This window comes from Polynucleobacter sp. JS-JIR-II-b4 (assembly GCF_018687815.1).
GTDB lineage: Bacteria > Pseudomonadota > Gammaproteobacteria > Burkholderiales > Burkholderiaceae > Polynucleobacter.
In genome coordinates, this window is sequence record NZ_CP061306.1 from 740,015 (window position 1) to 797,685 (window position 57,671).

Below are 57,671 nucleotides of genomic sequence, written 5' to 3' on the forward strand. Positions count from 1 at the left end.
CTTGATTTACTCCGTTCAGCCTTGGCCGAATGCTCCCAAATGACTGATAGAATAAGGGTCGAGCACAACCGTGCCAAGAAGCAATTGGCCCCGGATGAGTTTTTAGAGCCTTTACCCGAACGACCAGAAACTTCTGAATTTAATCCGATTGCCAAGCGAAGCTATTTTTCAAATGATGCGTAAATTTCTCGACCTGTTTTCGGTCAATGATCCAGGTTGGGGCAATAGCCACAATTCCAGTGGATCCAAAGATGCCAAAGATGGGCAGGGAAATGAACAAGCTCCCAAGGCAGATCCAGAAACCAATAAACCGGTAGAAACTCAACCAACGAATCAGCCAGCGAAGCCAGATGGCCCACCAGACTTGGACGAGCTATGGCGCGACTTCAATGACAGAATTGCCGGCATCTTTGGTGGCAAGAAAACACCAGGTGCAACAGGTAGCCCTACTGGCAAGCCAACGAATAAACCAAACAGCACTGATATTCCTCCACCTTCGCAACGCGGAAATGGCGGTAGCGGCGGCATCAATACTCCTAACTTTAATTTCAGCAATCCATTTGGATCGAAAGCGAGCATTCTGGTTGCTGGGGCGCTGGTCTTCTTTGTGTGGATCTGCAGTGGCTTCTTCATTATTCAAGAAGGGCAGGCCGGCGTTATTCTGACTTTTGGTAAGTACGATTACACCGCTAAGCCTGGTATTAATTGGCACATGCCTTGGCCGATTCAGTCTGAGGAGACTGTCAATCTCTCAGGCGTTCGCTCGGTAGAGGTCGGTCGTCCTGTATTGATCAAGGCCACCAATCAAAAAGATTCTTCAATGCTTACCGAAGATGAAAACATCATCGACGTGCGTTTTGCTGTGCAATACCGCCTTAAAGATCCTACAGATTATTTATTTAATAACCGTGATCCCGATACTGCAGTGGTTCAAGCGGCAGAAACTGCGGTGCGTGAGATAGTTGCCCGCAGCAAAATGGATACTGTGTTGTATGAGGGGCGCGAAAAGATTGGTATTGATTTAGCCAACTCAATTCAGAAGATTTTAGATAGCTACAAAACGGGCATATACGTGACCAGTGTGACCGTGCAAAACGTTCAACCACCCGAACAAGTTCAAGCAGCGTTTGACGATGCAGTAAAGGCGGGTCAAGACCAGGAGCGTCTGAAGAGCGAGGGTCAGGCTTACGCCAATGACATTATTCCGCGCGCCAAAGGTACTGCAGCCCGTCTGATTCAGGAGGCTGAGGGTTATAAGGCTCGTGTAGTTGCTACCGCAGAGGGTGATGCCACCCGCTTTAAGCAAATCTTGGTGGAGTACTCGAAGGCGCCACAGGTAACGCGTGATCGTATGTATATCGATAGCATGCGCGAGATGTATAACAACGTCACCAAAATCCTAGTTGATACCACTAAGAGTAATAGTCTTTTATACCTTCCGCTCGATAAGATCGTTGCACAGGTGAGCGCTGAAAGTGCTCAAGCAGCAAATACACAAGTAAATCAGTCTGGTACAAATACTCCGACTGGGAGCGTGACAGTGGGTGGTGCTACTGGAGTAAATACACCATCCCCAGCTTCTAGTGCTACTCCTGCAACGCCAGCACCAGCTGTCAATAGCTCTAGCGATAAACGTGATGGCCTCCGTAGTCGTGATCGGGAGTCCAGATAATGAATGCCAATCGTTTAATTGCAGCAGGTATTGGCTTTATTGCGCTGATATATGTTCTGTCTTCTAGTATTTTTGTTGTAGACCAACGTAAGTTTGCTGTGGTGTTCTCATTTGGGCAAATTGTTCGAGTGATTGAGAAGCCGGGCATACAAATGAAGTTTCCAGCGCCATTTGAAAACGTGCGTTTCTTTGATCGCCGTATTTTGACAATCGATAATCCAGAAGCAGAGCGTTTTATTACTGCTGAGAAGAAAAACTTATTAGTAGATTCTTATGTGAAGTGGCGCATTGTCGATCCACGGAAGTTCTTTATTAGCTTCAAAGGCGATGAGCGCTTAGCTCAGGACCGCTTAACTCAATTAGTTCGTTCCGCCCTGAATGAAGAGTTTACGAAACGCACTGTGCGTGAGTTAATTTCTGATCAGCGTGAAGAGGTGATGCAGGGTATTCGTAAAAAAGTCGCTGATGATGCTGCTGATATCGGTGTAGAGATTGTTGATGTGCGCTTGAAGCGTGTTGATCTCTTAGCGGAAATCAGTGATTCTGTTTATCGTCGTATGGAAGCAGAGCGTAAGCGTGTAGCGAATGAGCTCCGATCTACTGGTGCTGCAGAGTCCGACAAGATTCGCGCGAATGCAGAGCGTCAACGCGATACGATCTTGGCAGAGGCCTATCGCGATGCCCAAAAGATTAAAGGCGCTGGCGATGCTAAAGCAACAGCACTCTATGCAGAAGCATTTGGGCGCGATCCTCAGTTTGCCCAGTTCTATCAAAGCCTAGAGGCCTATAGAAGTTCTTTCAAGGATAAGAAAGACATTATGGTGGTTGAGCCGAATGGCGAGTTCTTCAAGTTCCTGCACAAAAAATAAGAAAGCGAATAGTCCACATCATGAATCGCTGGTTACTTCCTGAAGATATTGCAGACGTTTTGCCAGCGCAGGCTCGCAAAGTGGAGTCATTGCGTCGTGCCATTTTGGATTTGTATCAGTCCTATGGCTATGAGTTGGTTGCGCCTCCGATTCTGGAGTTTTTAGACTCTCTATTGACCGGTACTGGTTCCGATCTTAATCTGCAGACCTTCAAATTAGTAGATCAACTCTCTGGCCGTACTTTAGGCCTACGTGCTGATATAACCCCGCAAGTAGCCCGCATTGATGCGCACCTATTAAATCGTGATGGCGTTACTCGTCTTTGCTATGCCGGATCTGTTGCGCACGCTCGCACACCAGTTGGGAGCTCAGCGCGCGAAGAGTTGCAGTTGGGCGCCGAGATTTATGGTTGTGCGACTTGGGAAGCGGATCTAGAAGCTATTACCTTATTGCTCAAAACGCTTTCAGTTGCGGGCTTAAAGAAAGTTTATCTCGATTTATCGCATGCCGGCATTCTGACGGGCATCTTAGATGGTCAGAACTTAGATAAAGAAACCATTGAGACCTTATATGGATTGTTGCAAAGTAAAGATCGTCCTCGCTTAAGTCAGTGGGCGGCGTGTTTACCTGCAAATGTTGCTAAAGCACTAATGGCTTTGACCGAGTTAAATGGCCCTTGCGCTGAAGTATTGGCAAAGGCTAAGAAAGGCCTGCCTAAGCACGTAGCAATTGACCAAGCTTTGGCAGACCTGGAGCGTTTGGTTTTGGCTGCGGCGAAGTTATCTGTCAACTTAGAGCTCAGTATTGATTTGGCCGATCTTCGTGGCTATCAATATCACAGTGGTGTGATGTTCGCGGCTTATGTTGATCAATTGCCTCAGCCCATTGCCAGAGGTGGTCGTTACGATCATGTAGGTCAGGCCTTTGGTCGTCCTCGTCCTGCAACTGGGTTCTCATTAGATCTTTTGACTCTAGCAAACTTGTCACCATTGAATGTGCGCAAGACGGCAATTATTGCTCCTTGGATAGAGGATGCTGAGTTAAGCAGGGCAATCGCCACTTTGAGAAGTCAGGGCGAAGTAGTGATACAGATTCCAGTGGGAGCGGTAGCTCAAGCTGCCGAGTATGAATGTGATCGAGAGCTGGTGAAGCAGGGCAGTTCTTGGGAAGTAAAAAAGAAGTAAAGCAATCAATTTGGCGTTAAGTAGTTAACTTATTTTGTAATTATCTTTTTGGATTTCATTATGTCTTCAAAGCAGCAAACCAAAGGTCGTAACGTAGTTGTCATTGGCACTCAGTGGGGTGATGAAGGCAAGGGTAAGGTAGTGGATTGGTTGACTGACCATGCACAAGCAGTAGTTCGCTTTCAAGGTGGACACAATGCTGGCCATACCTTAATCATCGGCGACAAGAAGACCATTCTGCGCTTGATTCCTTCTGGAATCATGCATAAAAACGTGATTTGCTATATCGGTAATGGCGTGGTGCTTTCACCAGAGGCGCTCTTTAAAGAGATCGGCGAGCTCGAGGCTGCTGGTTTAGATGTTCAGTCTCGACTCAAGATTTCTGAGGCAACCACTTTAATTCTGCCATATCACGTAGCTATTGATCATGCTCGCGAGAAAAAGCGCGGTGAGGCTAAGATCGGGACTACTGGCCGCGGCATTGGACCTGCGTATGAAGATAAAGTAGCGCGTCGTGCTTTGCGTGTGCAAGACTTGTTCTACCCAGAAAAATTTGCAGAGCAGTTGCGTGAGAACTTGGAATATCACAATTTCATGCTCACGAATTACTATGGTGCTGAGCCAGTCAGCTACGAGAAGACTTTAGCCGAAGCGATGTCTTATGCAGAGCGTCTCAAGCCAATGGTGGTGGATGTGTCCAGCGCTTTGTATGCTGCCGAGCAATCTGGCCAAAATCTATTGTTCGAAGGTGCGCAGGGCACATTGCTCGATATTGATCACGGCACCTATCCCTATGTAACCTCCAGTAACTGTGTAGCAGGTAATGCTGCTGCAGGTTCAGGAGTTGGACCAGACTCCTTGCAATACATTCTAGGTATTACGAAGGCGTATTGCACACGCGTTGGTGCAGGTCCATTCCCAAGTGAGCTGTATGACCATGACAATCCAGCAAGACAAGATCCGATTGGCGTGCGTTTGGCTGAAGTGGGTAAAGAATTTGGTTCTGTCACTGGCCGCCCACGTCGTACTGGCTGGCTAGATGCTGCTGCATTGAAGCGCTCGATTCAGATTAACGGCTTATCTGGTCTTTGCATTACTAAGTTAGATGTCCTTGATGGCTTTGAAACTATCCGCTTATGCGTTGGTTATAACCTTGATGGCAAGAAGTTAGATGTATTGCCACGTGGTGCAGAATCAGTTGCCCGTTGCGAGCCAATTTATGAGGATTTCTCGGGCTGGAAGGGTACAACCTTCGGCATTCGCGAGTGGGATAAGTTGCCTGCAGAGGCTCAAAAGTTCCTGCGTCGTATCGAGGAAGTGGCTGGTAAGCCGATTGCAATGGTATCAACAGGCCCAGAGCGTGATGAAACCATTCTTCTCCAGCATCCTTTCCAGGATTGATGGAAAATATTTAATTAACCATATTTATTAACTTTCGCTTTAGAGACAAAGGTTCACAACATGACTGCGCGCACTACTTGCAATAGCCTCCAGGTGGCAACTCCCTTATATCGATTCATCGAAGACAAAGTACTTCCAGGTACCGGTATTAAGAGTGCCGATTTTTGGAAAGGTTTTGATGAGATCGTGAAAGACCTCACACCAAAAAATGATGCCTTGCTCGCAAAGCGCGACCGCATTCAGTTGGATTTGGACAAATGGCACCAAGCCAATCCAGGCCCAATCAAGGATATGCCTGCATACCGTAAGTTTTTGAAAGAGATCGACTACTTAGTTGATGTCCCAGGAAAAATTACTGCAACCACCAAGAATGTAGATGATGAGTTGGCTCTGCAAGCTGGTCCTCAATTAGTGGTCCCGGTACTTAATGCACGCTATGCCTTAAATGCTGCTAATGCACGTTGGGGCTCTTTATACGATGCCCTCTATGGCACTGATGTTCTCTCAGAAGAAGATGGCGCAACCAAGACTGGCGCTTACAACCCAATTCGTGGCGCAAAAGTAGTTGCATACGCTCGTAATTTCTTGGATCAGGCTGCGCCTTTGGCAAAAGGTTCACACCGTGATTCAGTTGCTTATTCTGTTGATGGTAATAAGCTGTCCGTTAAATTAAAAGACGGCACTACAACAGGTTTGGCTGATGAGAAGCAATTTGTTGGTTACCAAGGTGAGGCAGCAACACCAAGCTCTATCTTGTTGCGCAATAACGGTGTTCATATTGATATTGAAATCAATAAGACAAAAACGATTGGTGCTAGCGATCCTGCAGGCATCAATGATGTTGTGCTTGAGGCTGCGCTCTCCACTATCTTGGATTTGGAAGACTCGATTGCTGCCGTTGACGGTGACGACAAGGTTCTTGCTTATGAAAACTGGCTAGGCATCTTAAAAGGTACTTTAGTTGAGGAAGTGAAGAAGGGCGATAAGACGATTACTCGCTCACTAAACCCAGATCGTAAGTACAAGGCCGGTATCGGCGCTGTTGATGCAAAAGACGGTGTGGTAACTTTGCATGGCCGTTCACTCTTGTTCCTGCGTAATGTTGGTCATTTAATGACAAACCCAGCCATCATTACTGGCGAAGGTAAAGAAATCTACGAAGGTATCTTGGATGCGGTAGTGACTGTATTGATTGCTTTATACGACATCAATCGTCCAGCAAGCCAAACCATTGGTAATACTCGCAAGGGTTCTGTTTATATCGTGAAGCCAAAAATGCATAGCCCAGAAGAAGTGGCTTTTGCAGGCGAGCTCTTTGGGCGTGTTGAGAAATTACTTGGCTTACCAGTAGACACTGTGAAACTGGGCATCATGGATGAAGAGCGTCGTATGAGCGCCAATATCAAAGCAGCTATTGCTGCTGCTGGCGCGCGCGTAGCCTTCATCAATACTGGCTTCCTGGACCGTACTGGTGATGAAATGCACACAGCGATGTATGCAGGTCCAATGATGCGTAAAGGTGATATGAAAACCAGCAAGTGGTTATCCGCTTACGAGCGTCGTAACGTATTTGCAGGATTGGATTGTGGCTTGCGTGGCCGTGCTCAAATCGGTAAAGGTATGTGGGCAATGCCAGACATGATGAAGGCCATGGTTGAGCAGAAGATTGTTCACCCTAAAGCGGGCGCAAATACCGCTTGGGTACCATCGCCAACGGCAGCAACCTTGCATGCGCTTCACTACCATCAAGTAAACGTAGCTGAACTCCAAAAAGAAATGGAAAAGCTCGATACAGCAGCTGAAGCTGAAGCGTTAATTAACGACTTGTTGACTATTCCAGTAGTTGAGAATGCTAACTGGTCTAAGGATGAGATTCAGCAAGAATTAGATAACAACTGCCAAGGTATCTTGGGTTATGTGGTTCGTTGGATTGACCAAGGTGTTGGTTGCTCTAAGGTTCCTGATATTCATAACGTAGGCTTGATGGAAGACCGTGCGACTTTGCGTATCTCCAGCCAGCACATCGCTAACTGGTTGCTCAATGGCATTGTGACTGCTGATCAAGTCAACGAGAGTTTGCAACGTATGGCTAAAGTGGTTGACGGTCAAAATGCCGGTGATTCTTTGTATCAGCCAATGATGCCTAACTACCAAGATTCATATGCCTATAAAGCGGCGAGTGACCTGATTTTCAAAGGTCTTGAGCAGCCTAATGGCTATACAGAACCTTTGTTGCATGCATGGCGCTTAGAGGTTAAGAAGGCTCAAGCTAAGTAAGTACGCTAAGCCTCTAAAAAGAATGGATTTGCCCATAAAGCAAATCCATTTTTTATTGGGCACAATCAAATGTTTGGATTTCTAAACCCCTTCTCTAAATCTTCTCAGTTTCCATTTCAATTGAATGATGGCGGTAGGGAGGCGGCTGGCTTTAAAGGCGGCGCAGGAGATTGCGTTGTGAGATCCATTGCCATTGCCGCAAGCCTGCCTTATATGCAGGTCTATGAGGATTTAAGACTGGCAAATGAGAGTTACGCCCAACTAAAAAATGACCGCCTTGCTAAAAGGCTCAATGTCAAAGGTTCATCACCCAGGAATGGCAATCATCGGAATGTATTTCATGATTACATTGTGGGTTTAGGTTTTGAATGGGTGCCCACCATGAAAGTAGGGGCGGGCTGTCAGGTACATCTACGCCCTGAGGAGCTGCCCAAAGCAATACTAATTGCTAAAGTTTCCAAGCATCTCACGGCAATTATTGATGGCGTGATTCACGATACACACAACCCATCCAGGGGCGGTAATCGTTGTGTCTATGGGTACTACATTAAGAAGCGGTAGGATCGTTTTGATGGTGCTTGAGGTTCCAGGCTGCCTTATAAGAGCTAGTCATTCCAATCATGCCTGAAGTTGTCCATGCAATGGAGAATAGTCCGGAGAAGGAAATAAAGAAAGCCAGACTTTTCCAGCCTGCCGGCAGGACATCCGGAACAAAGCCTACGGTGGTGTAGCAACTCCCCGCAAACATTAAGGCCTGTATGCCACTGTCAATTAAACCTATCTGCGTAATGTAAACCGCCCAGATAACAATCTCTATGAGATGAATAATGGCAATGAAGAGAAATGATAGGTAGAAATGAAAAAATACCCAGTCGTATTGTTTTTTCTTGAGGTTTTTATTGGTAAATTTCTCAAAACGCATGATGACATAATTAATGCCACTGCCATGAAAAAATAGAATAATGATCAGGCCCGCTATCCCATAAAAAGCATCCCTAATTAGCGGAAGAAGGGGGATCCCCACGAGGGTTGATTGGGTTATATCGTCGGGGGTGATTAGCATAAATTTATTGGGATATTAATCAAGTTCAGATCAGCAAATATTCTTACCAGGGTTGATAATGGCATATCAAATAACCCAAGTAAAGTAGCCCTTGAATAATGCCTCCCACACAGCCGAAATGAAGAAGCAAGAACGCTTCTTTTTATTTTCATTGGCGGGTATTCAGTTCACCCATATCCTGGATTTCATGATCATGATGCCATTGGGCCCTGATTTCATTCGGGAGCTCAATATCAATACGCATCAATTTGGTCTGCTGCTGTCTTCTTACACTTTTGCCGCTGCGATCGCAGGTGTATTTGCCACCTATTACATTGATCGATTTGAGCGTAGGCAGTTGCTTCTGCGTTTGTATATTTGCTTCATTATTGCAACGATAGCTTGTGGGTTTGCTCCAAACTATCACATGCTATTTATCGCCCGTGCATGCGCAGGTGCCTTTGGAGGCATTCTAGGATCTTTGGTGCAAACGATTGTGGCTGATAGCATTCCTTTTGAACGCAGAGGTAAGGCGCTGGGTACGGTCATGGCTGCTTTCTCCGTTTCAACTGTTGCAGGCGTACCTTTAAGTTTGTTCTTGGCCAACCACATTAGCTTTTTAGGCTGGCGCGCTCCGTTTATGTTTATTGGACTCATCTCCATATTGATTCTATTGATTGGATATCGCTATATCCCTAAAATTTCTGGGCATTTGCATCACGTCCAGGAGGGTAGTCGCTTCAAGCAAATCTACGAAGTCTTTGTTGCCCATCGTCATCTACGCGCCTTTCTGTTTGTGGGGCTAATTATGCTGACTGGATTTACTGTCATTCCTTATATTGCCCTCTATCTGACCGCTAACGTTGGGATCGAAAATTCCTACATTTCCCTGATCTATCTTTGTGGTGGTTTGGCGACCTTGATGAGCTCTAGATTTATTGGACACATGGCGGATAAATATGGCAAGGTCAAAGTATTTCGCATACTAGCCATCATTAGTTTGATACCGATCTTAGTAACAACCAATTTAATACCGGTTCCTTTATGGGTGGTACTTGTTAATCAGACCGCTTTCTTTGTCTTGATTTCTGGCCGAATGATTCCGGCCATGGCTATTGTGAGCCAAATGGTAGAGCCCAAAATTCGGGGAACCTTTATGAGCTTAATTGGCTCAGTTCAGATGTTAGCTTCAGGCATAGCATCAGTAGTAGCAGGCCTAGTGGTCACAATTACAACTAATGGCAGGATGGAGCATTACAACCTAGTTGGATATGGGGCTGCCATTTGTGGCTTGCTCACTTTTTGGGTTGTGGGATATATTCATTCTGATACGAAAAAAGCGTAAGAACTAAAGAACATAAGGAGACCTCATGATTGAATTTAAAAGACCCGATGGACAGACGGTACAGGGTTACTTGGCTGAGCCAGTTGATAAAGCAACCGCTCCTGGCGTGGTCGTTATTCAGGAGTGGTGGGGTCTTGATGATGAGGTGAAGGCGGTTGCTGATCGCCTTGCTAAAGCAGGGTATCGCGCATTAGTTCCGGATTTATATCGTGGCAAGTTGGCGATTGAAGCCAATGAAGCTGAGCATTTAATGGGCAACCTAAACTTTGGTGATGCGGCTGGTCAAGATATTCGAGGTGCAGTTCAGTACTTAAAAGCTACTGGTAGCGCAAAGGTAGCAGTAACCGGATTTTGTATGGGTGGTGCGCTGACCATTTTGGCTGCTTGCAATGTGCCGGAGCTCGATGCCTCTATAGTTTGGTACGGCAATCCTCCTTTGGAATATGTCAATGCGGATGCTATTAGCAAGCCAATGTTAGGCCACTGGGCTATGCATGATGAGTTCTTCCCAATTGCTGGTGTAGACCAGTTGGAGCAAAAGCTAAAACAAGCAGGCGTGGATTATGAATTTCACCGCTACGATACAAAGCATGCCTTTGCAAACCCCAAATCGGATGCACGCGGATTGGCTCCCCTAAAGTACAACGCTGAAGCAGCACAGCTAGCCTGGGAGCGTACACTTCATTTTCTACAAAAAAATATCAATAGCTAGGTCTTATGAGTACTCCTTCCAAAGAAAGCCTATTCTTTAATTGGATATACAGAAGAAGTAATATCCAAATTCTGATATTGCTGATTATCTTTTTTGTCACCTTGCTCGATGTGATGCCGCGTGCTTTGCAACACATCCCGATCTTTGCGCCCACACAAGATAGCACCCGATTGGGTTTGGGTCTTTTTGGATCCATCATCACGCTTAGCGGATTGTTGATTGGTTTTTTGCTCAATCAAGCACAAAGCAATTTTCGTGAGGTGCAAACACTAGTATCGCAAGAGGCTGGACGCATTAATAACCTAGATCGTCTCCTGACCCGATTTGGCGATCCATCCATTGCGCCTATTCGTGTTGAGCTATTTGACTATATGAACTCGATTGTGAATGACGAGTGGGCTCTATTGCAAAAGGGTGAAGGCAGCTCCAAGACCCATATGTTGTGGCGCGGGATTTCTAGACAATTGATGTCAATTGAACCCCAAACTAATCGTCAAACGGCAATGTATACCGATATCATCAAAAAATCTGAAGAGGTTGCTGAGAGTAGGGAAGCTCGCATTGAGCGTTCGAATATCCGCTTGCCGGGTTTATTTTGGATAGTCATTTTGATCTGTATGTTCGCATTGATGGGCATTAATACTCTCTTCTTGCCCTCAGATTCATTCTTCTTGGGGTTGAAAATCTTGCCTATCACCATGGGTGCGCTGATATCTTTGTTAGTGATAACCGATCAGCCGTTTAAGGGTCAGAATTCAGTTAAGCCCGACTCTTTTTATAAAATTATCGAATCTATTAAAACTCGTAAAGAGTAATATTTTCCTGAATCACTATGCACTTATTTTCTGAAAATCTCGCCGTAGAAATTTCTTCTTATTACCGTAATTTAGCTTTGGGGCATGGAGTTGTTCCAAAGGTATTTACTTTGGTAAATAGCGAGGGAGATCAATACCTATTCTTTATTGATGATCTTCCCATGAAGAGTGACGATGAGCAGAATCAATTTCTTGCATACATCGTGCAAGCACATGAGGCCGTTTGCTATGCCCGCGGGACCTTGGTCATTGTTGAAAAGAATCAACAATTTATTGAGTTTGCAGTCATTGATCGGGATGATGTGGAGGCTATTGTTTGCTCAGCCCAGCTCACTAGGGATATGGACGATAAGCCAATATCCCTGGGTGAGTTTGATAAGACCTTGGTGAAGAAGGGCTCCATCATCTTTGGCGGTCTTTTTGAGTCGATTCAACTGTCAGAAGACAAGACCGAAGATTTTGAAAGCCTGTGGGTGGAGATGAAATCTAAAATCTTGCACCGCTCAATGGGGCTTTAATTTCTTCCTCAGAAATTTACGAGAAGTTGCTTCAATTGCAAAAGATCCGATTAGGGCGATCACTAGAGCAATTGCACTATTTGGCGCAGTCTCGATCACATTGATAAATAGGGTGGTAAACAAACTCAGGTTGATGATGATTGCGGCCCAGAGCGGCCATAGTTTTGCGCCAGTTTGTTTGCGTACGCGAATGTGTCCGTAAGTAATAGCGGCATACACCAATAAAAAGGCAAGACTCGCCATTTTGCCCACAACATCCAGCGGAAATGCCAAGACCAAAGCAATCACTAAGAATGCAGACACAGTTAATGCACGAAACTCTGTTTTTAAGACCGAGTCACCTAGGGCTTTAGAAACAGAATTTTTGTGTGCCATATCAGCTGCAATATTGGATGCGGCAAAAATAGTGGCGTTGAGCGCAGCGGCACAGGCCAAGAGGGCGGAGGCACCAATCACAATAAAGCCTGCTTTCCCAGATACGATTTGAGCTGCATCGGCCAATACGTGACCGTTGTAGATTGCCATTTGAGCGGGTGAAAGTAGCAGTATCACTGCGGTACTAACTAGTACATAAGCAATCGTTACTAAAATCAGCGCTGAGAACATAGCAAGAGGCAGCTCTTTTTGGGGTTCTCGCATGGCATTGGAGGAGTTTGTAACTACGCCGAAACCTTGGTAGTTGATATACAAGATACCGGTAGCAATCGCAATGCCATTGAGAGACCAGCCAGAAAACTGATATGCGCCAATATCGGCTGCATGAATGCCTTCAACAGAAAACAGTAGCAGGGCAAGTGTGACAAAGCCAATCGCTAACATTTCTGCCTTACCAACAATATTGGTACCCAATAAGTTAATGCCGGCACAAAGAATGACAATAACGGCGCCAACTATTTTTACCTCTAGTGAAGTTAGATTTCCGCCTAGTAAAGTGTTTGCGTATTCCGAGAAGCCGGCAGCGTAAAGAGCGGCTGCAATGAGATAGGCAATGTATTGGAATATATTCAGACCACCAGAAATGACCCCAGGACCAAAGCTCATCACCGTGAATGTCGCGGCGCCTCCGCTGCTGGGAAAAGTGGCGCCTAATTTGGCGTAAGAGTAGACCGAAAACGAGGCAGCTATAGCACCAACTAAAAAGGCTAGGGGAATATGCGATCCCGCATGGGCGCCAGCGGTACCCAGAAGGGAAAACAACCCAGCACCCATCATTCCGCCAATGCCTAGAGCGGTAGCCGAAAAAAGACTAATTCGATTGCTTGTCTGGCTCGAATTCTTGAGTAGAGTGGGGTTCAATTGGCTTTAAGCGTTTGTTTATTGGCGGGATGCAACAATAGAAGGAAACCTCATGTTAAGGGTCTTAGGGGTGACTTTAAGCTATTTGGTGCCCAGGAAGGGACTCGAACCCCCACAACCTTACGATCGCCAGCACCTGAAGCTGGTGCGTCTACCAATTTCGCCACCTGGGCATGCCTTTATTATAGAGGGATGAGCATTTCTTGGTCATTTCTGGCCTGATTTGGCTTTTTCCCTTCAGACTTGGTGGTTTGATACAGTAGCCTTATTCATAACAAAAATAGATATCAGCAGATATATACAGGGCATGTATTGCCGAAGGAATTAAATGCGTAAAGCAAAAGACTTGGTGCCACGTGAGGCTGACCGTTTGGGAACAGTTCAGGGGCATCGAGATGGATTTGGATTTGTCATTCCCGATGATGGTGGCGAAGATATCTTTCTATCCGAAAGAGAAATGTCTCGCGTCATGCACGGAGATAGAGTCAACGTCAGAGTATTGGGAACAGATCGACGTGGTCGTCCAGAAGGGCAGATTGTTGAAGTAGTTCTGCACGCTAATAAAGTAGTGATTGGCCGCCTCTTAAATGAAAACGGTGTTCTGATTGTTGCGCCTGAAGATAAGCGCATTGGTCATGACATTTTGATTCCGCCTAAGGGTCAAGGACAGGCGAAGCTAGGTCAGGTTGTCAGCGTAGAGATTATTGATTACCCAGATAGTTATCGTCAGGCAGTTGGACGTGTAGTTGAAGTATTGGGTGAGATTGACGATCCCGGTATGGAAATTGAAATCGCTGTACGTAAGTATGGCGTCCCCCATGAATTTTCTGCTGCCGCCATGAAAGAGGCTGCGGCATTGCCAGACACAGTCCAGCAATCTGATCTAGAAGGCCGCGTTGATTTACGTGATGTGCCTTTGGTCACCATTGACGGTGCTGATGCACGTGACTTTGATGATGCTGTCTATTGTGAGCCGGTCATGTATGGCCAGACCAAAGCCTGGCGCCTGATCGTGGCGATTGCTGACGTATCTCATTACGTCAAACCAGGTCAGCCATTGGATGACGAGGGATTACTGCGTGCTACTTCAGTCTACTTCCCAAGACGCGTTATCCCAATGCTTCCAGAGAAGATCTCCAATGGTCTTTGCTCACTCAATCCAGGCGTAGACCGCCTGTGTATGGTGTGTGATTCTGTCGTAGATAACAACGGTATTGTGTTGGCTTACCAGTTTTACCCAGCGGTAATGCACTCAGCACAACGTTTTACTTATGACACTGTTTGGGAAATTCTTTCTAACAGCAAGGGTCCTGAAGCAACACGCTTTGCCCAGTTCCGCCCACTGCTGGGTAACCTATATTCGCTTTATAAGATTCTATTGGCTGCTCGTGAGAAGCGGGGTGCTATTGAGTTTGAAACTACCGAGACTCAAATTATTAGCAATGAGCTTGGCAAGATACTGCGCATTGAGCCACGTCTTCGCAATGATGCCCACCGCTTAATTGAAGAGTGCATGTTGACTGCAAACGTTTGTGCAGCTGACTTTATTGAAAAAAATAAGCACCTTAGCCTCTATCGCGTGCACGGTGAGCCATCTGAGGAGAAGTTGGTTACTTTGCGCCAAGTTCTGAGAACTTCAGGTCTGTCATTAGGCGGTGGCGATAAACCTAAGCCACGTGACTACGCTAAATTAATGCGTGAAATTAAAGAGCGCCCCGATGCCAATATGCTGCAGTCAGTAGTATTGCGCTCCATGCAACAAGCGATGTACCAGCCCGACAATGAGGGCCACTTTGGCTTGGCTTACCCAGCTTACTCACATTTCACAAGCCCGATCCGCCGTTATCCCGATTTGCTAACGCATCGCGTGATCAAGTCGATTCTTCAGAAAAAACCATACGTGCCGGTATTGCCGCCGAAGGTTCCACTCAATCTCACTTTGCCACGTAAAGGTAAGGGTCGTGAGAATGCAGTCAATGCCAAGAAATCCCAAAGCGATGCCAAAGCAGGGGCAGCCAAAGGCACTAAGCCACCTAAGGGTGCTAATGCCGCATTGCCAATCTGGGGCCAATTGGGCGTTCATTGCTCATCCAACGAGCGTCGTGCTGATGAAGCTTCACGTGATGTAGAGGCTTGGCTCAAGTGCTACTACATGCGTGACCATTTAGGTCAAGAATATGCTGGCACTGTCACCGGCGTTGCAAACTTTGGTTTATTTATTCAGCTAGAGAATCTCTTTGTCGAAGGCATGGTGCATGTCACTGAGCTTGGTGGAGATTACTTCCAATACGACGAAGCGCGCCAAGAGTTGCGTGGAGAGCGTACTGGTATTCGTTATCGCTTAGGTGATCGTTTGCATGTGTTGGTCAGTCGCGTTGATTTAGATGCGCGCAAGATTGAATTTAGTCTCGTCAAATCCGTTGGCGCAGAGCCAGGCGGCTCTTCTAACCGTCGCCAGTTGTTGTTGGCAACGGATACCGGTAGACCCAATAAAAAAGTAGCCCCTCAAAGAGGTCGTTCTGACAACAAGGTTCCACAAAAGCCAAGTGGCATCAATGTTAATGCAGCTAAATCTGCTGGAACTCTGGGTGCTAACCAGTCAAAGAGTAAAGCCACTCGCAAAAATGGCAAGGCAAAGCCTGGTAGAACCGTCGGCAAGCCTGCAGGCAGTAAGCCTCCAGTTCGCAGCACTAAAGCACGCCGTAAATAAAGATTGAATAGAAAAATAAGATGAAGCAAATACTAGTAGGATTTCATGCGGTACAAGCGCGCTTAAGGGTGGACCCAGATAGCTTGAAGTCTGTGTACTTTGACTCGGGTCGACGTGATAGACGCATGGGGGATTTTTTAAAGCAAGCCGAAGAGATTTTGGGTGAGCGTTTGCATGCAGCAGATGCAGAGCGCCTCCATAAGTTGACAGGGCATGATCGTCACCAAGGTGTTGTTGCTTTGGCTGAAAAAATGACTGTGGCACGCACTGTCACTGAAGTGGTTGAGGATGCTGAGAGTGCTCAGAAAAAACCATTGTTTTTGGTTTTAGATGGCATTACTGATCCCCATAACTTTGGTGCTTGCTTGCGTGTAGCAGATGGCTCTGGCGTAGATGCTGTAGTGGTTCCCAAGGATCGCTCCGCATCGGTTAATGCTACCGTTAGCAAGGTATCTAGTGGTGCATCAGAAGTGATGCCAGTCATTACGGTGACCAACCTCGTTCGCAGCATGAAAGAAATGCAAGAAGCGGGTGTTTGGTTAATTGGAACGGATGACGAGGCTACTAAATCGATCTATGACATCGATCTCACCGGCCCGATTGCGATTGTGATGGGGGCTGAAGGTGAGGGGATGCGTCGCCTTACAAAAGAAACCTGTGATGAGCTAGTGCGTATCCCTATGCAGGGTGTTGTGTCTAGTTTGAATGTATCTGTTGCAAGTGGCGTATGCTTATATGAGGCATTAAGACAGCGCCTAGCTAAAGTATCTGACAAAGCTGCCAAGTAAAACAAGGAGCTTCATATGAAATGCAATATCGGACATACTGATCGCGTTCTACGAATGACTGTTGGCGTCACGCTAATGGGCTTAGCTGGTTTTGGTATTACTGGCCCATGGGCTTGGATTGGCATTATTCTTTTATTAACCGGAATATTCGGTAACTGCCCAGCTTACTCAATACTAGGCATCAATACCGCCAAGAAGTAATTACTTGGCTAGTAGTGATTCCAACTTCTCGGTATCCACGCAGAAGTTCCGAATCCCTTCAGCCAATTTCTCGGTAGCCATTGCATCATTGTTGAGCTGCAGGCGGAAACTGGATTCATCTAGTTTTAGCGGTGCAATGCCTTCCGCCTCTAATGCTGCTTTGGCATTAGCAGCATCGAGTTTTGCCTCGACTGAGGCATAACTGCTCTGGAGCTCAGCCAATAGCTCTGGGCTAATAGTCAAAAGATCGCAACCAGCTAACTCTAATATCTGACTAGTATTTCTGAAGCTGGCACCCATAATTTCAGTAGGGATGCCAAAGTGCTTGTAGTAATGAAAGATTCTCTTTACTGAAGTTACGCCAGGATCATTTGCGCCACCATTAGCACTGTCACTCCAGTTACTAGCTAACTTAGCTTTATTCCAATCGGTGATGCGACCCACAAATGGAGAAATGAGTTTTGCATTGGCTGCACCACATGCAGCCGCTTGCACGAGTGAGAAGAGTAGGGTCATATTGCAATGAATACCTTGCGCCTCTAATTCTTTGGCGGCGGCAATGCCTTCCCATGTTCCTGCTAACTTAATCAAAATCCGTTTACGGTCAATGCCATGAGATTCATATAGGGCAATTAAATGCTTTGCTTTAGTTACAGTCGCCTTGCTATCAAAAGAAAGTCTGGCATCAACTTCAGTAGAAACGCGACCAGGAACAATCTTCAGAATCTCTAAACCAAACGCAACCAAAATGTAATCCACCAAGTCGGTCGGGCTCATACCTGGATGCGCTGCTTTGACCGACTGCACCAAATCTTGGTAATTGCTTTGTTGAGCAGCTTTCAGAATCAGGGATGGGTTGGTAGTCGCATCTTGCGGCTGAAAAGCCTGCATACGCTCAAAATCGCCTGTATCAGCCACAACGGTGGTGAGTTTCTTCAGTTGCTCTAGTTGATTTAGTGACGAAGGGGTGCTATTCATGGGCTTGCTCGTTACTCTAAGGTTGTTTTCTTGTAGATATCATATGATAGATGGATTAATTACTCAGTTCCAGTAAAGGCATTTGATAGCTATATGAACCAAGATCAACTAAAGCAAATGGTGGGCGAGGCTGCTAGAGATGAAGTCCTCAAGTTACCCGCTGGTCAGATTTTGGGTGTGGGTACAGGTTCGACTGCAAACTTCTTTATTGATGTGCTGGCCCCTCATAAGGATCATTTTGCGGGCACGGTATCGAGCTCTAACGCTACGACTGAGCGCTTACTCAAGCACGGTTTTAAAGTATTGGACCCAAATGATGTGCAAGGTCTGCCAGCTTATGTTGATGGGGCGGATGAAATCGATCCTTTGGGTCATATGATTAAGGGCGGCGGCGGAGCGCTCACCAGAGAAAAAATTATTGCCTCCATGGCAAAGCAATTTATCTGCATTTGCGATTTATCAAAACAAGTGCCGGTGCTAGGCAACTTTGCATTGCCAGTAGAAATCATTCCTCTTGCAAAAGGCGTTGTGAGTCGTGAGTTGGAGAAATTAGGCGGAAAAGTTACCCTACGTCTGGCAAAGAGCACTAGGGCCGATCTCAATCAAACTCCCAGCGAGCCTTTGGTCACTGATAACGGTGGTTGGATCTTGGATATAGCTGGCCTGAAGATTGCCGATCCTATTCAGATGGAAGCGCAGATCAACCAAATTGCTGGTGTGATTACCGTCGGCCTGTTTGCTAAAGAAAAAGCCAATATTCTGTTGGTCAGCAACGCTGCTGGTGTTGAAAGAATTGCGCTGTAGAAATTAAAAAACCCGACGGGGTATGCCCATCGGGTTTGTCTGCCATGGTATGCATGGCGCAGATAATCGGAAGGTAATTAGTTCCGACATCTATAAGTGCACAGATGCACTCATCTTAAGTGGCTTTCGCCAATGTGAGTGGGACACTAATTCTGTCTCACCACAACTTCATCCTACGCTTATAGTTGGCAGTGTCAACAGCAATTCAAAATATATTTTTCAATAAATCACATGCTGCAACACGGCAAACTTTATTTGCAAACTATATTTACTTAGTCTGCAGGCGGAACGTAACCTTGAGCCATATCAGCACCACCCTCAAAGAAGTACTTTTCTACCTGCTTTAAGAGGTACTGACGTGCACGCGGGTCTGCCATGTTGAGGCGGTTTTCATTAATCAGCATCGTTTGGTGCTTTAACCAAGCAGCCCAAGCCTCTTTGGAGACTTGATTCCAGACCTTCTTACCTAGCTCGCCTGGAAGCGGGGCAAAATCCATTCCCTCAGCTTCTTTATTGAGTTTGATACATTGAACCATGCGTGCCATCTGTAATACCTTTCTAGTATTTCTTCAGTTTCTTAAATTACTTATAGATCTTTAGTTAAAACCATGGACTTGCGGTCCCAGTTATAAATTTGTTTTCTTTCTTCAGGCAGATCATCGACCGTTGCCCGTTTAAAGCCACGCTTTAAGAACCAATGCTCTGTTCTAGTGGTGAGAACAAATAATTTTTTAATACCTTCTTGCTTGGCGCGCATTTCAACACGCTTGAGTAGACGCTCGCCGTCACCCGACCCTTGAACGTCAGGATCTACTGCAAGACAAGCTAGCTCACCAACACCATTAGGGAATGGGAAGAGGGCGGCGCAACCAAAGAGAACGCGGTCATGCTCTATCACTGAGAAGCGCTGAATATCACGTTCAATCACATCTTGTCCACGAGCCGCCAAGATGCCTTCGTCTTCCAAAGGCATCGTCAACTGCAAAATACCGCCTACATCATCTTGATTAGCTTCACGTAAGTTCTCGATATCAGATGAGGCTAGCATCATGCCAATACCATCATGAGTAAAGAGCTCCTCTAGGAGGGCTCCATCCTGATTGCAGGGCAAAAAGTGAACCCGGCTAACGCCTGCCCGTATTGCTCTGCCAGAGATACTGAGCAAACTCTTCATGCCGAGATCCATGTCTTTGTTCTGGGCAACATACTCTTGCAACTGAGGCATAGATAGTTCAGTGATGAAATCACCTTCATTATCTTTAAGGCCTGCATATGGACTCAGGAAGATTAACTTATCCGCCTTAAGGGCAGCAGCAGTGGATGCAGCTACGTCTTCGTATGCCAGATTAAATGCTTGGCCTGTTGGTGAGAAACCTAAAGGAGACAGCAACACAATCTTATTGCTATCAAGAGACTGTCTAATCGAGCTAGAGTCAACTTTGCGCACCAAACCGGTATGGATGTAATCAGTGCCTTCAACAACACCCACAGGCATTGCAGTAATAAAGTTTCCTGAGATCACAGAGATACGTGAGCCAGCCATTGGAGTGTTTGGTAATCCGCGACTAAATGCTGCCTCAATATCGAGGCGCAATTCACCGGCAGCTTCTTTAACGCACTCTAGTGCGGCAGCATCAGTAATCCGATAGCTGTGCAAGGCGCTCTTGCCAAACTTGCTTTTAATATTCCGGAGCATCAACTGCTCTTCAATCTGTGGGCGGATGCCGTGAACCAAAACAATGCGCATACCCATAGCATGGAGCATGGCGATATCTTCAATCAGATTCTCAAGACCGATTTCTTGGACGAGTTCACCCGCAAAGGCGATCACAAAGGTCTTCTCGCGGAAGCTATGAATGTAGGGCGCAACATCGCGCAACCACCCTACGAAAGGGAAGTTGGAGGTCGTTTCTTCGGCCATTAAGGCCTGGTTCGGTGCATTTGTTGGCATAGTGAGAAAATTATAGGGTGCAAGAGCCCATAAACCAACAAAAACCCAAAGCAATGCCACAGCCTGTGCCTGCTTCCAACACCTCACGTAAGCTAGAAATTCGCTTTCCAGAGGAATTGCCGGTCTCTGGTCAGCGTCAGCTGATCAAGGATGCCCTGCAGAGCCACCAGGTGGTGATTGTGTGCGGTGAGACTGGTTCGGGCAAGACCACCCAGCTTCCGAAGATCTGTTTGGATCTGGGGCGAGGCACGATTAATGGCGGCAAGCTCATTGGCCATACTCAACCACGCCGGATTGCAGCCACCGCTACGGCCAAGCGCATCGCCCAGGAGCTAGGTTCGCCCATTGGCCAAGATGTGGGCTACCAAGTTCGCTTTGCTGATAAGACTAGTCATACCGCCTCTATCAAGTTGATGACCGACGGTATCTTGCTGGCGGAGACTCAGCGCGATCCTCAGTTACGCGCCTATGACACGCTCATCATTGACGAAGCGCATGAACGAAGTCTGAACATTGATTTCTTATTGGGATATCTGCGCCAGCTACTCCCAAAGCGGCCAGATCTCAAGCTGATCATTACCTCAGCAACCATCGATGCCCAGCGTTTTGCCGAGCACTTTGCCATTAATGGCAAGGTAGCGCCCGTTATCGAAGTCAGCGGTAGATTGTTTCCGGTAGAGCAACGTTACTCACAGCTAGAGCCGGATGCCAAGCCAGATGGCAAAAAAGAATCCAAAACTGCCAAGGAAATCCCGGATGCGGTGACGGAAGAGATCGCCAGCTTATGGCGAGAGGGAGCAGCGGGCGCAGGAGACGTGTTGGTCTTTTTGCCGGGCGAGCGTGAGATACGCGATTGCGCAGAAGCCTTGCGTAAAGATCATGTCTTGCAGCAACGCTTTCATCCAGAGATTCTGAGTTTATTTGCTCGTCAATCCGTCGCTGAGCAAGAGAGGGTCTTTAGCCCAGGCAATGGGCGACGGATTATTCTGACAACCAACGTTGCAGAGACCTCGTTAACAGTACCGAACATTCGGTATGTGATCGATAGTGGTCTAGCGAGAGTCAAACGCTACTCCTATCGCAATAAGGTAGAGCAGCTACAAATTGAGCCCATCTCGCAAGCTGCTGCCAATCAAAGAGCAGGGCGTTGCGGTCGTGTATCCGATGGAATCTGCGTGCGTTTATATAGCGAGCAAGATTATCTAGGGCGGCCTAAATTTACTGATCCAGAGATATTGCGTAGCTCGTTAGCTGCAGTGCTCTTGCGCATGAGCTCCTTACGCTTACCCAAGATCCAGCATTTCCCCTTCATTGATAAACCCTTGGGCAGAGCGATTGCCGATGGTGTGCAACTTTTGGATGAATTGGGCGCAATTGAATTTGATGAATCAGAGCCTGCAGATGGTAAGGATATTAATAACAGCTTCAAGCTCACGGCTATTGGCAAACAATTAGCAGACTTACCGCTTGACCCGCGCATTGGCAGAATGCTCTTAGCTGCTAAAGAGCAGAATGCCCTAAAGGAAGTCACCATCATCGCATCTGCTTTGGCAACTCAAGATCCGCGTGATCGCCCTATGGATCAGGCTGCAGCAGCAGATCAAGCTCATCTACAGTTTGCTGATGAGCGCTCTGAGTTTCTGAGTTTCGTCAAACTCTGGAATTGGTATCAAGATGCTCTAAAACACAAACATAGCAATCGACAGCTTGAGAATCTGTGTAAAAGCAAATTTCTGTCACCACGTCGCTTGCGTGAATGGCGCGATGTTCATGGCCAACTACACACCATGCTGGGCGAGAAAGGCTGGAAGGAAAATGCTTTAGCCGCAACATATGAGCAGGTACACCTTTCTTTATTAACAGGCCTGCTCGGATATGTAGCCAAAAAAGAAGAAGACGAAAAATCTCAAGATCGCAATAGCAAAACAGGTGGTTACGTAGGCGCGCGGGGTATTCGTCCATTCATTTGGCCTGGTTCTACTATTGGCAAAAAGGCAGGCGCCTGGATTTTGGCTGGGGAGCTGCAAGAAACGAATCGCATGTATGCCAGAACGATTGCGAAGATTGAGCCGCAATGGGTGGAGCGCGTTGCAGCGCATCGTCTGATCAAATCCCTTAGTGATCCTTTCTGGGATAACCGTCAGGGTGAGGTGATGGCTTTTGAGCGGGGCACTTTGTATGGCTTGCCGATTTATCATGGCCGTAGGGTTCGATATGAACCACACAATCCCGAGGAAACCAGGGAGTTATTTATTGGCCAAGCCCTGGTGCAGGAAGAAATGTTTGGGCGCATGGATACGCCTGCACTCCAGCGTGAAACAGAAACCGATGCCAAGAAAAAATATCCTAATGTGTTTGGATTCTTTTGGCATAACCGTCGCTTAATTAAAGAAATCGAAGCTTTAGAACATCGCTCACGTCGACCCGATGTATTAGTAGATGATGATTTGTTATTCGCTTTTTATGAGTCTCGAATACCTAAGGAAGTGCGTAGTCGTGAAAGTCTTAAAGCATGGCTAACGAAAGACAGAAATACCGAAAAAGATCTTGATACTCAACTTCGCCTAGAAAAAGCGGACTTGATGCGCCATGAGGCGGCTGGTATTACCGTAGATCGCTATCCAAAGACGATGTTAGTCGGTGGTGCACAGCTGAGTCTTACCTATCACTTCGAGCCTGGCAGCCCAAAGGATGGTGTAACCCTTGTTGTTCCATTAACCCAACTGAATCAAGTGGATGGCCGTCGTTGTGAATGGCTAGTTCCTGGAATGTGTGAGGAGAAGGTATTGCTGCTTCTTAAATCACTGCCCCAGAAATTAAGACGCCATTGCGTGCCGTTGCCAGATTATGCAAAGGCCTTTCTTGAGCGTAAGTTAGAGGAAAAGCAATTTGGCGTAGGGGACTTTCTGGATAGTCTGATTGGCGATATTCGCAAAGAGCGCGGCTTAGAAATTAAACGAACTGACTTTAGGCCAGAGGCATTACCACTACATTCATCGATGAATTTCCGTCTGATTGACGAACATGGACGCCAGCTTGAGGTAGAGCGCAACTTGGCTCGCTTACGTTCGGAATATGGACAGACCGCTCGTAATGCCTTCCAAGCGATTGCCCAAGAGACTGCTCAGGTCGAGTTGGGAATGGAGCTACCTCTAGGTGAAAAATCCAAACCCAATTCAAACGGAGGTGCCAATACCGCCGATACCACTCGTAAGGTCGAGCAGGGTGGCTACCGCGCTTGGGAGTTTGGCGAGTTGCCAGAAACTTTAGAGATCCAAAAGGGGAATAAAACTCTGTTTGGTTACCCCGCCCTAGTAGATCGCATTGACTTTTGTGATCTCGAAGTATTTGATGATTTAGAGGAGGCTCGCAAACAGCATGCTTTAGGACTACGTCGCTTATTTGCACTGAGTAATAAAGACACGCTCAAAGCTCTGCAAAAACAATTGCCCGGTATTCGTGAATTGGGTTTGCTATTTATCAATGTGGGTTCGGTAGAGGGCTTGATTGATCAGATTCTGAATATTGCCCTTGAGCGTGCTTTTATGACCGAGCAACTTCCGGTGAACGCAGAACAATTTGCCGAGCGCCTACAAGCAGGAAAACCGAGATTGGCGCTTATTGCCCAAGAGATTGCTCGCCACGCATTAAATGCATTGCAAGCCCATGCAGATTTGCAGAAAAAGATCGCTAGTGCAAAAGCAGCTTCGCCAAGTGCCTATACCGATATACAGGCTCAGATGCAGGGATTAATCTTTCCTAAGTTTGTGGCGGAGATACCTTACTCCCAATTGGTGCATGTGCCGCGCTATTTAAAAGCAATTGCGATGCGGATTGATAAATTACGATCAAACCCTAGTCGTGATGCCCAATGCCAAAAGGACTGGGAATCGGTTGCTCGTCCGTGGCAAAAACTGATGCAAGGGAATAAGGGGTCTGCCTCTTATGCGATGGCCGAGGATCAGGCTTTAACGGATTTTCGTTGGCAGTTGGAAGAGTTGAGGGTGGCTTTGTATGCTCAAGAGCTCAAAACCCCAACCCCCATGTCCTTAAAGCGGCTCGAAAAGGTTTTAACAAGCTTGCGCTAGGTCAAATCCAAGGCATATCCACTGGATTTGGAGGCCTATTCATTCCCCTCAATTGCTTACAATGGAGGGATGTACAAAATTATCAAGATTAGAGGTTTTCGCACAATTGCGGCCTCTGCATTATTGGCGTTTCTATTGGCCAATCAAACTGCCTCTGGGCAAACAACAAGCCCTGCAGCTTCAGCAGCCCCTGCAAATCAACCTAAGTTGGCAGTGATTCTGAATTCTGGTTCTGCATCTGTCAGTTTGATCGATATGAACACGCGTGAGGTTGTTAAAACGATCCCGGTTGGTAAGGAGCCTCATCACCTCATGATGACCCCTGATCAAAAATCATTATTGATTGCCAATGCTGCAGGTAATGATGTTGTATTGATGAATCCAACCACGGGTGAATTGACTGGCAAGATTCCGAACATCATTGATCCATACCAAATCGGTTACTCCCCAAATCACAAATGGTTTATAGCTAACGGCAATCGTTTGGATCGAGTGGATATTTATGCTGCCGACAGTGCAAATCTTAAGTTAGCTAAGACCGTAAAGCTAGGTAAGACACCTAGTCATATTGCTTTTACATCGGATAGCAAAATTGCATTTATTACTTTGCAAGACTCTAGTGAGCTTGCCGCAATAGATCTTGAAACACAAAATGTATTGTGGGTCATGCCTACAGGTAAGGTGCCTGCTGGTTTGTGGATGACACCTGGTGATCAGTATTTATTGGTGGGCATTACTGGTGAAGACAATGTTCAAGTGATTGACTGGAAAAATCGCAAAGAAGTGAAGCGCATCCCTACAGGGAAGGGTGCCCATAACTTCCGTCCTTTAGGGGACAAAAAGCATGTATTTGTCAGCAACCGCATTGCTTCTACGATCAGCTTGATCAATATGCAAACCTTGGAGAAAGTGGGTGATATCACTGGACTACCAGCCGGCCCAGACGATATGGAAATTACTCCAGATGGTAAAACGATGTGGGTCACTTTCCGCTTTTCTAAAAAGGTTGGGGTAATTGATATCCCAACAATGAAGTTGGTAACGGTGATTCCGGTTGGTAAGTCACCACATGGTGTGTTTTTCACTCCAAGGGCTGGATGGGAATAATTAATATCATGAAGCGCCTAAGTCCTAACGCATTCATTCGTATCGCAGCCGTGCTTATGCTCGGCTGTTTTTCATTGGGCGCCAATGCGCAAGCCGCAGAATGTAGCAAGAAGGTCTACCTCACCTTCGATACTGGCAATATGTCAGTGGCTGAAAAAGTAGCTGAGATTCTTAAGCGGCAAAACGTAAAAGCTACTTTTTTCTTGGCCAATGAAAAAACCTACCGCGGCGACTTTGCTTTAGATGAGTCTTGGAAGCCCTTTTGGCAGCAATTGGCAAAGGAGGGTAATCATTTCGGTAGTCATACCTACGACCATGATTACTTTGTGAAGGATGGCCCTAAAGGGCAGGTTTTTGAGAAACCACAATTTGGTCCAAAGGCTGGGGAAACCGTTTTGTATAACGAAGCGGCAATGTGTAAGCAGATTCGTCGGGTTGATCAGCGCTTTCAAGAAATGACAAATCAGCCGCTACAGAAAGTCTGGCGTGCTCCAGGGGGTAAAACTTCGCCTACTTTGATTCGCATCGGCGATATGTGTGGTTATCAGCATATTGGCTGGGCACCTGCTGGCTTCCTGGGGGACGAGTTGAACTCCGAGAAGCGCCCCAATCACCTTCTGTTGGATAAAGCGAGTAGAGATCTAAAGGATGGCGATATCACCATGGCTCACTTGGGCATTTGGTCTAGAAAAGATCCATGGGCACCCGCGGTTTTGGAGCAGTTGATTATTAACCTGAAGGGTCGTGGTTTCTGTTTTGGGCTACTGCCCAAAGATTCAGCAAATCAGTCAAAATAAAGCATGGACCTCACTACCGTCACCTCCATGATTGCGAATGCTTACGCCAGCGTTCAGGAGTTTCTGTTTGCTAATGTAGTGGGTCCGATTCTGTACCAATTCGATTTAATGTCTTGGGCTGAGGATGTATTTGATGGAATCGATTGGTTTTTGTTTGGTTGTGTTCAGCTCTTCTTAATTCTGGTTGTATTAAGAACGTGGGAGCGTTTAGTCCCAGCAGAAAAGCAAGAGCGTTTTTCAAAGTCGAGTAGGGCAGATGTTCTGTACACCTTATTTCATCGCCTGGGAATATTTCATGGCTTAATTTTTATATGCCTATCTGGATTCTTTTTTGAGATTGATTCCATCCTGCATGATTTCCGTTTTGATCGCCTGAATGTAGAGTCCTGGTGGCCGGGAGTGACATCAGTCCCTGTCGTTAGCTTCGTAATCTATCTCATCATTCTGGACTTTGTTGATTTTCTTTATCACCGCGCTTCGCATGCGTTTAACTGGTGGTGGCAATTGCATGCCTTGCATCATAGCCAAACAGTAATGACGGCCTGGTCTGATAATCGTAGTCACATTCTGGATGATGTGATGCGAGCAGCAATCATGTCCTTCTTCGCGCTGTTGATTGGTGTATCGCCAGGGCAATTCATTATGTTGATTGCGCTAAGCCAATTTATTCAAAGTTGGCAGCATGCCAATATTAAGGTTCACTTAGGGCCTGCTAAATATCTATTGGTATCCCCAATGTTTCACCGAATGCATCATGCTGTGGGCTATGGGCATGAGGCTATCGGTAAACCCGGCGTATTGGGTGGTTGTAATTTTGGTATTTTGTTTCCGTGGTGGGATATGTTATTCGGAACGGCCATCTTCACTAAAGAGGTCTATCCTACGGGGGTCAGAAATTTAACTGTTTCAGAAAATATCCTCACCCAACAATGGCAAAGCTTGGTGCGTGCCATTAAAGAATTCAAGCCTAAGTAGACTGCAAGTCTGCCGGCAATAGGAGTTGTATGGTCGGATTACCGCAAGTATTTAAATCGTTTGGCATGGCATTAGTTGGAACCATGCATCCGCGAATGTTATGGCTTAGCTTCAGGCCATTTTTGATCGTCTCAGTTTTATGGGGTTGCCTCATTTGGCTCACATGGACGCCAGCCTTAGAAACATTAAGCATCTTTCTAACAACTTCCGTCTTTACCAGTTGGATACAAGAGGGTTTGGTTTGGGCGGGCTTTGAAAATGCTAGAGCGTGGATTGCGCCATTATTTTTTGTCATGCTAATCATCCCCTTGATTACGATTAGCTTGTTAGTCTTCATCGCGTTTTCAACGGTACCCTCGATTGTGAAAATTGCCTCTAGGCAGTCACAATTTCAGGATCTAGAGTGCAAGAAGGGCGGCGGTTTCTTTGGCAGTTTGATCTATAGCCTATGGTCAGCCCTCATTTGTCTTGCGTTGGTGATGCTCACCCTACCTGTGTGGTGGGTTCCTCCACTGGTGGCTGTCTTGCCTCCATTGTTATGGGGATGGTTAACGATGCGCCTGATGTCATATGACGTTCTAGCAAAGCATGCCAGTTCAGAAGAGCGCGACCTTCTGCTTCAAAAATATCGCTGGCCTTTATTCTGTATGGGTATAGCCTCAGGCATGTTGGGCGCAGTGCCAACTTTCTTCTGGGCTACCTCTGCATTGGCTTTAGTGTTATTTCCAATAGTGAGCTTTATAGCCCTTTGGATTTATTCTCTGATTTTTGTGTTTGCTGCTTTATGGTTTAGCTACTTCTTATTAGATGCGCTCAAGCAATTGAGAGAAGAAGAGTTGGATCAAGCGCTCACAGTGCAATCTCGCGTTGTTGATATGGAACTGCCTTACCATGGTTGATGCAATTAAAAAAGTTGAAATAGAAGTGCCAAACAAAGCCCAACGTCGCTTCGGTTTAATCGTAATTGGTGATGAGATTTTGTCTGGTCGTCGTCAAGATAAGCACATGAGTAAGCTTATCGAGTTGCTCAATGAGCGCGGCCTCAGTCTTGCATGGGCCAAATACGTTGCTGATGATCCCGAGCAAATTACTGCAACACTCAAAGACAGTTTTGCAAGTGGTGATGTTGTGTTTAGTACTGGCGGCATTGGCGCCACGCCGGATGATCACACCCGTCAATGCGCGGCACTTGCTCTGGGTACAAAAACTGAGTTACATCCAACTGCGCAAGAATTAATTGCTGGTCGCATTCAGTCGATGGCAGAAGGCGATCCAATCAAGTCGGATTTAAGTACTCCGGAAAATCAGCATCGCTTCAAGATGGGGGAGTTTCCGATTGGTAGTGAAATTATTCCAAACCCATACAACCAAATTCCAGGATTTCGGATTCAAGAGCATCACTTTGTTCCTGGCTTTCCGGTAATGGCTGCGCCGATGATGGCTTGGTGCTTGGATACTTATTACAAGGATCTATTCCATCAAGAAAATTGGGCAGAGCAAAGCTTCATCGTTCCCAAGGGAGTTGAATCTACCTTGACCCCCTTAATGGAGCGCATAGAGGCTAATTTTCCGGGGGTGAAGGTCTTTAGTCTCCCCTCTGTCGGTGACACCTCTAAGGGGGGTGTTTATGCCCAGCGTCATATTGAGCTGGGGATTAAGGGTAATGCCAACCTTCTAGAAAGCGCTTGGATTGCCTTGAGAACAGGAACCCAAGAGCTGGGTTACGAAATCCACGACATCAGCCAGTCTTAGTTGCACTAAAAAGGTGCAAATAGGGGTATTTAGGCTTGTATGAGGGGTATTTCAGCACTTAAACAGTGCAATAATGAGAGTTCCCATTTGTTTGCTTCAGTAAATTACATACATCCAGTAGGCATGTTTGGTGCCTGGAATGAACAAGGGTGTATGCCTTAAGTTTTGATTCCGAATTTAGTTAATAGAGGAGATTTGCATGACGAAGACCGTCGCTGATGTGATGAAGTTGGTTAAAGAGAAAGAATGTACTTTCGTTGATTTCCGCTTTGTGGATACAAAGGGTAAAGAACAACACACGACAGTGCCTATCTCTGCTTTTGACGAAGATAAATTTGAGAGCGGTCATGCATTTGACGGTTCCTCTATCGCTGGTTGGAAAGGTATTGAAGCTTCAGATATGTTGCTCAAACCAGATCCAACGGCTGCTTACATTGATCCATTCTATGAAGAGCCAACCTTGGTTCTCACATGTGACGTTATTGAGCCAGCTGATGGCAAAGGTTACGATCGCGATCCACGTTCTATCGCTAAGCGCGCTGAAGCGTATTTGAAGAGCACCGGCTTAGGTGACGCTGCTTACTTTGGTCCAGAGCCAGAGTTCTTCATTTTTGATGGCGTGCGTTGGGGTGCCGATATGCAGGGTTGCTTCGTGAAGATTGATTCCGAAGAAGCTCCATGGTCATCTGGCGCTGAAATCGAAGGTGGTAACACTGGTCACCGTCCAGGTAAAAAAGGCGGTTACTTCCCAGTTGCTCCTGTAGATACATTCCAAGATATGCGTTCTGAAATGTGTTTGATTCTTGAATCATTGGGCATTCCAGTTGAAGTTCATCACCATGAAGTTGCTGGCCAAGGCCAAAACGAATTGGGTACTAAGTTCAGCACATTGACTCAACGCGCTGACTGGACTATCTGGCAGAAGTATGTCATTCATAACGTTGCTCATGCTTATGGCAAGACAGCAACTTTCATGCCTAAACCAGTAGTTGGCGATAACGGTTCTGGTATGCACGTTCACCAATCCGTTTGGAAGAACGGTGAGAACTTGTTTGCTGGTAACGGTTATGCAGGTTTGTCAGAGTTTGCATTGTTCTACATTGGCGGCATCATCAAGCACGCTAAAGCATTGAATGCAATTACCAACCCAGGTACAAACTCATACAAGCGTTTGGTTCCAGGCTTTGAGGCTCCAGTGAAATTGGCTTACTCAGCACGTAATCGTTCTGCTTCAATCCGTATTCCACACGTTCCTAATCCTAAGGGTCGTCGTATTGAAACTCGTTTCCCAGATCCATTGGCTAACCCATACCTCTGCTTCTCAGCATTGCTGATGGCTGGTTTGGATGGCGTGCAGAACAAGATTCATCCAGGCGAAGCTGCTGACAAGAACTTGTATGACTTGCCACCAGAAGAAGATGCAAAGATCCCAACCGTTTGCGCAAGCTTGGAAGAGGCATTGGACGCATTGAAGAAAGATCACGAGTTCTTGACTCGCGGTGGAGTATTTACTGAATCTATGATTGATGCATATATCAATTTGAAAATGGAAGATGTCACACGTTTCCGTATGACTACTCATCCAATCGAATTTGATATGTACTACTCCCTGTAAGCGAAGGAGAGAACTTGAGCGCAGGTCTGTTGCGCAATTCGTTCAAGGGAGCAGCTACGGCTGCTCCTTTTTTTCCGACATTGCTTGATCAGATGCCCAATGCCATTGTGGTATTTGAGGCTGAGAACCAACAATTGGTGTACGTGAACCCAGCTGCCGAGTCAGCCTTGGACCTCTCGCGTAAATCACTTGAGGGTCAATCTGTGCACAACTTATTTGGTGACAACTTAGCATTAAGTGACATGATTTCTGAGGTGAAACAGGGTCATGTATTGGCCCAACGCCAAGAAATGGTTTTGCATTCATTGCCGGGTAGCATTCATCAAGACTCCATTCCAGCGCATGTAGTGGTTGCAGCTTTAGAGGATCCCGCACTGATCATGATGGAGTGGTTTCCGATTGATCAACAGTTGCGGAGTGAGCGCGATGAACGCGTGACACAGCAAGTTGAAGCAAATAAACAATTAATGCGTAATTTAGCGCATGAGATTAAAAACCCATTGGGTGGTATTCGTGGGGCAGCGCAGCTATTAGAGTTTGAGTTACCAGACAAAGGCTTGCGCGAGTACACGCAAGTCATTATCAAGGAGTCTGATCGTCTGCAGACTTTGGTTGATCGTCTGTTGGCGCCGCATCGCAAAGCGCATGTGATGGAATCTTTCAATGTGCACGAAGCATTAGAGCGCGTGCGTAGTCTAGTCTTGGCAGAGTTTCCAAAAGGTTTACGAATTATTCGTAACTACGATACAAGTCTGCCCGATGTCTTGGGCGACCGAGAGCAATTGATTCAGGCAACCTTAAATATTGTGCATAACGCTGCACAAGCGCTTTCTGAAGAGATTAGCAGCGGTACTGCGCAAATTGAACTGAAGACCCGTGTGGCACGTTCCGTCACGATTGCAAAGCATCGCTACAAATTGGCGATGGATCTGCATGTGATTGACAACGGCCCCGGCATTCCGGAAGAAATTATTGAGCGCATCTTTTTCCCATTGGTTTCGGGAAGAGAGGGTGGTAGTGGGCTTGGTCTGACCCTTGCGCAAACCTTTGTACAGCAGCATCAGGGATCTATTGCTTGTAATAGCCGTCCAGGGCGCACCGATTTTCATATTCAAATTCCATACCGTAGGCAGGAGAAAGCATCATGAAACCAATTTGGATCGTTGACGATGATCAATCTATTCGTTGGGTCTTAGAGAAAGCGCTAGCGCGTGAAAATATTCCGCATAAGAGCTTCTCTAATCCAAATGATGTGCTCAATGCCCTCGAAAAAGAATCCCCTCAGGTGCTGATTTCTGATATCCGTATGCCGCGTGGCAACGGCTTGGATTTATTGCAGCACGTGAAAGCAAGTCATCCGAATTTACCAGTCATCATCATGACAGCGTATTCTGATTTGGACTCCGCTGTCTCTTCATTTCAAGGTGGTGCATTTGAATACCTCACCAAACCTTTTGATGTCGAAAAGGCGATTGAATTAATTCATCGTGCGGTAGAGCAGGGTATCCGTAATGACTCTGGTGCGAAAGAGTTAACTGCGTGGAGACAAGACGCCACTGAGATTATTGGTCAAGCACCAGCAATGCAGGAAATTTTTCGTGCCATTGGGCGCTTAGCGCAATCTAACGCCACAGTCCTGATTACTGGAGAGTCCGGCACTGGTAAAGAGTTGGTTGCCCACGCCCTGCATAAGCACAGTCCTTGCGCCAAAGGGCCATTTGTCTCCTTAAGTACTTCAGCTGTGCCAAAGGATTTGTTGGAGTCTGAGTTATTTGGTCACGAGCGCGGTGCTTTCCCAGGTGCGCAGACTTTGCGTCGAGGCCGTTTTGAACAAGCTGATGGAGGTACTCTATTCTTGGGTGAGGTAGGTGACTTACCTTTTGATCTACAAACCCGTTTACTCCGCGTTCTAACTGACGGACATTTTTATCGCATCGGTGGACAAGACCCGATTAAGGCAAATGTTCGAATCATTGCTTCGACACATCAAAATCTAGATGCAAGAGTCGCTGCTGGGTTCTTCCGTGAAGACTTGTTGCATCGCTTGAATGTGATTCGTTTGCGTATGCCTTCATTGCGTGAGCGTAGTGAAGACATTCCAATGTTGGCTAGACATTTTATGTTGAGCTGCGCCAAGTCTTTGGGCGTTGAACCTAAAAAATTGTCTGATGAAGTCTTAAAAGAAATGAGCGCAATGCCATTTCCGGGAAATGTACGTCAATTAGAGAACTTATGCCACTGGTTAACAGTGATGACGTCTGCAAACGTGATTGGCGTAAGCGATCTTCCTGCTGATATTGTTTCCGAAGCGAACGAACAACCCATCGTTATTCACGGCGAGTCTTCGCCAAGTAATCCCGTTGCTGCCAAAGTTGCTGTAGGTGACTGGGAGAGTGGTTTGGGGCGTCTGGCTGTCAAGATGTTGCAAGATGGCGATAAAGAAGTTTTTGATGCCTTGACCGCACGTTTTGAAAAGGCAGTATTGCAGGCAGCTCTAGAAGTTACTCGCGGCAGAAGAGTAGAGGCTGCCCAGCGTCTAGGTATTGGCCGTAATACGATTACCCGTAAGTTGCAAGAGCTCGGTATTGATGACTGATTCGGTTCGAATAGCTGCGTGGAATGTGAACTCCTTAAAGGTTCGCCTTCCACAAGTGCTTCGTTGGTTGCAAGATCAAGAAAGCAAGAAACAACCGATTGATGCGCTCTGCTTGCAAGAGCTTAAGCTCACGGATGATAAGTACCCCCATAAAGAGCTGGAAGATGCGGGTTACCTCAGTTTGGCTGCTGGTCAAAAGACTTATAACGGTGTCGCGATCATATTACGCAAAGCTGCGCTTGCACCAATCGCCTCGGATATAGAAACAGCATTTCTGAAGCCCACTAGAAACATTCCAAACTACGCAGATGAGCAGCAACGCATTCTCGCGGCGACAGTCTGCTTTGCTGGTACGAAACCGATGAGACTCGTATCAGCGTATTTTCCAAACGGGCAATCACCTGATAGCGACAAGTTTCAATATAAATTAGCTTGGTTGAAGGCATTGCAAACTTGGTTAACAGAAGAGCTTCAACAAAGCGAACGCTTGGCGCTCTTAGGTGACTTCAATATTGCTCCGGCAGATCAAGATGTGCATGACCCTAAGGCATGGGAAGGGCAGAACCTCGTTTCACCACCAGAGCGTGAAGCGTTTCAAGATCTGATTAAGCTTGGCCTCCACGACTCATTCAGAATGTTTGAGCAGGCGCCGAAAACTTTTAGTTGGTGGGATTACCGCATGATGGGTTTCAGAAGAAATGCCGGCATGCGCATTGATCACATTTTGCTGAGTGAGGCGCTCAAGGGAAGATGTAGTGCTAGCACGGTAGATAAAGTGCCTAGAGCCTGGGAGCAGCCTTCGGACCACGCTCCAGTGATCGCGCAGATCCAAAAGTCTTAATCCGTATAAGCCTAGGGCTTACACTAGCCCTGCATTCTGAATCTTGCTTTATCCTTATGATTAGTATCGATAATTTCCGCCCTTAGACAAGGCAATCAGTTTAAAAATTAAGCACTTGAATGCCATTACCTAGAAACACGATTACCCATGCACTCATAATTTCCGGCACCTTGATGCTTGCTGGTTGCATGATGGTTGGCCCAGATTTTGCAAGACCGCCTGTTAAGGCAGTAGATCAATATAAATCAACAGCTCAAACTGAATTTACCGAATCTTTGGGTGAAAACTCAAACAAGATTCTGGACCCAGTAGAGTGGTGGAAAAGCTTTAATGATCCGACGCTCAATGCCTTGCTAAAGCAAGCTACTGCGCAAAACCTCACTTTGCAACAAACTGCGCTGCGGATATACCAACTGCAGGCCCAACTTGGTGTGAGCGATGCCGCATTATTGCCATCCGCCAATTTAAGTGCTTCGTATTCCAATAACCGCAATAGCGCAATTCAAGAAGCGATTAATGATTCCAATAATTTGGTCTCTAAAAATGCTTTGGTGCAGGTGAGTTGGGAGCTAGATTTTTGGGGAAAGAATCGCCGTGGAATTCAGAGCTCGTTAAGCTCCTATTTGTCTGGGGTTGCAGCCTTCTACTCGGCAGATGTGTCTTTAACTGCTGATGTTGCTAATACTTACATCAATATTCGGAACTATGAAGATCTGATCGTGGTTGCTAAAACCAATCTAGCCTTACAAAAAGAAAGTTTGCGTATTGCAGGCGCGCGTTTTAAATACGGTGCCACCTCGATGTTGGACCTGAGTCAAGCGCAAGCCCAGTATGAGCAGACAAAGGCGCAGATTCCAGCTTTGATTGCGAATTTAAAGAAAAACCAACACGCCATGAGTATTTTGCTGGGCGAGCCTCCTGAGTACTATGAAAAGACTTACGGAAATACCAAGGGAAGTCTGAAGCCTCCTGCTGAGCTTGGAGTTGGTATGCCAAGGGATTTATTGCGCCGCCGCCCAGATGTTCTGCAGGCCGAATTTGATGCTGCCTCTAAGTCTGCCTTGATTGGTGTCAGCAAGGCGCAGCTATTCCCAACGTTTACCTTGGGCGGCATCTTTGGTTATGCCACCTCAAATTACGGCACCTTATCCTCTGCTAATTTATTTAGTTGGGGTAATAACTCTTCTGGAGTAAATGCCGGACTTTACTTGCCACTGTTTTATAGAGGCGCAATTGTGGATCAAGTCCGCGTGCAGGATGCTATTTTCCAGCAGAGCCTCTTGGCCTACCAAAATCAAGTCTTGAATGCTCAGAAGGAGGTTGAAGATTCGCTTATTACTATCTCGACCACTAAAAGTTCAAAAGAGGATTTAACTCGCGGTGTGATTGCGGCGCAAAGTGCTGCAGATTTGGCACTTGAGCGTTATAAGGCCGGGCAGAATGATTACACCACGGTGATCACTGCACAGCAGAATCTATTAAATATCCAAAACTCCTTAGTCCAAACTTCATCAAATGAGCTTATTGGATATGTAGGTGCATTTAAAGCGCTTGGTGGCGGTTGGACTGCAGATATGAGTCCTCCTAAGTTGCCAGACCAGATGGTTGCTGAGATGATTGACCGAACAGATTGGGGCTCCGCCCTCACAAGGACTGGTGACCCATTGACGGTGAAGGCTAGCAAGTTTTTGGTAGATGCTCCTGATCCATCAAAGCCCACACAAACTACAGTGCCGGCTACATTAAACACACCATCAAATACAACGACTCCGCCGACCCAGGGAAGTACTGCGCCATGAAAGAACTATTAATAAAAGCCAAACTTTTGCTGATGCCCTTATGGGGGAAGCTTGTGACTCTATGGAACTTGCTCTTAGGAAAATGGAATGCATTCCTACTAAAGTTAAGTACGGTTGAGATTCCTATTCTGAAAAAGAAGCTTTCACCTCGGACGATTGGCGTATCTTTCTTTGTTCTCATTGCCTTGATTGCGATCATTTGCTTGAAGTCTTGCGGCAAAGAAGTGAAGCAGATGCCAATTCCGGTGACAACGGCTCAACCGCTGTCACAAGAGATCCGGAGTTTTGCAACATTTGACGGCCTCGTGGATCCATACCTCACAGTGAACTTAGATGCACGGGTTAAGGGTTACCTCACTAAGATTGGTTTTGCTGACGGAGCGATGGTGAAGAAGGGCGATCTTCTATTTGTTATTGAGCAAGACCAATACATACAAGAGGTGAAATTAAAGCAGGCAATTTATACCGAAGCGAAGCTTGAGTATGGTCGTCAGAAATCCCTACTTAAAGAGAATGCAACCTCTCAGGCTGCGGTTGATAAAGCCTTATCCCAATTTCAGCAATCGGAAGCTAATTTAACCCTCGCAAAAATTAATTTGGGCTATACCGAAATCAGAGCGCCTTTTGATGGCCTGATGGGAAGGCACTTATTGGATGTAGGCACCTATTTGGATAGCACCACCAAAGGTGTGCAACTCTCTACCATTCAGCAGATTTCACCAATTTATGTTTACTTCTCTATTAATGAGCGTGAGTACTTAAAATTTCAAAAGGGTCAAGATGCAAACGCAGAACGTAAGTCTGAAGTAAATACCTTGCCTATCTATGCAGGTCTGCAAGGTGAGGTTGGGTATCCTTTTGAGGGTGTCTTGGATTACGCTGCCAATTTGATTTCCACGGAGACTGGGTCCTTGCAATTGCGGGCAATCTTCAAAAATGAGAAGTACGAGTTAATTCCTGGTTTATATGCTCGAGTTATGGCTCAGTATGGCGCGCCAAGGCAGGCCTTACTGCTACCCAAGACTGCAGTCATGACGGATCAGGTGGGTGACTATGTTTTTGTTTTAGATGCCGCCATGCGTGCGCAACGTCAAGATATTAGCCTGGGTCAGCGCTTTGAGAAATATGTAGAGATTAGCAAGGGTTTGACTGCCGCCAGTAAGGTAGTCATTAATGGATTTATTAATCTGAGTATTAATCAAATTGCCCAGCCAACAGAGGTCACGCTTGAGGCAATGCCAGCTCGATAATCATGCTCTCTAAATTTTTTATCGAACGGCCAGTACTGGCCAATGTGATTGCCCTAGTCATGCTATTGATTGGGGCGGTTTCCATTAATAGTTTGCCGATTGCTCAGTACCCTAATATTGTTCCACCCACGATTCAGGTAACAGCGCGCTATCCAGGTGCAAGTGCCACCCTTGTGCAGCAATTAGTAGCTAGCAATATTGAGACTCAGGTCAATGGTGTGGATGGGATGCTCTATATGGAGTCTGCATCCACCAATGATGGAAACTACACTCTAACGGTTACCTTTAAGGTCGGAACAGATCCTAATTTAGCTCAGGTCAACGTACAAAACCGGGTAGCGATTGCACTTCCTTCTTTGCCACAAGCAGTGCAAAAGCAGGGTGTCACAACGAAAACACAGTCAACTGCCATTCTGCAGTTCGTTACTCTCACTTCATCCAACCCAGATCATGATGGCTTATTTTTAAGTAATCTGGCTAACCTCAAGTTGCAACAGCGCTTAGCGCGATTACCAGGGGTAGCTGCTGCCAACGTCTTTGGTGTGGGTAATTACAGTATGCGAGTTTGGCTTGATCCTGCCCAACTCAAGATGCGCAATCTGACGCCAAACGATGTCATTGCCGTTATTAATAAGCAAAACGTCTTGCTAACAGCAGGTCAAATTGGTGCCCCACCCACACCGATGGGTCAAGATTTTCAGTTGACGCTTAATGTCACCAGCGCCATGACAACCCCCGAGCAGTTCGGCAAGATTGTGGTTAAGGCTGGCAATAAGGCTGAAATCACGTACTTGCGTGATATCGCCAGAATAGAAATGGGTAGTCAAAACTACAGTCAATTCTTCAAGATTGATGAAAAGCCCGCAGGTGGTATTGCTATCTATCAGATGCCCGGCGCTAATGCGATTGCAACCGCGCAAGCAGTTCAGAATGAAATGAAGAGTATTGCCAAGACGCTTCCAAAAGAAGTGACTTGGGCCATTCCATTTGATACCACGATGTTTGTAAAAGCCTCTATTCATGAGGTTTATAAAACGCTTTACGAGGCGGGCATCTTAGTTCTTCTCGTAATCATGATTTTCTTGCAGAACTGGCGTGCCACGCTGGTCCCTGCTACAACAGTACCCGTCACGATTATTGGCGCATTTGCTTGTATGGCCGCCTTGGGCTTCTCTATCAACTTACTCACCTTGTTTGCAATCGTTCTATGTATCGGTATTGTGGTAGATGATGCGATTGTGGTGGTTGAAGCGGTCTCCAAGAAAGTGGAAGAGGGTGAAGATCCTAAGCAGGGTGCAATTGATGCTATGACTGCTTTGATGGGTCCGATTATTGGTATTACCTTAGTCTTGATGGCCGTGTTTATTCCAGCTTCGTTTATTGCTGGCATTACTGGACAAATGTATCGACAGTTTGCTTTGGTGATTGCAGCAACTGCTTTGATTAGCGGTATCAATGCGATTACTCTGAAGCCAACCCAGTCAGCGCAGTATCTCAAGCCGATTGACCCTAACAAGGTTAAAAATAAGCTCTATCAAAAATTTGATTTGTATTTCAATCGCTTGGCCACTTGGTATGGACACAAGATTGAAGGCTTGATGAGGAATCGAGCTAAAGCATCGATGGTGGGGATTGCGATTATTGCCGCCTCTCTCATTGGCTTGATGTTTGTGCCATCTGGCTTTATTCCAAACGAAGACCAAGGCTATTTGGTGGTTTCAACTACCTTGCCTGATGCGGCCTCTTTGCAGCGTACCGAGAGTGGCATGAAAAAAGCAGTTGATGTCATCAAGAAGGTTCCTGGTGTTGACACGGTTGTGGTGATCGGCGGCATTAACTTACTGAACAACAGTAGCTCCCAATCCAATGCGGGCGGCTTATACGTCATCATGAAGAAATGGGAAGAGCGGGGCAAAGGTGAGGGCCTGCGTGATATCTATAACAATATGAATCAAGGCCTGAAGCAAGTTCAAGAACTGAAGTCCTTTGTGCTCTTACCACCAGCCATTCCGGGCTTGGGTCTATCGGGTGGTTTTGAGATGAGACTGATGCTGACGGATGGCAGTAATAATTTTGCTAAGTTAGATGCTGCCGCTAAGACCTTTATTGCTGAGGCGCAAAAGCATCTAGAGATCATGATGATCTTTACGCCATTTCAGAATAATGTTCCTCAACTCCAGCTTAGCTTTAATGTGGGTAGGGCTGAAACTTTTGGTGTCGATATCGGTGATGCTTATGACGTACTGCAATCCTATCTTGGATCTTCTTACGTCAATCAATTCTTCAAATACGGACAAACCTACCAAGTGTATGTGCAGGCTGATGGTAAATACCGCAACGCTGTAGAGCAGATCAATCGCCTGTATGTAAAAAATAAGAGTGGCAATATGGTTCCGCTCGGATCATTCATTGATGTCAAAGATACTACTGGACCAGCGTTTGCATCACAGTTTCAGCTCTATCCTTCTGCTGCCGTCTTAGGTGCGGCTAATGATGGCTATAGCTCTGGACAAGCAATGAAGGTGCTCGCGCAGGTGGCTGCTAAGACTTTGCCGGATGGTATTGCTTATCAGTGGGCCGGCATGTCTTATCAAGAAGATTTGGTCGGAAACACGGTGATCTTGATCTTTGCTTTATCAATCTTGTTGGTCTACTTAGTGCTCGCAGCGCAATATGAAACTTGGATAGCGCCGCTAGCAGTTCTCACCGCAGTGCCACTTTCTTTATCAGGAACGGTATTGGCTTTATTGCTTACGGGCCTACCAAACAACATTTATGTTCAGATTGGTCTGGTGTTGATGATCGCTCTTTCTTGTAAGAACTCTATTTTGATTGTTGAGGTCGCTATTGAGTGCAGACATAAAGGCATGAGTTTTGTTGATGCCGCACTAGAGGCTTCTAGAGAGCGCTTTAGACCAATCGTCATGACATCGATTGCCTTTATTTTGGGCGTCATGCCTTTGCTTTTATCTACTGGTGCAGGTGCTGCAGCACGTATCTCCCTAGGTATTACGGTATTCAGCGGCATGATCGCTTCTACCTGCCTTGCAGTGGCATTGGTGCCGGTATTCTATGTTGAAATCGAAACCTTCTTTGAGCGCCGTGCAAACAAGAAAGCTACCAAGAGTCAGTAATAAAGAGTCAGTAATATAAACGAAGCAAACAGGATTTATTGATGACCGCGGGATCTTAGTGTTTAATGATATTTTTGGATCCTAACTTACCCATTTAAGCGATGAAAAAAATGACTCCTATTTCTACTTTGGTTTTAGCGCTTGGTACAGCCCTAAGCATTCTATCTTCTGCTGTGTATGCCGATCCGCCTGTTCCTCCTTTTTATGAGGAAGTTATCAAAATGAGTCCTGACGGCAAGCTTGGGCAAATTCTGAAGAAAGAAAAAATCAAGACATCTGTTAAGGGTGCTCAAGCCTGGAAGATTGCCTACGTCACATCTGATGTTGGCGGGCGTAAGCATCTTGCTACTGGCTTGGTAGTGGCCCCGATTGGCACTCCACCTAAAGAGGGTAGGCCTATCATGGCTTGGGGGCATGGGACAACTGGCGCTGCACAAAATTGTGGCCCTTCACAAGTTCTCAATCCAACAGTACCCCTCAATGAATACTTTTTAGTTGGTGGAAATTCTTGGACGGATTACGGCATCCCAAGTGTTGAAGAATTTATCAAAGACGGATATGTAGTAGTTGCAACGGATTACCAAGGCCTGGGTGGTGGAGGCGAGCATCAATATGCTTTAGCAGCAACTAATGCTATGGATATGATTGATTCGGCTAGAGCTGCTAGCGCTTTAAAGGAGGCTGGCGCTGGTAAGAAGACGATTATCTATGGTTGGTCGCAAGGTGGTGGCGCTGTGGTCGCCGCAGCAAGCATGCCAGAATACATCGCCAAAACAGGAACGATTGCTGATGGTATTGAACTCGTTGGCGTGGTTGCCTTGGCTCCAGATGATATTGCCATCATGATGCCCAATTCCACTGTAGATGAAGTAAGCGCACAAAAATCATTGAGCGGAATCGTTAAGATGTTTACTGGCAATGTTTTTGATTTTTCACACATGGCAATGAGTATGTGGGGTGTAATGGCCGGCAACCCAAACCTTAAACTCACCGATATCTTTACGAGTGACGGCGCTAAGGTGCTAGATGAGATTATCCGAAACAAGTGTATGCATGCTGTTGCGGATACACTGAATTTCAATTACAGCAGCCAATACAAAACATTATTAAAAGATCAATTTACCAATTCTCTTGAGTGGACAAAAGCCATGGTCAAGGGAAGCGTGAATCCTGTGAAACCCATTGCGCCGGTAGTGATCTATTGGGGTAATAAAGACACCACGAATCCCCCAATTATGGGCAAGCTCTATCAGGAGCAGATGTGTAAATTAGGGGGCAATGTGAATCGGATTCAGTTGCCAGGAGATCAGTCTCATTTCACAACTCCTGGAGCCTCTGCACCCCTATATCAGGCCTGGATTAAAGATAGACTAGCAGGTAAGCCGGCACTAAATAATTGTCAGCTAGCAGCCCAGCTCCCAAGTTAATTCAGGAGCTTACTAATAAAAAACCCATCTATAGCGATGGGTTTTTTATTTAGAGCTTTAGATTTAACTCTTATGCTAATCCGCCATGACGCAATAAGGCATCAATGCTTGGCTCTCTACCCCTAAAGGCTTTAAAAGATTCAGCAGCAGGGCGACTGCCACCAACCTCTAAAATCTCTTCACGATAACGAGCACCTGTTTTCTCATCTAAGACACTGCCAGTGATTTTTGCTGCTTCCTCAAAAGCTGAGTAGACATCAGCAGATAACACTTCCGCCCACTTATAGCTGTAATAGCCAGCTGCATAACCACCAGCAAAGATATGGCTAAAGGTATTGATCCAACGAGAGATGGCTGGTTGTGGAATCACGTTGAATTGATTAGCAATCGCTCTGGAAAGGTCTAATACTGCGTGACCTTGAGCATTCTTCGCATCAAAGCTCGCATGTAAGCGCCAGTCGGTGAGAGACATCACGATCTGACGCAGAGTCATATAACCGTTCTGGAAATTCTTGGCAGCGAGGATCTTGTCGAATAATTCACGTGGAAGAGGCTTGCCAGTTTCAGCATGTGCAGTCATCTTTTCCAATACTTCCCACTCCCAGCAGAAGTTTTCCATAAACTGACTTGGTAACTCTACTGCATCCCATTCAACGCCATTGATACCTGAAACCCCTAAAGCGCTCACTTGAGTGAGAAGGTGGTGCAAACCATGGCCACTCTCATGGAAGAGGGTGATTACATCATCATGAGTAATGGTAGGTTGACGCAGCACGCCATCGACCTTTACTGGCGGCGCAAAGTTGCAAACCAAATAAGCAACAGGCACTTGGATTTCACCATTAGGTAAAACTCTACGACCACGGGCATCATCCATCCAAGCCCCACCACGCTTGCCAGGGCGAGCATAGGGATCCAGATAGAAGTAGGCCACGATATTGCCCTTGGTGTTCTTAACGGAGAAGGATTGCACGTCAGTATGCCAAGTGGGTAAATCTGCCGACTCAATTTTCACGCCAAACAAAGTCTGAATGACTTGGAAGAGCCCATCTAATACTTTAGGCAGGGGGAAGTATTGCTTGAGCTCATTCTCTGAAAAGGAATAGCGTTCTTGCTTCAATCTTTCGGAAGCAAAAGCAACATCCCACGGCTCCAATCCATCAACAATAGATAGCTCTGTCTTGGCAAAATCAGAAAGCTCCTTCCAATCCTTTAATGCAAATGGTTTTGCTTTCTGTGCGAAGTTGGTCAGGAATGAATCAACCTCATCAACACTGCTAGCCATCTTCGGAGCTAAACTCAGGGCGGCATAGTTTTTGAAACCCAGCATACGCGCTTCTTCGTCGCGCAGTCTTAATTGGTCAAGCATATTCTGAGCGTTGTCCCAATCCAATTTACCCTTGGCGTATTGAGGCGCAAGCTCTGAAGCTCGCGTGACATAGGCCTCATACATCAAGCGACGCAGCGCTCGGTTTTCTGAATACTGCATAACGGGGTAATAAGAGGGGAAGTGCAGAGTAAAGGCCCAGCCCTGGAGGCTCTTCTGCTGAGCAGTATCTGCAGCAGCTGCAATAGCGTCCTCAGGCAAACCTATCAAATCAGCTTTATCAGTGATGAGGTGAATAAAGCCATCGGTAGCATCTAGAACATGATCTGAAAAGGCTTTACCTAAGCTTGCTTGCTCATCTTGAATTTGTGAAAAGCGCGGCTTGTCTGCATCACTCAACTCAGCTCCACCCAGACGAAAGTCTCGTAAAGAGTTTTCAATCACTTTCTTCTGCGCAGTACTCAGTTTTGTAAAGTCAGGAGCTTTACTGAGTTCTTTAAACTTTTTGTAGAGCTCTAAATTTTGCCCAAGACTCGAAAAGAAGGCAGTGACCTTGGGTAGCATCTCGCCATAGGCAGCGCGCAACTCCGGAGTATCAGCAACGCTATTGAGGTGAGAGATCACCCCCCATGACCTACCAAAAAACTCAGTAGCATCTTCTAGAGGCTCGGCCAATGCGTCCCAAGTCGAAGGAGTGCTTGGATTGACTGCTATATCTACTGCATCTTGTGCATGCTTGAGCAAATACTCTATCGCAGGTGCAATATGCTCAGGCTTCACTTCTGAGTAAGCTGCAATGCCACGACCAAAAGTCACTAAAGGGTTATTTTGTAATTCTGCTGGGAGAGAGCTGGAGAGGGATGTAGTCATCCCTCTAGCTTAATGGACTGAGGGTAATTTTGCCAAAAGTCCCAGTAATTCCTTAGTGCTTGGCGGCTTTTTCAGCAGCTTCCAAGGTATTCATGAGAAGCATAGTGATGGTCATCGGGCCAACACCACCAGGAACCGGGGTAATCCAACCGGCAATGTATTTGGCTGTATCAAAATCCACGTCGCCACAGAGCTTGCCATCGGGTAGGCGATTAATGCCCACATCAATGACAACGGCACCGTTCTTGACCATATCGCCAGTAATCATTTTGGGTTTGCCGGTAGCAACCACCAAAATGTCAGCATCCTTGGTGTGATGTGCCAAGTCACGAGTCTTACTATTGCAAATGGTGACCGTTGCACCGGCTTGCAATAGCAGCATCGCCATTGGCTTGCCCACAATATTGGAGGCACCAACAATCACAGCGCGAGCACTACGAATAGGGTAATCAATGCTTTCAAGAATCTTCATACAGCCATAAGGGGTGCAAGGCTTGAATTCTGGTTGGCCAACCATCAAGGCGCCAGCATTAGCCACATGAAAGCCATCCACATCTTTTTCTGGAGCAATCGCTTCTAGTACGCGCTCAGAGGCAATGTGCTCTGGTAGCGGGAGTTGCACCAAGATCCCGTGTATTACTGGATCCGCATTGAGAGTGGCAATACGAGCGAGTAATTCTTCTTCGCCAAGTTCTACAGAATAGCGCTCTAAAACAGAGTGAAAGCCAACGTCTTCACAGGCTTTTACTTTATTACGAACATACACTGCGCTGGCAGGGTTGTCGCCAACCACAATGACTGCTAAACCGGGTCTGGTACCTTTGGCGGTGACGATTGCACCACGTGCAGCAATTTCCGTACGTAGTTTTTTAGAAAGGGCGTTTCCGTCTAATAATTGAGCTGGCATAGAAAATCCCAGTAATTAATTGGGTTGCGGGTCAGATAAGGCTAGACGGAGTAGGTCGGCAACCGTGTTGACGTTGAGCTTTTCCATGATGTTGGCGCGGTGTGCTTCAACAGTCTTAATAGAAATACCGAGGTCATCAGCAATTTGTTTATTCAAACGTCCTGCAACAATGCGTTCTAGAACTTGGCGCTCACGACCAGTTAACTTGCTGAGTAAGCTTTGGGTAATTTTGCGTTGACTAGCTTGTGAATAATCGATGCGCGCTTTAGCAAGCATGCGATCCACTAAACCACAAAGATCATTTTCTTTAAAAGGCTTTTCAATGAAATCCACTGCGCCACGTTTCATCGTGGAGGCAGCCATCGATACATCGCCATGACCAGTAATGAATGCAACTGGCATCGGTAGGTTTTCACTAGTAAGACGCTCTTGCAATTCAAGGCCTGACATACCAGGCATACGCACATCCAAAATGGCGCAAGAGATGGTGGACTTATCGGTACTTTGCAAAGACTGTAAGAAACGTTCTGCGCTGGCATGGCAACGAACAACATATCCATTGCTTTCTAGGAGCCAAGTAAGCGAATCTCTTACCGCTTCGTCATCATCAACTACATAGACAACTTCAGCTTGGTTTGGTTTTACAGTAGCGCTTAAGTTCATATCAGTTCTCGCGAGGTAAATCTTTAAATTCGAAATTAAACAGTAGCCTTGGATCCAGGGGATTCCAGTGGTAGAAGTATTGTAAAGGTGCAGCCAGCCAGCTTGGTCTGTTCTGAGTCTTGGACATTGGTGGCCCAAAGTCTGCCATGGTGAGATTCAATAATGGAGCGGCAAATATTGAGCCCCATACCCATTCCATCGGATTTCGTGCTGAAAAACGGTTCAAATATGCGTTCCAGGACGTTTTCCGAGATTCCACCCCCAGCATCGGTGACCTGGATTCTGAGCATGGCCGGGAAGATGCTGGTGTCTAAATCAGCGCTAATCTGAACCGGCGGCGCTGACCAACGGGAGGAAAGGGGGTAAGCCTCGCGGACGCTATCCAAGGCATTTTTCAGAAGGTTAACTACAACCTGCAGGATCAGCACTGGATCTAGGTCAACTACAGGCAGATTTTCAGCAATTTCCGAGGCAATGACTAAGCGATGGCGGTGGGCTTCAATTTCAACCAAGCCAACCGCATCATTAATAATTTCTGTAATGTTTGCAGCTTTACGTTGAGGCTCACTGCGTTTTACAAAACCTCGAATGCGCTGAATGATAGTGCCAGCACGATGGGCTTGTTCAGAGGCTTTTTCTAGTGCCGGTAATATATCTTTAGTTAGTGCAGGGTCAAGATGCCCATCCAAGCGCTTAGCAACACCCATGCAGTAGTTTGATATAGCTGAAAGGGGTTGGTTGAGTTCATGGGCCAAAGAAGATGCCATTTCACCCATCGTAGTCAGACGGCTAGTGAACTGCATACGCTCTTGTTGTTGAAGTGCTAAATCATCTGCTTCTTTACGAGCGGTAATATCCGTGGCAATCAATAACTGTGCAAGATGTCCATCTACCCATGGGATATAGCGACGCCTAACTTCAAACCATTGATTGCTGTCATCACTTAACTGAACCTCTTCAGATTCGGATTCTTGATATAAGAATGACGTTGGAATGCCGGGAGGAGAGTCTTCAAGATCCTCTGCAATATCACGCAGCGTCGTGTTATTAGTATCACTACCTGCCAATTGGAAGTGACCCTGAGAGCCATCACCAAAGCGCTCTTGATAAAAGCGATTAGCAAATAGTAAGGCGTTGGTTTCTAGGGAGACTACTGACACAGCAGCGTCTAGACTTTCTAGAACGGTGGTGAAACGTTCTTGAGATGCGGCTAATTCTTCGCGAATCTTTTTAGGCTCAGAAATATCAATTAATGAGGTTACCCAACCAGTCTGTTTCCCCTTTTCATTAATGAGTGGAGCAATAAAGGTACGCGTTTGTATTAGACTGCCGTCTCGCTTTAAGATCACTCCTTCGATTCCAATCCTCATCACAACGCTGATATCGGATTTCATTGCCCGATTCATTTTCTCAACCAGCTCATCTCTTCTACTGTCGGGCCAAAATGGAAAAGGCGGAGTAAGCCCTATTAACTCTTCTGATGTCCAGCCTGTCATTTCGCAAAATGCCCGATTCACATAAGTAATGCGCTTTTGCATATCATGCGCACGAATACCGACGGGGGTGGAGTCTTCCATGGCATTACGAAAGCTCGTTTCTTTGCGCAGACTTGCTTCAGCCTCTTGGCGAACTTGCATCTGCTTTAGTACAGACCACAGACTCCAAACTACGAATGCACTCAATCCCAGTACGACACCAATCAACATCCTAAAGGTGAGATTGGTTGGTGGAGGATAGGTGTCGATGCGTAAATTGATGTTTGGGCTTAAGACACCAATATCTAGGCTCGTCTCATTGCTAAAGGCTCTTTTGGGAGTATCTCTATCAGAAGAAATGCCCAGCACTCTTTCATTATCAGTAAGCAAGGTAAAGCGGTAGTGGGATTTCAGTTCACTGGGTATGACATCTAATATTCCCTGGGCGGTATAGAGTGCCGCCAAGAAGCCAACTACTTCTCCGCCAACAACATTAGGTACCACTTGCCATAAAACGATTTTTCTATCGGTGGCGATTGGTGCATCACCCGGTAGATTTAAGGAAACAAACTGACTAAAGGCTGCTCGACTAGTTACTCGGCTCAGCTCAATAGTTGATGCAAGACTAGAATTAATCAGTCGATCATTTTGAGTTTTGCTAATCCAATCTGATCTGTTGCTTTCTGCCGGAGCTGACCATAACCGCTGATTTTGATTATTTAGCCAAATAATTTTGACAATCTCATGATTATTTAAAACAAGATCCTCTGATTGCTCGCGCGCAATTTGCCTTAGCTTAACTTGATCTTCGCTTGCTGCCACTTCTCGATTAATCGTTGTTAATGCGTCAAGGTTGCTAGCGAAACGCGATTGGATGCGCTGTTTGGCAAATGAGAGCTCTCTAAATAGGGCAGCCTCTTGCTGATTTTTTTCTTGTAAATGTAGCGTCCCTAAAATAATACCCATAACCGCTGTAAACAGAACAATGGCTAAAAGAGGCGTGTAAACAATCCTAAATCCGCGTATTTTGCGGAGCCATCTAATGGGGCTGAGGACTAATCCGGAAAGAACTGTTTTTTTCATGAACAAAGAACATTTTGCCCTATAGCAGCCTCTATTAAGCGATTTCTACACTAATTAGGCTTTCTTATTTGCACCGCAATAAAATACCACATTATGAGAAATACTATCATTATGTGGAAAATTGCTTGTTTACACCCATATACCTTCCTAGAATATTGCCTATAGAGTTAATGACAAATTAAGCACTATTTAATGGAGACAAAAGATGGCAGCAGTTCCAGACCAGGTATTAGGTAAACAGAACACTCAGGATGCGGATCCTGGCGAGACTCAGGAATGGTTACAGGCGCTCGATGGCGTTATTCGTAACGAAGGTCCCGAGAGAGCTGCCTATCTCATCGATCAACAAATTTCTCATGCTCGTGTAAATGGAGTGGTACAGCCATTCCATGCTGAGACTCCATATATCAATACGATTCCCGTTGAAAATCAAGCGCGTTTGCCTGGCGATCAAAATGTGGAACATCGCATTCGTTCATACACTCGCTGGAATGCCATGGCGATGGTGCTTCGTGCGAATAAAGATACGAACGTTGGCGGACATATTTCTTCATTCCAGTCTGCAGCTACTTTGTATGACGTTGGCTTCAACCATTTCTGGCACGCACCGTCCCCTGAGAATGGTGGCGATTTAATCTTTGTGCAAGGCCACTCTGCTCCAGGCGTCTATGCGCGTGCTTATATGTTGGGGCGTCTTGAAGAGGGTCAGCTCAATAACTTCCGTCAAGAAGTTGGTGGCAAAGGCATCTCTAGCTACCCACACCCTTGGTTGATGCCAGACTTCTGGCAGTTCCCAACGGTATCGATGGGCTTAGGCCCCATCATGGCGATTTACCAAGCGCGCTTTATGAAGTACTTAACAGACCGTGGTTTTATTCAAGAGCAGGGCCGCAAGGTTTGGGCATTCTTGGGTGATGGCGAAACCGATGAGCCAGAATCATTGGGTGCGATTGGCATGGCCGGTCGTGAAAAACTTGATAACCTGATTTTCGTAATTAACTGTAATTTGCAACGTCTTGACGGACCAGTGCGCGGCAACGGTAGCATTATTCAAGAGCTTGAGAGCGAGTTCCGCGGTGCCGGCTGGAATGTGATCAAGGTAGTGTGGGGCGGTCAGTGGGATGCTCTCTTTGCACGAGACAAAAAAGGCATCCTGATGCAACGCTTAGGCGAGATCGTTGACGGCCAGTATCAGACTATGAAGTCTAAGAACGGCAGCTACGTTCGCGAGATCGTTTTCAATACTCCAGAATTAAAGGCTTTAGTAAGTGACTGGAGTGATGATGAGATTTGGCAACTGAATCGTGGTGGCCATGATCCCCATAAAGTTTATGCAGCATTCCATGCGGCGGTCAATCACAGGAATCAACCTACAGTGATCCTAGCCCACACCATTAAAGGTTATGGCATGGGTGGTTCAGGTGAGGCGATGAACATTGCCCACCAAGCGAAGAAGATGAACGATGACGACGTGCGTCGCTTCCGTGATCGCTTTGAGATTCCCGTTAAAGATGAAGAGTTGGACGAAATGCCTTTGGTCAAGTTTGCCGAAGGTAGTCCTGAATTGGAGTACATGAAGGCGCGTCGTCAAGAGTTGGGCGGTTACTTGCCACAACGTCGCACTAAAGCGGAGAGCTTGCCAGTTCCTGCTTTAGAAGTATTTGCTCCATTGCTTGAAGCCACTAGTGAAGGCCGTGAGATTTCTACAACCATGGCATTTGTACGCATACTCAATACAGTAGTGCGCGATAAGGTCTTGGGTAAGCGGGTAGTGCCGATTGTTCCGGACGAGTCCCGTACCTTTGGTATGGAAGGCATGTTCCGTCAATTAGGAATCTGGAATCAATTAGGCCAACTTTACACACCAGAAGATCATGATCAATTGATGTTCTACAAAGAGGACAAGACAGGTCAAATTCTGCAAGAAGGTATTAATGAAGCCGGGGGTATGTGTGACTGGATCGCTGCTGCGACTTCTTACTCTACCCATGGCGTACCCATGCTGCCTTTCTATATCTTCTACTCCATGTTTGGATTCCAGCGTATCGGTGACTTAGCCTGGGCTGCGGGGGATATGCGTAGTCGTGGTTTCTTGCTAGGCGGTACGGCCGGTAGAACCACCTTGAACGGCGAAGGCTTACAGCACGAAGATGGCCATAGCCATCTATGGAGTGGTGCGGTTCCAAACTGTATCAGCTATGACCCAACCTTCTCATTTGAATTAGCTGTAGTGATTCAGGATGGTATGCGTCGTATGTTGGAAGTTCAGGAAGATGTTTACTACTACGTTACTTTGATGAATGAAAACTATTCACACCCAGCAATGCCTAAGGGTGCGGAGAAAGACATCATCAAGGGTATGTATAAGCTCAAGTCCGTTGGTGACGACAAGGCAAAACTACGTGTACAACTCTTAGGTTCGGGAACGATCTTCCGCGAAGTGATTGAAGCTGCGGAGATCCTGCATAAAGACTGGGGTGTTGCCTCTGACTTGTGGGGTTGCCCAAGCTTTACTGAGCTAGGCCGTGATTGGACTGCGGTTCACCGTAGCAATCTATTGAATCCAACTGCTGCACCCGCCTTATCTCATGTAGAGAAGTGCTTGAAAGATACTGCAGGCCCAATCGTTGCAGCTACCGACTATGTTCGTCTATTTGCTGAGCAGATTCGTCCAGCAATTCAGCATATGGGTCGCCGTTATGAAGTTTTGGGTACTGATGGCTTTGGACGTTCTGACACCCGTGAAAAACTCCGTGACTTCTTTGAGGTAGATCGTCGTTGGGTCGTTCTCACTGCCTTGAGATCGTTGGTTGACTCTGGTCAGCTTGATCGCTCTAAGTTGGCTGAGGCGATTAAGAAGTACAACATCGACACTACTAAACCAAACCCAATGACGGTTTGATAAGAGATAAATACTATGAGTCAAATAATTGAAATCAAAGTCCCGGATATCGGAGACTATAAAGATGTGCCAGTGATCGAAGTCTTGGTTAAAGCCGGTGACAAGATTGAGAAAGAACAATCCATCGTTGTGCTGGAGTCTGATAAAGCGACCATGGATGTTCCTTCATCACATTCTGGCATTGTGAAAGAAGTCAAAGTCAAAGTAGGCGATAACCTTTCTGAGGGATCCCTTGTAATTACCTTGGAAGAGGGCGCGGCAGCAACAACTCCTGCACCAGCGACAGCAGCGGCAAGCGCTCCTGCGCCAGTAGCGGCTGCCAGCGGCGGATCCCCCATCGAAATCAAAGTCCCGGATATCGGCGACTATAAAGATGTACCAGTGATCGAAGTCTTGGTTAAAGCCGGTGACAAGATTGAGAAAGAACAATCCATCGTTGTGCTGGAGTCTGATAAAGCCACCATGGATGTTCCTTCTTCACACTCAGGCATAGTCAAAGAAGTTAAGGTAAAGGTAGGTGATAACTTATCGGAAGGATCGGTAGTTGTCATCTTGGAAGGTGGGGCATCTGGCGTATCGACTCCTGTGTCTACTCCTGCAGCTGCACCAGCCGCGCCTGCAATTAAAGCGGTAGAGCCTCCGATTGCGCGCGCACCCGCACCACCTCCTATCAGTAATACTCCTCCGCCAGTCGATGCCGCAGTAAGCCATGCAAGTCCATCTGTGCGTAAGTTTGCACGTGAGCTTGGTGTCACTATTACACAAGTAAAAGGATCGGGCCCTAAAGGCCGCATTACTCAAGAAGACGTCCAAGCATTTGTGAAGGCGGCTATGAGTGGTGGTGCAGGCAGTCCTGCTGCCGCCTCCAGTGGCGGTAGTTTAGGTGGCTTAAATCTGATTCCTTGGCCGAAAGTTGATTTCACAAAGTTTGGTGAGATCGAGCGCCAACCACTCAATCGCATTAAGAAACTTACTGCAGCCAATTTGGGCCGTAACTGGGTGATGATCCCAGCCGTGACTTATCACGAAGATGCTGACATCACTGATTTAGAGGCATTCCGCGTTCTCACCAATAAAGAGAATGAGAAGAAGGGCGTCAAGATTACGATGCTGGCTTTCTTAATGAAGGCTGCAGTCGCTGCATTGAAAAAATATCCAGAGTTCAATAGCTCTTTGGATGGCGATGATCTGATTTTGAAGAAATACTTCAATATTGGATTTGCCGCAGATACTCCAACTGGACTGGTTGTACCGGTCATTAAAGATGCCGATAAGAAAGGCATCTTTGAGTTGGCGAAAGAAACTTCTGACTTGGCGGCACTCGCTCGTGATGGCAAGTTAAAGCCAGATCAAATGCAAGGCGCTAGCTTCACGATCTCATCACTAGGTGGTATCGGAGGAACGTATTTCTCCCCAATCGTCAATGCTCCTGAAGTGGCGATTATGGGCGTGAGCAAGGCAGCTATGAAGCCAGTGTGGGATGGTAAGCAGTTTGTGCCACGCCTCATTTGCCCACTGTCCCTCTCTGCAGATCACCGCGTGATTGATGGTGCTTTAGCTACCCGCTTCAATGTGTACATTGCACAGCTCTTGGCCGACTTCCGTCGCGCTAGTCTGTAAGGGGGATCTATGGCTAAGCAAATGATCCTTGTGCCGGATATTGGTGACTATGCAGATGTACCGGTCATAGAAGTGCTGGTTAAAGTGGGTGACGTGATTGAAAAAGAGCAGCCGCTATTAGTTCTTGAGTCCGATAAAGCAACCATGGAAATCCCGGCCGACGCTGCAGGAACTGTTACTAGTATTGCAGTCAAGCTTGGAGATAAAGTCAGTAAAGGTTCTGTAATTGCTGAAATTGAAGCGAGTGGTGCAGGGCCTGCACCTCAGGCGGCTCCAGCAGCAAAACCTGAAGCTCCAGCTGCGCCTGCTGCTATTGCCCCCGCTCCAAAAGCGGGGCAGTACAGCGGCAAAGTAGATCATGAGTGTGAAGTGTTGGTGCTCGGCGCTGGCCCTGGTGGTTACAGCGCAGCGTTTCGTAGTGCCGACTTGGGCATGAATACCGTTTTAGTAGAGCGCTATCCCACATTGGGTGGGGTTTGCTTGAACGTTGGATGCATTCCATCGAAAGCATTGCTGCATACCACCTCAGTGATGGATGAAGTCAAAACCATGGCTAAGCACGGCATCACTTTTGGCGCACCGAAGATTGAGATCGATCAATTGCGCGGTTACAAAGAGTCCGTTATTGCTAAATTGACTGGTGGTCTTGCTGGTATGGCAAAGGCTCGTAAAGTAAAAGTAGTTCGCGGCCTAGGTAAGTTCTTAGATGCAAATCATGTCGAAGTTGAGTTAACTGATGGCACTGGCCAGGATCTCACTGGCAAAAAAGAAGTAGTGCGCTTTCAGAAGGCGATTATTGCTGCTGGTAGCCAGCCAGTGAAGCTGCCATTCTTGCCAGAAGATCCACGCATTGTCGATAGCACAGGCGCCTTGTTGCTCAAGAGCATCCCTAAACGTATGCTTGTCATTGGTGGCGGCATTATTGGTCTAGAGATGGCTACTGTTTACAGCACACTAGGCTCACGCATTGATATCGCTGAGATGATGGATGGCTTAATGGCCGGTGCTGACCGTGATTTAGAAAAAGTCTGGGAGAAGTTTAATGCCGGACGTTTTGAGAAAATCATGCTCAAGACACGTGCCGCTAAGGCAGAAGTTAAGCCTGACGGAATTCAAGTTTCTTTTGAAGGTGAGAATGCACCAGCTGAACCACAAACTTATGACTTGGTATTGGTTGCAGTAGGACGTACTCCGAATGGCAAAAAGATTGATGCCGGTAAAGCAGGTGTGCAGGTAGATGAACGCGGCTTTATTCCTGTCGATAAACAAATGCGCACCAATGTCTCTAATATTTTTGCAATTGGTGACTTAGTTGGTCAACCGATGTTGGCACATAAGGCGGTGCATGAAGGTCACGTTGCTGCGGAAGCTGCTGCTGGAGAAAAATCCTACTTCGATGCGAAGCAAATTCCATCTGTTGCCTATACCGATCCTGAAGTGGCTTGGGCTGGTTTGACAGAAGAGCAGTGTAAGGCTCAGGGAATAGCTTATGAGAAAGGCTTATTCCCATGGGCGGCTAGTGGGCGCGCTATCGCTAATGGACGTGATGAAGGTTTCACAAAACTCATTTTTGATGCTACAACCCATCGCATTATTGGTGGCGGCATTGTAGGAACACACGCTGGCGATTTAATCGGTGAGGTGTGTTTGGCTATTGAGATGGGTGCTGATGCAGTGGATATCGGCAAAACGATTCATCCACATCCAACGCTAGGTGAATCGGTAGGTCTTGCGGCTGAAGCAGCCCACGGCCATTGCACTGATTTGCCGCCGGTGAAAAAGAAATCTTAAGCGGCACATAAGGTGCAAAAGAAAAAGCCCCGAGGAATCGGGGCTTTTGCATTTCAGCATGCACGAAGACGGATGCTATGAAATCAGTTTGGTAGTGAGCTCGCGAATACGCTCATCTACATAGTAGCCCCCGCATTCTGTATATCGAAGGTATTTCGCTCCACAATGCTTGCATTCGTATACGTCAGATTTATTGTATGGATGAAAGGGGGTTGAAATAGGGGCATCCTTAGACCAGATAGTCATCCCCTTTGGGAGATCTTCCTCCCAGCATTCCGGAGCATCTTCGACTCTCAGGGTTCCAACGCACTCCAGAGCATTTGTCATGAAACCGCCAGGGACGCTTTCCCAGCCTTCACAGCTCAGCGACAAGCAGTCAGGACATTTATCTTTAGCGTCAAAAGACTTGGCGAGGGATAGTAACTCCTCTTTATTAAGGCTTTTAGTCATTCGAAGAAATTGGTATAAAAGTGCGCTGAGTAAGGTAAGTTTTGGTAAAGAATAAATCAAGCCATCTAACCTACAAGAAAAAGCCCCGAGCAATCGGGGCTTTTGCAGTCAAGACACTCGCTAACAATTATTTCTTCTTCGTCGCTTTGCTGGCTTTATCTGTAGTCTTTAAAACTGTTTCAGTTGCGCTGCTAAGGTTAGTTTGCGCAACTTCAACTGCATGTTTAACTGCTTTTTGACTAGTTTCAAATACATTATTTGCAGAAGCGATAGCTTGCTTCATTGCTTGCACAGCTGCATCTGATCCTGTTGGCGCATTTTTTGTCCACCCTTCTACTAAAGAGTTGATTTTCTTCTGGCCAGCTTGGAATTCTTTTTCAGCGGATTCTGTGAAACTGTTTTGAGTCTCATGTGCCAACTCATATAAATGACGGCTGTAAGCCATAATTTTTTCTGCCATCGGTTGAACTGCTTCTGCTTGATGGGCTAGCAGTTGTTGAATGTCTTTTACTTCCAGTGCTTTCTTAGCGCTATTCATACTATCGCTTAAGCTTTGTTTGGCAATATGCATATTGAGCTCCACTAACTTTTCAATACTTTGCAATGCCTGATTGGTTAAGCCACTCAAGGTCTCTAAGTTTGCCTTTTGTGCTGCTGCAATTTGTTCTGGAGTTAAGTTCATCTGTATCTCTTTCCGTTTAACTTTCTGTATTTTGATCTTTGGCTTTTCCTAATGTACTCTCTTTGCACCATCGTATGGCATAAATGTTGCGCTGCAGCATGAGTGGTGCGCCACGTAGATGAATAGCCCAAATGAGAAAAGAGCCTAAAATTGGGGATTCAGTAAAAAATCTCAATATTTTCAGTAAGTTACCCATGAAGCTTTCGCTTGATAACGCTATTGCACCGATATTTGTCCTCATTTGGAGTACGGGCTTTGTGATTGCGCGTTTGGCAATGCCATATGTTGAGCCCGCTACCTTCCTATTTTGGCGTTTTGCAGGGGTTCTAGCGGCCATGGCAGCGCTCAGTCTGGTTTGGAGAATTACCTGGCCCAGTTGGTCGCAAATCAAGCACATTGCGATTGCCGGGATCTTGCTTCAGTTTGGTTATTTACTTGGCGTGTGGTTTGCTGTGCGCCTGGGAATGACGGCAGGCCTAGTGGCGATTATTGTGGGTTTGCAGCCCATCATTACCGCCTGGTTTGCTGCATGGATTTCTGAGAAGGTGAGTTCGCGTCAATGGATAGGTCTAGGATTCGGATTTGCAGGTGTTGCGTTGGTGGTTGCTGAGAAGATTGGCTTTAACCACATTCCATTTGTTAGTTATGTTTTGGCATTTATTGCACTTCTCTCTATTACGTTTGGCACCTTGTATCAAAAGAAATTCTGCCCCGTATTTGATCTACGTGCTGGATCCTCCATTCAGTTTGGAGTATCGGCAGTACTGTGCTTCTTTTGTATGTATTTCTTTGAGTCTGGCGTGATGGTTTGGAACCCATCTGTTATTGGCGCCTTACTATGGGCCATCTTCCCCCTGTCAATTGGATCGATTAGTTTGCTATTTATGATGATTCGTAAGGGCGCTGCCACTAAAGTCACCAGCTTTCTTTATTTAGTGCCACCAACTACTGCTGCAATGGCTTGGCTCTTATTTGATGAGCCATTTACATTGCTGATGGCGGTAGGTTTGTGTTTGACGATGACTGGCGTGGTGCTAGTAAATGCCCGACAGACCAATACATTAGCGACGATTGCCGAGTAGGGCATTCATTTAGTGGAATAAATTACCTGGATTGGGGCGAATAAAACCGCTTTGTCTCAGGAAATTAATTATCATTCCGTATGTTGAAAGTTTTGGAAGGTATTTTGGGATGCGTTTGAATCGATTTTGGCCCCTAGTCATTGCATTGCTCTTTTCACTGGGAGTGCTGGGTAACGCACCTGTTCAGGCCGCAACAAAAGATAAGCAGAAGCAAGCAAAGTCAACAAAAGTGGTGACTAAGTCACCCAAAAGAGCCAAGACCGTCCGCGTCACTGTTACTAGATCATCTGCACCCGTAGTTGCAGGACCTCCATCATTAGCTACTGCATTAGGTTTGCGTGGTCAGCGCGATGAGCTCAATCTTAAATCTACTGTAGTGATGGTGGTTAATCAAGATACGAAGGAAGTCTATTACGAGAAGAATCCTTCTGTCAGCTTGCCCATTGCCTCCATTACTAAACTCATGACGGCCATGGTGACACTCGATGCAAAATTGCCAATGGATGATGTTATTGTCATTAATGCTGAAGACGCGCATATTTATCGGCACTCTCGTTTGGCTGAAGGCACTTCACTTACCCGAGAAGATGCGCTGCATTTGGCTTTGATGTCCTCTGAGAACCGCGCCGCATATACCCTAGCCAGAAATTATCCTGGCGGCTTACCTGCATTTGTTGCTGCTATGAACCGTAAGGCAAAAGATCTCGGCATGGAGCACTCTCACTTTGAGGATCCCACTGGACTGACTAGTGAGAATGTTGCTTCAGCAGAAGATCTCACACGCATGCTCAATGCTGCCTATCAGTACAAAACTATTCGTGAGTTCTCAACCTGGCCAGATTTAACTATGGTGATCGCCAATCGCCCGCAAAAGT

45 protein-coding genes and 1 tRNA gene (2 of these 46 running past the window's edge) are annotated in these 57,671 nt (G+C 46.4%); 34 read left to right on the forward strand and 12 right to left on the reverse strand.

Going from position 1 to position 57,671, the window contains the following annotated elements; translation table 11 throughout:
• The 7 genes from hflX to ICV90_RS03820 all read left to right on the forward strand — a co-directional run.
• Positions 1-183: the 3' portion of a GTPase HflX gene (gene hflX / locus ICV90_RS03790; RefSeq protein WP_256441486.1), read on the forward strand. 1,092 nt of this gene lie to the left of the window's left edge; 183 of the gene's 1,275 nt are visible here — the last part of the coding sequence; the start codon falls outside the window, past its left edge; the stop codon is at positions 181-183.
• Positions 173-1,672: an FtsH protease activity modulator HflK gene (gene hflK / locus ICV90_RS03795; RefSeq protein ID WP_215359842.1), complete on the forward strand. Its 1,500-nt coding sequence runs from the start codon at positions 173-175 to the stop codon at positions 1,670-1,672. The genes hflX and hflK overlap by 11 nt, the downstream gene beginning before the upstream one ends.
• On the forward strand, positions 1,672-2,541 hold the full coding sequence (gene hflC, locus ICV90_RS03800; RefSeq protein WP_215359844.1) for a protease modulator HflC: 870 nt from the start codon (positions 1,672-1,674) through the stop codon (positions 2,539-2,541). Before hflK ends, hflC begins: the two co-directional genes overlap by 1 nt.
• A gap of 20 nt (positions 2,542-2,561) precedes the next feature.
• On the forward strand, positions 2,562-3,725 hold the full coding sequence (locus tag ICV90_RS03805) for an ATP phosphoribosyltransferase regulatory subunit (protein WP_215359846.1): 1,164 nt from the start codon (positions 2,562-2,564) through the stop codon (positions 3,723-3,725).
• A 60-nt stretch (positions 3,726-3,785) separates the two neighbouring features.
• Entirely contained in the window at positions 3,786-5,126 is a 1,341-nt protein-coding gene (locus ICV90_RS03810) for an adenylosuccinate synthase (protein ID WP_215359848.1), read from the forward strand.
• Positions 5,127-5,186: 60 nt separating this feature from the next.
• A complete protein-coding gene (locus ICV90_RS03815) occupies positions 5,187-7,403 on the forward strand; it encodes a malate synthase G (RefSeq protein WP_215359850.1) in 2,217 nt (738 codons plus the stop codon).
• Between the two features lie 69 nt (positions 7,404-7,472).
• Positions 7,473-7,964 carry a hypothetical protein gene (locus tag ICV90_RS03820; protein WP_215359851.1) on the forward strand — a complete coding sequence of 164 codons (492 nt, stop codon included), beginning with the start codon at positions 7,473-7,475 and terminating at the stop codon, positions 7,962-7,964.
• Here the strand turns inward: ICV90_RS03820 and ICV90_RS03825 are convergent.
• Positions 7,951-8,466, reverse strand: a complete 516-nt coding sequence (locus ICV90_RS03825) for a hypothetical protein (RefSeq protein ID WP_215359853.1) — start codon at positions 8,464-8,466, stop codon at positions 7,951-7,953. The genes ICV90_RS03820 and ICV90_RS03825 overlap by 14 nt on opposite strands.
• Positions 8,467-8,557: 91 nt before the next feature.
• On the opposite strand from ICV90_RS03825, the gene ICV90_RS03830 reads away from it, so the two are divergent.
• The 4 genes from ICV90_RS03830 to ICV90_RS03845 are packed head-to-tail and all read left to right on the forward strand — an operon-like array spanning position 8,558 to position 11,835.
• Positions 8,558-9,790: an MFS transporter gene (locus ICV90_RS03830; RefSeq protein WP_251367791.1), complete on the forward strand. Its 1,233-nt coding sequence runs from the start codon at positions 8,558-8,560 to the stop codon at positions 9,788-9,790.
• A 25-nt stretch (positions 9,791-9,815) separates the two neighbouring features.
• Positions 9,816-10,502 carry a dienelactone hydrolase family protein gene (locus ICV90_RS03835; protein ID WP_215359854.1) on the forward strand — a complete coding sequence of 229 codons (687 nt, stop codon included), beginning with the start codon at positions 9,816-9,818 and terminating at the stop codon, positions 10,500-10,502.
• Positions 10,503-10,507: 5 nt separating this feature from the next.
• Positions 10,508-11,317, forward strand: a complete 810-nt coding sequence (locus ICV90_RS03840; RefSeq protein WP_215359856.1) for a DUF4239 domain-containing protein — start codon at positions 10,508-10,510, stop codon at positions 11,315-11,317.
• A 17-nt stretch (positions 11,318-11,334) separates the two neighbouring features.
• A complete protein-coding gene (locus ICV90_RS03845; RefSeq protein ID WP_215359858.1) occupies positions 11,335-11,835 on the forward strand; it encodes a hypothetical protein in 501 nt (166 codons plus the stop codon).
• Here the strand turns inward: ICV90_RS03845 and ICV90_RS03850 are convergent.
• Together ICV90_RS03850 and ICV90_RS03855 are read right to left on the reverse strand one after the other, a co-directional pair.
• Positions 11,821-13,131, reverse strand: coding sequence for an APC family permease (locus ICV90_RS03850; RefSeq protein ID WP_215359860.1), 1,311 nt, complete (start codon positions 13,129-13,131; stop codon positions 11,821-11,823). The genes ICV90_RS03845 and ICV90_RS03850 overlap by 15 nt on opposite strands.
• Positions 13,132-13,217: 86 nt before the next feature.
• Positions 13,218-13,304: transfer RNA gene (locus ICV90_RS03855), tRNA-Leu, on the reverse strand.
• A gap of 155 nt (positions 13,305-13,459) precedes the next feature.
• On the opposite strand from ICV90_RS03855, the gene rnr reads away from it, so the two are divergent.
• From rnr to ICV90_RS03870, 3 genes are read left to right on the forward strand one after another with little or no spacing between them, the layout of a single operon-like run.
• Entirely contained in the window at positions 13,460-15,841 is a 2,382-nt protein-coding gene (rnr, locus tag ICV90_RS03860) for a ribonuclease R (protein WP_215359861.1), read from the forward strand.
• Positions 15,842-15,861: 20 nt separating this feature from the next.
• Complete coding sequence (gene rlmB, locus ICV90_RS03865; protein WP_215359863.1) at positions 15,862-16,629, forward strand: 23S rRNA (guanosine(2251)-2'-O)-methyltransferase RlmB; 768 nt, start codon at positions 15,862-15,864, stop codon at positions 16,627-16,629.
• Positions 16,630-16,644: 15 nt separating this feature from the next.
• Positions 16,645-16,830 (forward strand): DUF2892 domain-containing protein, encoded by a 186-nt coding sequence (locus tag ICV90_RS03870; RefSeq protein WP_215359865.1) that lies wholly within the window; start codon positions 16,645-16,647, stop codon positions 16,828-16,830.
• Here the strand turns inward: ICV90_RS03870 and tal are convergent, their stop codons facing one another.
• Positions 16,831-17,808: a transaldolase gene (tal, locus tag ICV90_RS03875; protein ID WP_215359867.1), complete on the reverse strand. Its 978-nt coding sequence runs from the start codon at positions 17,806-17,808 to the stop codon at positions 16,831-16,833.
• 93 nt (positions 17,809-17,901) lie between these two features.
• On the opposite strand from tal, the gene rpiA reads away from it, so the two are divergent.
• The gene (gene rpiA, locus ICV90_RS03880; protein ID WP_215359869.1) at positions 17,902-18,612 is read left to right on the forward strand and encodes a ribose-5-phosphate isomerase RpiA; all 711 of its coding nucleotides are present in this window, start codon (positions 17,902-17,904) and stop codon (positions 18,610-18,612) included.
• Between the two features lie 272 nt (positions 18,613-18,884).
• Here the strand turns inward: rpiA and ICV90_RS03885 are convergent, their stop codons facing one another.
• Both ICV90_RS03885 and argA read right to left on the reverse strand, forming a co-directional pair.
• Entirely contained in the window at positions 18,885-19,157 is a 273-nt protein-coding gene (locus ICV90_RS03885) for an oxidative damage protection protein (RefSeq protein ID WP_215359870.1), read from the reverse strand.
• Positions 19,158-19,198: 41 nt separating this feature from the next.
• Positions 19,199-20,563 (reverse strand): amino-acid N-acetyltransferase, encoded by a 1,365-nt coding sequence (argA, locus tag ICV90_RS03890; RefSeq protein WP_215359872.1) that lies wholly within the window; start codon positions 20,561-20,563, stop codon positions 19,199-19,201.
• 53 nt (positions 20,564-20,616) lie between these two features.
• On the opposite strand from argA, the gene hrpA reads away from it, so the two are divergent.
• The 14 genes from hrpA to ICV90_RS03960 all read left to right on the forward strand — a co-directional run bounded on the left by hrpA (position 20,617) and on the right by ICV90_RS03960 (position 41,944).
• Positions 20,617-24,651: an ATP-dependent RNA helicase HrpA gene (gene hrpA / locus ICV90_RS03895; RefSeq protein WP_251367792.1), complete on the forward strand. Its 4,035-nt coding sequence runs from the start codon at positions 20,617-20,619 to the stop codon at positions 24,649-24,651.
• A gap of 69 nt (positions 24,652-24,720) precedes the next feature.
• Positions 24,721-25,758, forward strand: coding sequence for a cytochrome D1 domain-containing protein (locus tag ICV90_RS03900; protein WP_251367793.1), 1,038 nt, complete (start codon positions 24,721-24,723; stop codon positions 25,756-25,758).
• Entirely contained in the window at positions 25,749-26,555 is an 807-nt protein-coding gene (locus tag ICV90_RS03905) for a polysaccharide deacetylase family protein (protein ID WP_251367794.1), read from the forward strand. The genes ICV90_RS03900 and ICV90_RS03905 overlap by 10 nt, the downstream gene beginning before the upstream one ends.
• A 3-nt stretch (positions 26,556-26,558) precedes the next feature.
• The gene (locus ICV90_RS03910) at positions 26,559-27,530 is read left to right on the forward strand and encodes a sterol desaturase family protein (protein ID WP_215359873.1); all 972 of its coding nucleotides are present in this window, start codon (positions 26,559-26,561) and stop codon (positions 27,528-27,530) included.
• A 29-nt stretch (positions 27,531-27,559) separates the two neighbouring features.
• Positions 27,560-28,429, forward strand: coding sequence for an EI24 domain-containing protein (locus ICV90_RS03915; protein WP_215359875.1), 870 nt, complete (start codon positions 27,560-27,562; stop codon positions 28,427-28,429).
• Positions 28,422-29,282 (forward strand): molybdopterin-binding protein, encoded by an 861-nt coding sequence (locus ICV90_RS03920; RefSeq protein ID WP_215359877.1) that lies wholly within the window; start codon positions 28,422-28,424, stop codon positions 29,280-29,282. Before ICV90_RS03915 ends, ICV90_RS03920 begins: the two co-directional genes overlap by 8 nt.
• A gap of 199 nt (positions 29,283-29,481) precedes the next feature.
• On the forward strand, positions 29,482-30,897 hold the full coding sequence (glnA, locus tag ICV90_RS03925) for a type I glutamate--ammonia ligase (protein ID WP_215321863.1): 1,416 nt from the start codon (positions 29,482-29,484) through the stop codon (positions 30,895-30,897).
• Between the two features lie 26 nt (positions 30,898-30,923).
• Positions 30,924-32,045, forward strand: a complete 1,122-nt coding sequence (gene glnL, locus ICV90_RS03930; RefSeq protein WP_371743888.1) for a nitrogen regulation protein NR(II) — start codon at positions 30,924-30,926, stop codon at positions 32,043-32,045.
• Positions 32,042-33,493 carry a nitrogen regulation protein NR(I) gene (ntrC, locus tag ICV90_RS03935; protein ID WP_215359881.1) on the forward strand — a complete coding sequence of 484 codons (1,452 nt, stop codon included), beginning with the start codon at positions 32,042-32,044 and terminating at the stop codon, positions 33,491-33,493. Before glnL ends, ntrC begins: the two co-directional genes overlap by 4 nt.
• Positions 33,486-34,334 (forward strand): exodeoxyribonuclease III, encoded by an 849-nt coding sequence (gene xth, locus ICV90_RS03940; protein ID WP_215359883.1) that lies wholly within the window; start codon positions 33,486-33,488, stop codon positions 34,332-34,334. The genes ntrC and xth overlap by 8 nt, the downstream gene beginning before the upstream one ends.
• A gap of 119 nt (positions 34,335-34,453) precedes the next feature.
• Positions 34,454-36,133: an efflux transporter outer membrane subunit gene (locus tag ICV90_RS03945; protein ID WP_215359884.1), complete on the forward strand. Its 1,680-nt coding sequence runs from the start codon at positions 34,454-34,456 to the stop codon at positions 36,131-36,133.
• A gap of 53 nt (positions 36,134-36,186) precedes the next feature.
• A complete protein-coding gene (locus ICV90_RS03950) occupies positions 36,187-37,383 on the forward strand; it encodes an efflux RND transporter periplasmic adaptor subunit (RefSeq protein WP_215359886.1) in 1,197 nt (398 codons plus the stop codon).
• Positions 37,384-37,385: 2 nt separating this feature from the next.
• A complete protein-coding gene (locus ICV90_RS03955; protein ID WP_215359888.1) occupies positions 37,386-40,517 on the forward strand; it encodes an efflux RND transporter permease subunit in 3,132 nt (1,043 codons plus the stop codon).
• Positions 40,518-40,627: 110 nt separating this feature from the next.
• Positions 40,628-41,944, forward strand: a complete 1,317-nt coding sequence (locus ICV90_RS03960) for a lipase family protein (RefSeq protein ID WP_251367795.1) — start codon at positions 40,628-40,630, stop codon at positions 41,942-41,944.
• 70 nt (positions 41,945-42,014) lie between these two features.
• Here the strand turns inward: ICV90_RS03960 and ICV90_RS03965 are convergent, their stop codons facing one another.
• The 4 genes from ICV90_RS03965 to ICV90_RS03980 are packed head-to-tail and all read right to left on the reverse strand — an operon-like array spanning position 42,015 to position 48,152.
• Positions 42,015-44,141, reverse strand: a complete 2,127-nt coding sequence (locus ICV90_RS03965) for a M3 family metallopeptidase (protein WP_215359892.1) — start codon at positions 44,139-44,141, stop codon at positions 42,015-42,017.
• Between the two features lie 52 nt (positions 44,142-44,193).
• The gene (gene folD, locus ICV90_RS03970; RefSeq protein WP_215359894.1) at positions 44,194-45,048 is read right to left on the reverse strand and encodes a bifunctional methylenetetrahydrofolate dehydrogenase/methenyltetrahydrofolate cyclohydrolase FolD; all 855 of its coding nucleotides are present in this window, start codon (positions 45,046-45,048) and stop codon (positions 44,194-44,196) included.
• 15 nt (positions 45,049-45,063) lie between these two features.
• Positions 45,064-45,711: a response regulator transcription factor gene (locus ICV90_RS03975; RefSeq protein WP_215359896.1), complete on the reverse strand. Its 648-nt coding sequence runs from the start codon at positions 45,709-45,711 to the stop codon at positions 45,064-45,066.
• 35 nt (positions 45,712-45,746) lie between these two features.
• Positions 45,747-48,152 (reverse strand): PAS domain-containing sensor histidine kinase, encoded by a 2,406-nt coding sequence (locus tag ICV90_RS03980; protein WP_251367796.1) that lies wholly within the window; start codon positions 48,150-48,152, stop codon positions 45,747-45,749.
• A 322-nt stretch (positions 48,153-48,474) separates the two neighbouring features.
• On the opposite strand from ICV90_RS03980, the gene aceE reads away from it, so the two are divergent.
• Genes aceE through lpdA form a run of 3 tightly spaced genes read left to right on the forward strand, consistent with a single transcriptional unit; the run spans position 48,475 to position 54,582 of the window.
• Positions 48,475-51,171 (forward strand): pyruvate dehydrogenase (acetyl-transferring), homodimeric type, encoded by a 2,697-nt coding sequence (gene aceE / locus ICV90_RS03985; protein WP_215359901.1) that lies wholly within the window; start codon positions 48,475-48,477, stop codon positions 51,169-51,171.
• Between the two features lie 15 nt (positions 51,172-51,186).
• On the forward strand, positions 51,187-52,791 hold the full coding sequence (gene aceF / locus ICV90_RS03990) for a dihydrolipoyllysine-residue acetyltransferase (protein ID WP_215359903.1): 1,605 nt from the start codon (positions 51,187-51,189) through the stop codon (positions 52,789-52,791).
• A 9-nt stretch (positions 52,792-52,800) separates the two neighbouring features.
• On the forward strand, positions 52,801-54,582 hold the full coding sequence (gene lpdA / locus ICV90_RS03995) for a dihydrolipoyl dehydrogenase (RefSeq protein ID WP_215359905.1): 1,782 nt from the start codon (positions 52,801-52,803) through the stop codon (positions 54,580-54,582).
• 75 nt (positions 54,583-54,657) lie between these two features.
• On the opposite strand, the gene ICV90_RS04000 is transcribed toward lpdA, so the two are convergent.
• Together ICV90_RS04000 and ICV90_RS04005 are read right to left on the reverse strand one after the other, a co-directional pair.
• Positions 54,658-55,032, reverse strand: coding sequence for a hypothetical protein (locus ICV90_RS04000; RefSeq protein WP_215359907.1), 375 nt, complete (start codon positions 55,030-55,032; stop codon positions 54,658-54,660).
• Positions 55,033-55,159: 127 nt separating this feature from the next.
• Positions 55,160-55,714, reverse strand: coding sequence for a phasin family protein (locus ICV90_RS04005; RefSeq protein ID WP_215359909.1), 555 nt, complete (start codon positions 55,712-55,714; stop codon positions 55,160-55,162).
• A gap of 194 nt (positions 55,715-55,908) precedes the next feature.
• On the opposite strand from ICV90_RS04005, the gene ICV90_RS04010 reads away from it, so the two are divergent.
• Positions 55,909-56,796 (forward strand): DMT family transporter, encoded by an 888-nt coding sequence (locus tag ICV90_RS04010; protein ID WP_215359911.1) that lies wholly within the window; start codon positions 55,909-55,911, stop codon positions 56,794-56,796.
• A 109-nt stretch (positions 56,797-56,905) separates the two neighbouring features.
• Positions 56,906-57,671, forward strand: partial view of a serine hydrolase gene (locus ICV90_RS04015; RefSeq protein ID WP_215359912.1) — the 5' portion only. Its footprint extends 239 nt past the window's final position; only the first 766 of its 1,005 coding nucleotides appear in the window; it begins with the start codon at positions 56,906-56,908; the stop codon falls past the right edge of the window.

Coding starts and splice junctions, on each gene's coding strand:
- ICV90_RS03840 (WP_215359856.1), top strand. CDS start 10,508: ATGAGTACTCCTTCCAAAGAAAGCCTATTCTTTAATTGGATATACAGA.
- hrpA (WP_251367792.1), top strand. CDS start 20,617: ATGCCACAGCCTGTGCCTGCTTCCAACACCTCACGTAAGCTAGAAATT.
- ICV90_RS04010 (WP_215359911.1), top strand. CDS start 55,909: ATGAAGCTTTCGCTTGATAACGCTATTGCACCGATATTTGTCCTCATT.
- ICV90_RS03870 (WP_215359865.1), top strand. CDS start 16,645: ATGAAATGCAATATCGGACATACTGATCGCGTTCTACGAATGACTGTT.
- hflK (WP_215359842.1), top strand. CDS start 173: ATGATGCGTAAATTTCTCGACCTGTTTTCGGTCAATGATCCAGGTTGG.
- ICV90_RS03835 (WP_215359854.1), top strand. CDS start 9,816: ATGATTGAATTTAAAAGACCCGATGGACAGACGGTACAGGGTTACTTG.
- ICV90_RS04000 (WP_215359907.1), bottom strand. CDS start 55,032: ATGACTAAAAGCCTTAATAAAGAGGAGTTACTATCCCTCGCCAAGTCT.
- folD (WP_215359894.1), bottom strand. CDS start 45,048: ATGCCAGCTCAATTATTAGACGGAAACGCCCTTTCTAAAAAACTACGT.
- ICV90_RS03920 (WP_215359877.1), top strand. CDS start 28,422: ATGGTTGATGCAATTAAAAAAGTTGAAATAGAAGTGCCAAACAAAGCC.
- ICV90_RS03810 (WP_215359848.1), top strand. CDS start 3,786: ATGTCTTCAAAGCAGCAAACCAAAGGTCGTAACGTAGTTGTCATTGGC.
- aceE (WP_215359901.1), top strand. CDS start 48,475: ATGGCAGCAGTTCCAGACCAGGTATTAGGTAAACAGAACACTCAGGAT.
- rpiA (WP_215359869.1), top strand. CDS start 17,902: ATGAACCAAGATCAACTAAAGCAAATGGTGGGCGAGGCTGCTAGAGAT.
- glnA (WP_215321863.1), top strand. CDS start 29,482: ATGACGAAGACCGTCGCTGATGTGATGAAGTTGGTTAAAGAGAAAGAA.
- ICV90_RS03825 (WP_215359853.1), bottom strand. CDS start 8,466: ATGCTAATCACCCCCGACGATATAACCCAATCAACCCTCGTGGGGATC.
- ICV90_RS03975 (WP_215359896.1), bottom strand. CDS start 45,711: ATGAACTTAAGCGCTACTGTAAAACCAAACCAAGCTGAAGTTGTCTAT.
- ICV90_RS03900 (WP_251367793.1), top strand. CDS start 24,721: ATGTACAAAATTATCAAGATTAGAGGTTTTCGCACAATTGCGGCCTCT.
- ICV90_RS03960 (WP_251367795.1), top strand. CDS start 40,628: ATGACTCCTATTTCTACTTTGGTTTTAGCGCTTGGTACAGCCCTAAGC.
- hflC (WP_215359844.1), top strand. CDS start 1,672: ATGAATGCCAATCGTTTAATTGCAGCAGGTATTGGCTTTATTGCGCTG.
- xth (WP_215359883.1), top strand. CDS start 33,486: ATGACTGATTCGGTTCGAATAGCTGCGTGGAATGTGAACTCCTTAAAG.
- lpdA (WP_215359905.1), top strand. CDS start 52,801: ATGGCTAAGCAAATGATCCTTGTGCCGGATATTGGTGACTATGCAGAT.
- ICV90_RS03805 (WP_215359846.1), top strand. CDS start 2,562: ATGAATCGCTGGTTACTTCCTGAAGATATTGCAGACGTTTTGCCAGCG.
- ICV90_RS03885 (WP_215359870.1), bottom strand. CDS start 19,157: ATGGCACGCATGGTTCAATGTATCAAACTCAATAAAGAAGCTGAGGGA.
- ICV90_RS03955 (WP_215359888.1), top strand. CDS start 37,386: ATGCTCTCTAAATTTTTTATCGAACGGCCAGTACTGGCCAATGTGATT.
- ICV90_RS03815 (WP_215359850.1), top strand. CDS start 5,187: ATGACTGCGCGCACTACTTGCAATAGCCTCCAGGTGGCAACTCCCTTA.
- argA (WP_215359872.1), bottom strand. CDS start 20,563: ATGCCAACAAATGCACCGAACCAGGCCTTAATGGCCGAAGAAACGACC.
- tal (WP_215359867.1), bottom strand. CDS start 17,808: ATGAATAGCACCCCTTCGTCACTAAATCAACTAGAGCAACTGAAGAAA.
- ICV90_RS03910 (WP_215359873.1), top strand. CDS start 26,559: ATGGACCTCACTACCGTCACCTCCATGATTGCGAATGCTTACGCCAGC.
- ntrC (WP_215359881.1), top strand. CDS start 32,042: ATGAAACCAATTTGGATCGTTGACGATGATCAATCTATTCGTTGGGTC.
- ICV90_RS03915 (WP_215359875.1), top strand. CDS start 27,560: ATGGTCGGATTACCGCAAGTATTTAAATCGTTTGGCATGGCATTAGTT.
- ICV90_RS03845 (WP_215359858.1), top strand. CDS start 11,335: ATGCACTTATTTTCTGAAAATCTCGCCGTAGAAATTTCTTCTTATTAC.
- ICV90_RS03945 (WP_215359884.1), top strand. CDS start 34,454: ATGCCATTACCTAGAAACACGATTACCCATGCACTCATAATTTCCGGC.
- ICV90_RS03820 (WP_215359851.1), top strand. CDS start 7,473: ATGTTTGGATTTCTAAACCCCTTCTCTAAATCTTCTCAGTTTCCATTT.
- ICV90_RS03965 (WP_215359892.1), bottom strand. CDS start 44,141: ATGACTACATCCCTCTCCAGCTCTCTCCCAGCAGAATTACAAAATAAC.
- aceF (WP_215359903.1), top strand. CDS start 51,187: ATGAGTCAAATAATTGAAATCAAAGTCCCGGATATCGGAGACTATAAA.
- rlmB (WP_215359863.1), top strand. CDS start 15,862: ATGAAGCAAATACTAGTAGGATTTCATGCGGTACAAGCGCGCTTAAGG.
- rnr (WP_215359861.1), top strand. CDS start 13,460: ATGCGTAAAGCAAAAGACTTGGTGCCACGTGAGGCTGACCGTTTGGGA.
- ICV90_RS04005 (WP_215359909.1), bottom strand. CDS start 55,714: ATGAACTTAACTCCAGAACAAATTGCAGCAGCACAAAAGGCAAACTTA.
- ICV90_RS03980 (WP_251367796.1), bottom strand. CDS start 48,152: ATGGGTATTATTTTAGGGACGCTACATTTACAAGAAAAAAATCAGCAA.
- ICV90_RS03905 (WP_251367794.1), top strand. CDS start 25,749: ATGGGAATAATTAATATCATGAAGCGCCTAAGTCCTAACGCATTCATT.